At 53.1% G+C, this 56,164-nt stretch carries 54 protein-coding genes and 1 pseudogene (2 of these 55 running past the window's edge); 31 read left to right on the top strand and 24 right to left on the bottom strand.

Going from position 1 to position 56,164, the window contains the following annotated elements; genetic code table 11:
- Positions 1–56, bottom strand: partial view of a rubredoxin gene (locus FRIGORI9N_RS05690; protein ID WP_008249735.1) — the 5' portion only. It extends 109 nt beyond the left edge of the window; the window shows 56 of its 165 coding nt (coding positions 1–56); the start codon lies at positions 54–56; its stop codon lies off the left edge, out of view.
- Between the two features lie 93 nt (positions 57–149).
- Between FRIGORI9N_RS05690 and FRIGORI9N_RS05685 the strand changes: the two genes are divergently transcribed.
- Genes FRIGORI9N_RS05685 through hemL form a run of 3 tightly spaced genes read left to right on the top strand, consistent with a single transcriptional unit; the run spans position 150 to position 2,937 of the window.
- Complete coding sequence (locus tag FRIGORI9N_RS05685; RefSeq protein WP_159568867.1) at positions 150–959, top strand: hydroxymethylpyrimidine/phosphomethylpyrimidine kinase; 810 nt, start codon at positions 150–152, stop codon at positions 957–959.
- Positions 952–1,623: a thiamine phosphate synthase gene (thiE, locus tag FRIGORI9N_RS05680; RefSeq protein ID WP_159568866.1), complete on the top strand. Its 672-nt coding sequence runs from the start codon at positions 952–954 to the stop codon at positions 1,621–1,623. The genes FRIGORI9N_RS05685 and thiE overlap by 8 nt, the downstream gene beginning before the upstream one ends.
- A gap of 18 nt (positions 1,624–1,641) precedes the next feature.
- The gene (hemL, locus tag FRIGORI9N_RS05675) at positions 1,642–2,937 is read left to right on the top strand and encodes a glutamate-1-semialdehyde 2,1-aminomutase (protein WP_159568865.1); all 1,296 of its coding nucleotides are present in this window, start codon (positions 1,642–1,644) and stop codon (positions 2,935–2,937) included.
- Positions 2,938–3,012: 75 nt separating this feature from the next.
- On the opposite strand, the gene FRIGORI9N_RS05670 is transcribed toward hemL, so the two are convergent.
- The gene (locus tag FRIGORI9N_RS05670) at positions 3,013–3,417 is read right to left on the bottom strand and encodes an MAPEG family protein (protein ID WP_159568864.1); all 405 of its coding nucleotides are present in this window, start codon (positions 3,415–3,417) and stop codon (positions 3,013–3,015) included.
- 111 nt (positions 3,418–3,528) lie between these two features.
- Positions 3,529–5,028, bottom strand: a complete 1,500-nt coding sequence (locus FRIGORI9N_RS05665; RefSeq protein WP_159568863.1) for a deoxyribodipyrimidine photo-lyase — start codon at positions 5,026–5,028, stop codon at positions 3,529–3,531.
- 96 nt (positions 5,029–5,124) lie between these two features.
- Here FRIGORI9N_RS05665 and FRIGORI9N_RS05660 point away from each other — a divergent pair, with 96 nt between their 5' ends.
- The 6 genes from FRIGORI9N_RS05660 to FRIGORI9N_RS05635 are packed head-to-tail and all read left to right on the top strand — an operon-like array spanning position 5,125 to position 9,741.
- Positions 5,125–5,709 (top strand): YqgE/AlgH family protein, encoded by a 585-nt coding sequence (locus tag FRIGORI9N_RS05660; protein ID WP_159568862.1) that lies wholly within the window; start codon positions 5,125–5,127, stop codon positions 5,707–5,709.
- On the top strand, positions 5,702–6,136 hold the full coding sequence (gene ruvX, locus FRIGORI9N_RS05655) for a Holliday junction resolvase RuvX (RefSeq protein ID WP_159568861.1): 435 nt from the start codon (positions 5,702–5,704) through the stop codon (positions 6,134–6,136). Before FRIGORI9N_RS05660 ends, ruvX begins: the two co-directional genes overlap by 8 nt.
- Positions 6,133–6,639, top strand: a complete 507-nt coding sequence (gene pyrR / locus FRIGORI9N_RS05650; protein WP_159568860.1) for a bifunctional pyr operon transcriptional regulator/uracil phosphoribosyltransferase PyrR — start codon at positions 6,133–6,135, stop codon at positions 6,637–6,639. The genes ruvX and pyrR overlap by 4 nt, the downstream gene beginning before the upstream one ends.
- Positions 6,636–7,607, top strand: a complete 972-nt coding sequence (locus tag FRIGORI9N_RS05645) for an aspartate carbamoyltransferase catalytic subunit (RefSeq protein ID WP_159568859.1) — start codon at positions 6,636–6,638, stop codon at positions 7,605–7,607. The genes pyrR and FRIGORI9N_RS05645 overlap by 4 nt, the downstream gene beginning before the upstream one ends.
- A gap of 21 nt (positions 7,608–7,628) precedes the next feature.
- The gene (locus FRIGORI9N_RS05640; protein WP_159568858.1) at positions 7,629–8,945 is read left to right on the top strand and encodes a dihydroorotase; all 1,317 of its coding nucleotides are present in this window, start codon (positions 7,629–7,631) and stop codon (positions 8,943–8,945) included.
- A gap of 28 nt (positions 8,946–8,973) precedes the next feature.
- The gene (locus tag FRIGORI9N_RS05635) at positions 8,974–9,741 is read left to right on the top strand and encodes a 1-acyl-sn-glycerol-3-phosphate acyltransferase (protein WP_159568857.1); all 768 of its coding nucleotides are present in this window, start codon (positions 8,974–8,976) and stop codon (positions 9,739–9,741) included.
- A gap of 7 nt (positions 9,742–9,748) precedes the next feature.
- Here the strand turns inward: FRIGORI9N_RS05635 and FRIGORI9N_RS05630 are convergent, their stop codons facing one another.
- Positions 9,749–10,594: a symmetrical bis(5'-nucleosyl)-tetraphosphatase gene (locus FRIGORI9N_RS05630; protein WP_159568856.1), complete on the bottom strand. Its 846-nt coding sequence runs from the start codon at positions 10,592–10,594 to the stop codon at positions 9,749–9,751.
- A 114-nt stretch (positions 10,595–10,708) separates the two neighbouring features.
- Between FRIGORI9N_RS05630 and FRIGORI9N_RS05625 the strand changes: the two genes are divergently transcribed.
- The 5 genes and pseudogenes from FRIGORI9N_RS05625 to FRIGORI9N_RS05605 all read left to right on the top strand — a co-directional run bounded on the left by FRIGORI9N_RS05625 (position 10,709) and on the right by FRIGORI9N_RS05605 (position 14,324).
- Positions 10,709–12,100 (top strand): phosphomannomutase/phosphoglucomutase, encoded by a 1,392-nt coding sequence (locus FRIGORI9N_RS05625; protein ID WP_159568855.1) that lies wholly within the window; start codon positions 10,709–10,711, stop codon positions 12,098–12,100.
- On the top strand, positions 12,101–12,673 hold the full coding sequence (locus tag FRIGORI9N_RS05620; protein ID WP_201301416.1) for a DUF1415 domain-containing protein: 573 nt from the start codon (positions 12,101–12,103) through the stop codon (positions 12,671–12,673).
- A gap of 38 nt (positions 12,674–12,711) precedes the next feature.
- Positions 12,712–12,951 (top strand): annotated as a pseudogene (locus FRIGORI9N_RS05615) (DUF3597 domain-containing protein); the annotation flags it as partial.
- Positions 12,952–13,326: 375 nt separating this feature from the next.
- Positions 13,327–13,977 (top strand): 7-carboxy-7-deazaguanine synthase, encoded by a 651-nt coding sequence (gene queE, locus FRIGORI9N_RS05610; RefSeq protein ID WP_256366101.1) that lies wholly within the window; start codon positions 13,327–13,329, stop codon positions 13,975–13,977.
- Complete coding sequence (locus FRIGORI9N_RS05605; RefSeq protein WP_159568853.1) at positions 13,974–14,324, top strand: 6-carboxytetrahydropterin synthase; 351 nt, start codon at positions 13,974–13,976, stop codon at positions 14,322–14,324. The genes queE and FRIGORI9N_RS05605 overlap by 4 nt, the downstream gene beginning before the upstream one ends.
- 10 nt (positions 14,325–14,334) lie before the next feature.
- Here FRIGORI9N_RS05605 and FRIGORI9N_RS05600 read toward each other — a convergent pair whose 3' ends face one another.
- The 7 genes from FRIGORI9N_RS05600 to FRIGORI9N_RS05570 all read right to left on the bottom strand — a co-directional run bounded on the left by FRIGORI9N_RS05600 (position 14,335) and on the right by FRIGORI9N_RS05570 (position 25,555).
- Positions 14,335–16,731 carry a bifunctional diguanylate cyclase/phosphodiesterase gene (locus FRIGORI9N_RS05600; RefSeq protein WP_159568852.1) on the bottom strand — a complete coding sequence of 799 codons (2,397 nt, stop codon included), beginning with the start codon at positions 16,729–16,731 and terminating at the stop codon, positions 14,335–14,337.
- Positions 16,728–18,152 (bottom strand): hypothetical protein, encoded by a 1,425-nt coding sequence (locus tag FRIGORI9N_RS05595; protein WP_159568851.1) that lies wholly within the window; start codon positions 18,150–18,152, stop codon positions 16,728–16,730. The genes FRIGORI9N_RS05600 and FRIGORI9N_RS05595 overlap by 4 nt, the downstream gene beginning before the upstream one ends.
- Before the next feature lie 97 nt (positions 18,153–18,249).
- Positions 18,250–18,990, bottom strand: a complete 741-nt coding sequence (locus FRIGORI9N_RS05590) for a pseudouridine synthase (protein ID WP_201301446.1) — start codon at positions 18,988–18,990, stop codon at positions 18,250–18,252.
- Between the two features lie 334 nt (positions 18,991–19,324).
- Entirely contained in the window at positions 19,325–22,381 is a 3,057-nt protein-coding gene (locus FRIGORI9N_RS05585) for an efflux RND transporter permease subunit (protein WP_159568849.1), read from the bottom strand.
- Positions 22,382–22,386: 5 nt separating this feature from the next.
- The gene (locus FRIGORI9N_RS05580) at positions 22,387–23,433 is read right to left on the bottom strand and encodes an efflux RND transporter periplasmic adaptor subunit (protein ID WP_159568848.1); all 1,047 of its coding nucleotides are present in this window, start codon (positions 23,431–23,433) and stop codon (positions 22,387–22,389) included.
- Positions 23,430–24,821 carry a TolC family protein gene (locus FRIGORI9N_RS05575; RefSeq protein WP_159568847.1) on the bottom strand — a complete coding sequence of 464 codons (1,392 nt, stop codon included), beginning with the start codon at positions 24,819–24,821 and terminating at the stop codon, positions 23,430–23,432. The genes FRIGORI9N_RS05580 and FRIGORI9N_RS05575 overlap by 4 nt, the downstream gene beginning before the upstream one ends.
- A 68-nt stretch (positions 24,822–24,889) precedes the next feature.
- On the bottom strand, positions 24,890–25,555 hold the full coding sequence (locus tag FRIGORI9N_RS05570; RefSeq protein ID WP_159568846.1) for a TetR/AcrR family transcriptional regulator: 666 nt from the start codon (positions 25,553–25,555) through the stop codon (positions 24,890–24,892).
- Positions 25,556–25,705: 150 nt separating this feature from the next.
- Between FRIGORI9N_RS05570 and FRIGORI9N_RS05565 the strand changes: the two genes are divergently transcribed.
- The 3 genes from FRIGORI9N_RS05565 to FRIGORI9N_RS05555 all read left to right on the top strand — a co-directional run bounded on the left by FRIGORI9N_RS05565 (position 25,706) and on the right by FRIGORI9N_RS05555 (position 28,698).
- Complete coding sequence (locus FRIGORI9N_RS05565; RefSeq protein ID WP_159568845.1) at positions 25,706–26,371, top strand: response regulator transcription factor; 666 nt, start codon at positions 25,706–25,708, stop codon at positions 26,369–26,371.
- Positions 26,372–26,547: 176 nt separating this feature from the next.
- Entirely contained in the window at positions 26,548–27,897 is a 1,350-nt protein-coding gene (gene gdhA, locus FRIGORI9N_RS05560; protein WP_159568844.1) for an NADP-specific glutamate dehydrogenase, read from the top strand.
- Between the two features lie 99 nt (positions 27,898–27,996).
- Positions 27,997–28,698, top strand: a complete 702-nt coding sequence (locus FRIGORI9N_RS05555; RefSeq protein ID WP_159568843.1) for an NAD(P)H-dependent oxidoreductase — start codon at positions 27,997–27,999, stop codon at positions 28,696–28,698.
- 113 nt (positions 28,699–28,811) lie between these two features.
- On the opposite strand, the gene FRIGORI9N_RS05550 is transcribed toward FRIGORI9N_RS05555, so the two are convergent.
- Positions 28,812–29,417 carry a hypothetical protein gene (locus FRIGORI9N_RS05550; RefSeq protein ID WP_201301415.1) on the bottom strand — a complete coding sequence of 202 codons (606 nt, stop codon included), beginning with the start codon at positions 29,415–29,417 and terminating at the stop codon, positions 28,812–28,814.
- 230 nt (positions 29,418–29,647) lie between these two features.
- On the opposite strand from FRIGORI9N_RS05550, the gene FRIGORI9N_RS05545 reads away from it, so the two are divergent.
- From FRIGORI9N_RS05545 to FRIGORI9N_RS05510, 8 genes are all read left to right on the top strand, one after another.
- On the top strand, positions 29,648–30,790 hold the full coding sequence (locus tag FRIGORI9N_RS05545) for a PAS domain-containing sensor histidine kinase (protein WP_159568842.1): 1,143 nt from the start codon (positions 29,648–29,650) through the stop codon (positions 30,788–30,790).
- On the top strand, positions 30,790–31,413 hold the full coding sequence (locus FRIGORI9N_RS05540) for a response regulator transcription factor (protein ID WP_159568841.1): 624 nt from the start codon (positions 30,790–30,792) through the stop codon (positions 31,411–31,413). Before FRIGORI9N_RS05545 ends, FRIGORI9N_RS05540 begins: the two co-directional genes overlap by 1 nt.
- Before the next feature lie 112 nt (positions 31,414–31,525).
- Complete coding sequence (locus FRIGORI9N_RS05535) at positions 31,526–32,206, top strand: DJ-1/PfpI family protein (protein ID WP_159568840.1); 681 nt, start codon at positions 31,526–31,528, stop codon at positions 32,204–32,206.
- 29 nt (positions 32,207–32,235) lie between these two features.
- Positions 32,236–33,597 (top strand): CmpA/NrtA family ABC transporter substrate-binding protein, encoded by a 1,362-nt coding sequence (locus FRIGORI9N_RS05530; RefSeq protein WP_159568839.1) that lies wholly within the window; start codon positions 32,236–32,238, stop codon positions 33,595–33,597.
- 5 nt (positions 33,598–33,602) lie between these two features.
- On the top strand, positions 33,603–34,451 hold the full coding sequence (gene ntrB / locus FRIGORI9N_RS05525; RefSeq protein WP_159568838.1) for a nitrate ABC transporter permease: 849 nt from the start codon (positions 33,603–33,605) through the stop codon (positions 34,449–34,451).
- Between the two features lie 12 nt (positions 34,452–34,463).
- Entirely contained in the window at positions 34,464–35,438 is a 975-nt protein-coding gene (locus FRIGORI9N_RS05520; RefSeq protein ID WP_201301445.1) for an ABC transporter ATP-binding protein, read from the top strand.
- A complete protein-coding gene (cynS, locus tag FRIGORI9N_RS05515; RefSeq protein WP_008250133.1) occupies positions 35,435–35,878 on the top strand; it encodes a cyanase in 444 nt (147 codons plus the stop codon). Before FRIGORI9N_RS05520 ends, cynS begins: the two co-directional genes overlap by 4 nt.
- 80 nt (positions 35,879–35,958) lie before the next feature.
- Positions 35,959–36,330, top strand: coding sequence for an FKBP-type peptidyl-prolyl cis-trans isomerase (locus FRIGORI9N_RS05510; RefSeq protein WP_201301414.1), 372 nt, complete (start codon positions 35,959–35,961; stop codon positions 36,328–36,330).
- 449 nt (positions 36,331–36,779) lie between these two features.
- Here FRIGORI9N_RS05510 and FRIGORI9N_RS05505 read toward each other — a convergent pair whose 3' ends face one another.
- From FRIGORI9N_RS05505 to senB, 3 genes are read right to left on the bottom strand one after another with little or no spacing between them, the layout of a single operon-like run.
- The gene (locus FRIGORI9N_RS05505; protein WP_159568836.1) at positions 36,780–37,469 is read right to left on the bottom strand and encodes a TVP38/TMEM64 family protein; all 690 of its coding nucleotides are present in this window, start codon (positions 37,467–37,469) and stop codon (positions 36,780–36,782) included.
- A gap of 11 nt (positions 37,470–37,480) precedes the next feature.
- Positions 37,481–39,766, bottom strand: coding sequence for a selenide, water dikinase SelD (gene selD, locus FRIGORI9N_RS05500; RefSeq protein ID WP_159568835.1), 2,286 nt, complete (start codon positions 39,764–39,766; stop codon positions 37,481–37,483).
- A complete protein-coding gene (senB, locus tag FRIGORI9N_RS05495; protein WP_236550807.1) occupies positions 39,753–40,805 on the bottom strand; it encodes a selenoneine biosynthesis selenosugar synthase SenB in 1,053 nt (350 codons plus the stop codon). Before senB ends, selD begins: the two co-directional genes overlap by 14 nt.
- A 119-nt stretch (positions 40,806–40,924) precedes the next feature.
- On the opposite strand from senB, the gene FRIGORI9N_RS05490 reads away from it, so the two are divergent.
- Entirely contained in the window at positions 40,925–42,118 is a 1,194-nt protein-coding gene (locus FRIGORI9N_RS05490) for a methyltransferase (protein ID WP_159569672.1), read from the top strand.
- Positions 42,119–42,124: 6 nt separating this feature from the next.
- Here the strand turns inward: FRIGORI9N_RS05490 and egtD are convergent, their stop codons facing one another.
- The 8 genes from egtD to FRIGORI9N_RS05450 form a co-directional block, all read right to left on the bottom strand.
- Entirely contained in the window at positions 42,125–43,096 is a 972-nt protein-coding gene (gene egtD / locus FRIGORI9N_RS05485) for an L-histidine N(alpha)-methyltransferase (protein ID WP_159568833.1), read from the bottom strand.
- Between the two features lie 13 nt (positions 43,097–43,109).
- Positions 43,110–43,931, bottom strand: a complete 822-nt coding sequence (gene phnE, locus FRIGORI9N_RS05480) for a phosphonate ABC transporter, permease protein PhnE (RefSeq protein ID WP_159568832.1) — start codon at positions 43,929–43,931, stop codon at positions 43,110–43,112.
- A complete protein-coding gene (locus tag FRIGORI9N_RS05475) occupies positions 43,928–44,776 on the bottom strand; it encodes an ABC transporter permease (RefSeq protein WP_159568831.1) in 849 nt (282 codons plus the stop codon). Before FRIGORI9N_RS05475 ends, phnE begins: the two co-directional genes overlap by 4 nt.
- Positions 44,773–45,615 carry a phosphonate ABC transporter ATP-binding protein gene (locus tag FRIGORI9N_RS05470; RefSeq protein WP_159568830.1) on the bottom strand — a complete coding sequence of 281 codons (843 nt, stop codon included), beginning with the start codon at positions 45,613–45,615 and terminating at the stop codon, positions 44,773–44,775. The genes FRIGORI9N_RS05475 and FRIGORI9N_RS05470 overlap by 4 nt, the downstream gene beginning before the upstream one ends.
- A 59-nt stretch (positions 45,616–45,674) precedes the next feature.
- Complete coding sequence (locus FRIGORI9N_RS05465; protein ID WP_159568829.1) at positions 45,675–46,550, bottom strand: putative selenate ABC transporter substrate-binding protein; 876 nt, start codon at positions 46,548–46,550, stop codon at positions 45,675–45,677.
- 107 nt (positions 46,551–46,657) lie between these two features.
- Positions 46,658–47,257 carry a YHS domain-containing (seleno)protein gene (locus tag FRIGORI9N_RS05460; protein ID WP_159568828.1) on the bottom strand — a complete coding sequence of 200 codons (600 nt, stop codon included), beginning with the start codon at positions 47,255–47,257 and terminating at the stop codon, positions 46,658–46,660.
- Between the two features lie 36 nt (positions 47,258–47,293).
- Complete coding sequence (locus FRIGORI9N_RS05455; RefSeq protein WP_159568827.1) at positions 47,294–48,643, bottom strand: acetyl-CoA carboxylase biotin carboxylase subunit family protein; 1,350 nt, start codon at positions 48,641–48,643, stop codon at positions 47,294–47,296.
- Positions 48,644–48,660: 17 nt separating this feature from the next.
- Positions 48,661–49,467 (bottom strand): DUF547 domain-containing protein, encoded by an 807-nt coding sequence (locus tag FRIGORI9N_RS05450; RefSeq protein WP_159568826.1) that lies wholly within the window; start codon positions 49,465–49,467, stop codon positions 48,661–48,663.
- Positions 49,468–49,574: 107 nt separating this feature from the next.
- Between FRIGORI9N_RS05450 and FRIGORI9N_RS05445 the strand changes: the two genes are divergently transcribed.
- Positions 49,575–49,922 (top strand): DMT family protein, encoded by a 348-nt coding sequence (locus tag FRIGORI9N_RS05445; RefSeq protein WP_159568825.1) that lies wholly within the window; start codon positions 49,575–49,577, stop codon positions 49,920–49,922.
- 14 nt (positions 49,923–49,936) lie between these two features.
- Here the strand turns inward: FRIGORI9N_RS05445 and FRIGORI9N_RS05440 are convergent, their stop codons facing one another.
- A complete protein-coding gene (locus FRIGORI9N_RS05440; RefSeq protein WP_159568824.1) occupies positions 49,937–50,284 on the bottom strand; it encodes a hypothetical protein in 348 nt (115 codons plus the stop codon).
- 149 nt (positions 50,285–50,433) lie between these two features.
- On the opposite strand from FRIGORI9N_RS05440, the gene FRIGORI9N_RS05435 reads away from it, so the two are divergent.
- From FRIGORI9N_RS05435 to FRIGORI9N_RS05420, 4 genes are all read left to right on the top strand, one after another.
- A complete protein-coding gene (locus FRIGORI9N_RS05435) occupies positions 50,434–51,534 on the top strand; it encodes a calcium/sodium antiporter (RefSeq protein ID WP_159568823.1) in 1,101 nt (366 codons plus the stop codon).
- Between the two features lie 115 nt (positions 51,535–51,649).
- The gene (locus FRIGORI9N_RS05430; RefSeq protein WP_159568822.1) at positions 51,650–52,645 is read left to right on the top strand and encodes a hypothetical protein; all 996 of its coding nucleotides are present in this window, start codon (positions 51,650–51,652) and stop codon (positions 52,643–52,645) included.
- Positions 52,642–53,535, top strand: coding sequence for an alpha/beta fold hydrolase (locus tag FRIGORI9N_RS05425; protein WP_159568821.1), 894 nt, complete (start codon positions 52,642–52,644; stop codon positions 53,533–53,535). Before FRIGORI9N_RS05430 ends, FRIGORI9N_RS05425 begins: the two co-directional genes overlap by 4 nt.
- 23 nt (positions 53,536–53,558) lie before the next feature.
- On the top strand, positions 53,559–56,164 hold the 5' portion of the coding sequence (locus FRIGORI9N_RS05420; RefSeq protein WP_159568820.1) for a glycosyltransferase family 2 protein. It continues 4 nt past the right edge of the window; only the first 2,606 of its 2,610 coding nucleotides appear in the window; it begins with the start codon at positions 53,559–53,561; its stop codon lies off the right edge, out of view.

Below are 56,164 nucleotides of genomic sequence, written 5' to 3'. Positions count from 1 at the left end.
ACGCCAGCGGCTTCATCGTATACCCAACCGCAAATCAAACAAATCCAAGTATTCATTCTGAGCTACTTCCAGAAAAAAAATTGCAACGGGTGGATAATACTGAGTTTGGCAGCCGACTACAAAGGTTGTCGGTTTTTTTTGGGTTTTGAATGACACTGACCGTACCCTTGGTGCTGACCTTTTCAGCATCGGATCCCACTGCTGGCGCGGGTTTGCAAGCTGATGCCCTGACAGTTTCGGCGCTTGGCGCACATCCTTTGACCATCCTTACCGGCTTGACCGCCCAGAATACCGTGGGTGTTCAGCGCTTCGAGCCATGTTCGGCCGACTGGATCGATGCCCAGTTTAACGTCTTGCTTGAGGACGGTGTCGCGCCAAGTGCCCTCAAAACCGGTGTGTTGGGCAGTTCGGCGGCTGTGGCCGCGGTGTTGAAGGCCAAAGCCTTATGGCCCCATGTGCCACTGGTGGTTGACCCCGTGCGGGCTTCCGGGCGTGGAGATGCTTTTGGCGGACAGGACTTGTTTGATCGTTACAGAAACGAGCTATTCCCGGTGGTTGATCTGTTAACTCCGAATTGGCCCGAGGCCCAGGCCTTCACCGGGGCTAAAAATATTGACGAGGCGGCTGAACGCCTGCTGCAAATGGGTTGCAAGGCGGTGCTGTTGAAAGGCGAGCACCTGGACTCAGGCGACGTGGTCAACCGATTGTATGTGGCAGGCAAGCAGCTTGTTGAATTTCCCTGTGAGCGCCTTCCCGGGCAATACCATGGTTCTGGCTGTACATTGGCCAGTGCTTGCGCCGTGGGCCTTGGGCAGGGTTTAAGTGTGCAGGAGGCAGTTGAATTGGCGCTGGAATACACCTGGCAGGCCTTGAGTTACGGGTTCGCCGTGGGTCAAGGGCAGTTAATTCCTGACCGCATGCACCTGATGCAGCATTTGGGAGAGGATGAAGATGAGTGAGCTCACCAATGAGCTTATTCGAGGGGTGTATGCAATTACCCCTGAACGCTCCGCCATCTGGACCCCCGATGCAATTGTGGATTGTGTGGCTGCTGCGCTGGAGGGTGGCGTGCGCTTGTTTCAGTGCAGACAAAAAAATTGGGACCAAGCAGAGTTGATTGAGTTTGTCGGGCAACTGAACTCCCTGTGCGAGAAGTACGATGCGGCGCTGATTTTGAATGATGTGCCCTCTGGCGAGTTTTCAAAATTTGACGGAGGCGCGCTGGTGGGTGTGCATTTGGGCAAAACCGACGAAGCCATCGCGCAGGCGCGAAGCCGCCTTGGGGCCAAATGGGTGGTGGGTGCTTCTTGCTACAATCAGTTTGAACTGGCAGAACAAGCTGTGCGCAATGGCGCAAGCTACGTGGCCTTTGGTGCCATGTACCCCAGCGGCACCAAGCCCAATGCGGTGCGGGCTGAACTCGAGTTGTTGTCAAAGGCCCGCGACTTGGGGGTGCCCACAGTGGCCATTGGTGGAATAACACTGGCGCATGTGCCCGAGTTGATGAAAGCCGGTGCCCATGCGGTGGCGGTGGTGAATGGTTTGTTTGGCGTGAAGCCGGATGCGGCGCAGGTTTGCAGTGTGGCGCAGCAGTGGGTGGATGCAGTGGAAACGCAGTATTAATAATTTGGAGTTTCAACAATGAGTGGTCAAGAAGTGAGCCAAAACGAAGTGCTGTTTGAACGCGCACAAAAAACAATTCCCGGCGGTGTGAATTCACCCGTGCGTGCTTTCCGTTCTGTTGGTGGTACACCCCGATTCTTCAAGCGTGCGAATGGCCCTTATGTGTGGGACGCAGATGACAAACGCTACATTGATTACATTGGTTCTTGGGGCCCCGCTGTATTGGGCCACGCCCACCCGGACGTAATCAAGGCTGTGCAAGAAGCCGCCGTGGGTGGTCTCAGCTTTGGCGCGCCCACCGAGGGCGAAATTGTGATGGCTGAAACGCTGTGCGAGATGTTGCCTTCGCTGGAGCAGGTGCGCCTGGTCAGTTCCGGTACCGAAGCCACCATGAGTGCCATTCGATTGGCCCGTGGCTTTACAGGCCGCGACACCATTGTGAAATTCGAAGGCTGTTACCACGGCCATGCCGACAGCTTGTTGGTGAAGGCGGGTTCTGGTTTGTTGACTTTTGGCAACCCCACCTCGGCCGGTGTGCCTGAAGATTTTGCCAAACACACGCGCGTGCTGGACTACAACAATGTGGAGCAGTTGCACGCGTTGTTCAAGGCCAGCGGCAGCAGCATTGCCTGTGTCATCGTAGAGCCGGTAGCGGGTAATATGAATTTGATCAAGCCCACGCGCGAGTTTTTGAATACTTTGCGCGACTTGTGCACCCAGCATGGAGCCGTGCTGATATTTGACGAGGTGATGACTGGTTTCCGCGTGGGGCCGCAAGGTGTGCAGGGCGTGTACGGCATCACGCCTGATTTGACCACGCTGGGCAAAATTATTGGTGGCGGCATGCCCATGGGTGCATTCGGTGGTCGCAAAGACATCATGGCCTGTATTGCGCCGTTGGGACCTGTTTACCAAGCGGGTACTTTGAGTGGCAACCCGGTTGCGGTGGCCGCAGGTTTAACCACCATGTGCCTGCTTAAGCAGGAAGGCTTTTACGAAAAGCTGGAAACTCAAACCCGCAAATTGGTGGAGGCCTTTAACCAGGTGGCGTATGCGCATGGCGAAACCTTCTGTGCAGACAGCATTGGCGGCATGTTCGGCATTTATTTCAGCGAAAAAGTACCCACCAGTTTTGCGGAAGTGAGTGCGTCGAATCGGGATCGCTTCAACAAGTTTTTTCACGCTATGCTGGACGCCGGGGTTTACCTGGCGCCGTCGGCTTACGAGGCTGGGTTTGTGTCCGTGACGCACGACGATTCAGTGATTGAGGCCACCAAGGTGGCGATTGACAAGGCGTTTTCTGCAATCAAATAAGATTTGATATCGGGTTGCCATAAAAAACCGCCCGGGTTTGCACCCAAGGCGGTTTTTTTATTTGTGGGGTGTTGCTTAGCAGACCAACAAGTACACCATGTACAAGGTGATGAACACCTGAATCAAGAAGAAGGTAGCGCGTAGCATTACCAAAATAAATGAAGTGCCAAGAAGATGTGAAATGCTTTGCGCGATGCGGGCGTACAGAACAAATACGGCAATCGCGCTGATCGCTTCAATTTCACCCATTAGCCCCGCCATCGCCACAACGCCTGCAAACACCGGGAAGTTTTCCAGGCAATTCAGGTGGGCAGATTTTGCTCGCTGCAAGAACATCGGGTCGATTGGTTCTTTGCCACGCTCCCAGCTGTCAATACGCTTTTGGCCCAGCAAGGCTTGGGGCACTCGCGGCAGGGCATAGAACAACGCCAGAACTAAAATCCATCCGGCGTAAAGCAATACGGTGGTGTAAGCGTTCACTGTTTTGTCTCCTTCTTGTTGATTGAATCCGTTTGTGTGCTTGAAATTTCACCGCTGATTATGGGTGAAGGCACTTGCACTGACCATCATAAGTTCGGACAAAAACCGATTTCACTCTTTCTGTTTTTTCACCACCGCATATCGCTCAAGCGTTTTTTTCCTCGCCACATCATGTTCCACCACAGGCCTTGGGTAGGTTTCGCCCAGCACAACCCCTGCCATTTGCAGCTCGAACGGCGGGCATTCAGCGGGGTTGTGAATGTACTTGTTGGAAAGCTTGCTCAGTTCGGGGCAGTACTTGCGAATGAATTTGCCGTCGGCGTCAAATTTTTCAGACTGACTGTGGGGGTTGAATATGCGGAAGTAGGGTTGCGCATCGCAGCCTGTGCTGGCAGCCCATTGCCAGCCACCATTGTTGGCGGACAAGTCAAAGTCGTTCAATTGCTCAGCGAAATAACGCTCGCCCCAGCGCCAGTCAATCCCAAGGTCTTTGGTCAAAAAGCTGGCGGTGACCATGCGTAGCCGGTTGTGCTGGAAGCCGGTTTGGTTCAATTGGCGTTGCGCTGCGTCGACCAGGGGGTAGCCTGTCTTGCCTTCACACCAGGCCTTGAAAAGGCGTTTTGCCTTCTCGTCATCATCCCAGCGAATTTGGTCGTATTCAGGCTTGAAGGCTTTTTCGGCAGCATCGGGGCGGTGGTAAATGATCTGGAAGTAGAAGTCGCGCCAAATCAACTCGTTCAACCAACCCATTGCGCCTTCGCTGCCATCGAATTTGAACCTGTCGTAGGCCGCCTTGGCCAGCCTGCGAATGGAAATGGTGCCAAAGCGGTTGTGCACACTCAGGTAGCTCACCCCTTTCACCGCAGGGAAGTCTCTTTTGTCCTTGTATTTGTCGATGCGTTCCAGAAAATCCTCAAATGCATCGAGTGCACCTTCTTCGCCGGGTTTGATCATGTCCAGCAAATTGGTGCGCGTGAATCCCATGTCTTCCAGGCTGGGGGACGGCAGGTTCTTGTCGGCCGCCAAAGAATCAATGTGCGCCTCGCTGGGGTAGGGGGTTAGGTGGAATGCATCCAGTTTTTTCAGGCAGGCGTTTTTGAATGGCGTAAACACACTAAAAAACTTACCGGCCTGGGTCAAAACTTCGTCCTCTTCAAAAATGGCCTGGTCTTTAAAGCGGAACAGTTCAATACCCTTGCCCTGTAAGGTTTTGCCCACCGTAATGTCTCGGTCAATGGCAGCCGGTTCATAGTCTTTGTTGGTGAACACGGCTTGCACACCCAGTTTCAAAGCCAGTTCAGGAATCGTTTTCTCGGCGTGGTCGTGCACCAGGTGCAGGTCGCCGCCAAAGTCCTGAAGCTTTTTCTTCAAGGCCATGCAGCTTTCCCAAATGAACTCAACCCGGCGATCGGCTTTGTTGCTTAGTGCATCCAGAATGGTTTTGTCGAAAACAAATACGCAATGCACCTGTTTGCAGTGCTTCAGAGCGTAGAACAGCGCGGCGTTGTCGTGGGTACGCAAGTCGCGTCGGAACCAAACAAGACCTTTGGCGTACTCGCCTGGCTTGGGTTGGGTAGATAAAGGGTGGTTCTCGAGAAGTGATGCAGCCATGGGGAACAACTTAAATTGGGTTGGTCTGTGCGCTTTAAGGAGGGTAGAGGAACGCCTACCCACTTTTGCACAGTTAAAAGGCATTACAATTTTGGCATGAGCGAGACCGAAATTTCTACACCCACTGAATTTAGCTTGTCTGGTCAGTTGTTGATCGCCATGCCGAATATGCTCGACCCCAGTTTTGCGGGGTCCGTGGTGTATTTGTGTGAGCACTCTGGCAAGGGTGCCATGGGTTTGGTCATTAACCGACCAACCGACCTGCCCATTGAAGGTTTGCTCGAGAAAATCAATGTGGACATTGAAGGCTACTTGCCTACGCATTACCCGGTCATGATGGGCGGGCCCGTTGCCGCCGAGCGCGGTTTTGTGCTGCACACCGAGCCTTTGAACTGGAACTCCTCCCTGAAGGTGAACGACGAAATTTCCCTGACCACCTCGCGCGATATTCTTGAAGCCGTGGCCCGCGGCGAAGCGCCCGGCAAATGGCTGATCACCCTGGGCTATGCGGGTTGGGGCGAGGGGCAACTTGAAGAAGAGCTTGCCCAGAATGCATGGCTGACCGTCTCGGCCAATCACGAAATATTATTCGACACGCCTTTGGAAGAACGATTCGCCAGCGCTTACGCCATGCTGGGCATCGACCCCGCCTTGATGAGCGGTTCCGCGGGGCATGCGTAACAAGATGCAAACACCCAAGCCTACCCAATACCTGGCTTTTGATTTTGGATTAAAACGAATTGGTGTCGCATTCGGTAATTCGCTGACCAAAACGGCCAGCGGTGTGGCGGTGGTCGAGGCTCAAAACGACGATCAACGATTTGGCAAAATTGAAAGTTTGATCAAAGAATGGCAGCCAGAAGGTTTGGTGGTGGGAGTACCACGCCAGCCTGACGGTGCCAGCAACGAATTAACCACTCGATGCGAACGCTTTGCCCGTCAACTTGAGGGGCGTTTTGCCCTGCCGTGTGCCATGGTGGACGAGCGTTACACCAGTGCGATCATGGAAAGCTGCATGGGAGGCAAGGCCGCCCGCGAGAACAAGGGCCGAGTCGACATGGGCAGTGCCTGCCTGATTCTGGAACAATTTTTTCTGGAGGGACGATGAGCCTGCCCAACCCCGAAGCCCTGTATGCCCGATTGCGAGATCAAATTGAGAAAGCCTTTCCTGACTGTTCCGAATTGGGTTTGATCGGCGTTCACAGTGGTGGCGCATGGATCGCTGAGCGCTTGCACAAAGACTTGAACTTCAGCTTGCCTTGCGGATTTCTGGACAGCGCTTTTTACCGCGACGACTTTTCCGAGCGTGGGTTAAAAGAGACGCCCAAACCTGCAGAGGTTCCATTTGACGTACAGGGACGCACCATTTTGTTGGTGGACGATGTGCTGTACACCGGTCGAACCACGCGTGCCATTGTGAATCACCTGTTCGATTTTGGTCGCCCCGCAAAAATTGAGCTGGCCGTGTTGCTGGATCGTGGTGGCCGAGAGTTGCCGATTGATGCACAGTACGTGGGCAAGCACTTGCCCTTAAAACCAAATGAAGCGTTTGTATTGACCCAAGATGATCAAGGTGCTTTCCGCCTGGAGCTGGAGGTAAAACCAAATTGAATAACCCTCAACTGAACGCCGCGGGTGAACTGATTCACCTGTTGAGTATTGAAGGGCTGCCCAAGGCGATGATCCATCGCATTCTGGACACGGCAGAGTCATTTTTGTCGGTGACCGATCGCGAAGTGAAACAAGTCCCTTTGCTGCGCGGTAAATCGGTGTTCAATGTGTTCTTTGAGAATTCCACCCGAACCCGTACCACGTTCGAGATTGCGGCCAAGCGTTTGTCCGCCGATGTGGTGAACTTGAACATTGGTTCGTCGTCGACCAGCAAGGGTGAATCGCTGATCGACACCATCGACAACCTGGCAGCCATGTCGGCTGACATGTTTGTGATGCGCCACTCGGAAAGCGGCGCGCCAACCTTCATGGCCCAGCACTTGAACCGCACCAGTGGCGGCACCATTCATGTGATCAACGCAGGCGATGGTCGGCATGCCCACCCCACGCAAGCGCTGCTCGACATGTACACCATTCGCCACTACAAAAAAGATTTCACCAAATTGCGTGTCGCGATTGTTGGCGATATTTTGCACAGTCGGGTGGCACGTTCAGATATTCACGCATTGACCACGCTGGGTTGTCCGGAAGTGCGCGCAGTAGGCCCCAGCACCTTGCTGCCAAACCACCTGGACAACATGGGTGTGCGTGTATGCCACGACCTGGTGGAAGGCATCAGGGATTGCGATGTCATCATTATGCTGCGCTTGCAGAAAGAGCGCATGACAGGCGCGCTGATTCCTTCTGCCCAAGAATATTTCAAGCATTTTGGTTTGACCGAAGAGAAGTTGCGCCATGCCAAACCCGATGCAATTGTTATGCACCCAGGCCCCATGAACCGCGGGGTTGAAATTGATTCTGCGGTCGCCGATGGTCCCCAAAGCGTGATCTTGAATCAGGTGACTTTCGGGATTGCGGTGCGCATGGCGGTGATGAGTATTCTGGCGTCGTCCAGCAAAAGCGCTTAAATTGAACAACGAGGACAAACAATGCGAGTGTTGATTTCTGGCGGACGTGTGATTGACCCCAGCATCGGTATCGATGCGATCATGGATGTTGCCGTGGCCGCAGGCCGCGTGGTGGCGGTGGCCCCCAAAAGTGAAATGCCCGCCGACTTCGCGCCCAGCAAAACCATTGACGCCACTGGCTTGTGGGTATTTCCCGGGCTGGTGGACTTGTCCGCACGCCTTCGTGAGCCTGGCTATGAATACCGCGCCACGCTGGAAAGCGAAATGGAAGCGGCCATGGCGGGTGGCATTACCTCGCTGGTGTGTCCACCTGATACAGAACCCGTGCTGGACGAACCTGGCTTGATCGAAATGCTCAAGTTCAAGGCCCGCCAATTGAACCTGTCCAAGGTGTACCCGCTGGGCGCCCTGACCACGGGTTTAAGTGGCGAAACGTTGACTGAAATGGCCGAACTGACAGAAGCGGGTTGTGTTGGTTTCAGCCAGGCGGAATCGCCCATTCGCGATTTGCGGGTGCTGTTGCAAGCCATGAAGTACGCCCGCAACTTTGGGCTCACGGTTTTTTTACGCCCAACCGAACCCAACTTCAGCAAAGGCGGTGTGGCCCACGCGGGTGCTTATGCTTCTCGCATGGGCTTGAGCGGTATTCCCGTGATGGCGGAAACGATCGCTTTACAGGCCTATTTTGAGCTTGTGCGGGCCACCGGTACGCGCATGCACATTTGCCGCATCAGTTCTGCCAAGGGTATTGAGCTGGTTCGCCAAGCCAAGGCGGAAGGCTTGCCGGTCACTTGCGATGTGGCAATTCACCATGTGCATTTGACCGATTTGGACATTGGCTTTTTCGACCCCAATGCCCACCTGATTCCGCCTTTGCGGGAACAACGCGACCGGGACGCCATTCGCGCCGGTTTGCTCGATGGCACCATTGATGCCATTTGCTCGGACCACACCCCCGTGGACGACGACGCCAAGTTATTGCCGTTTGCCGAAAGCGAAGCCGGTGCAACCGGGCTTGAACTCTTGTTGACCTTGGCGGTGAAATGGATGCGTGAGCAAAATGTGCCGCCTGCGCGAATTGTGGAATTGTTGTGCGGCAACCCAGCCGACATTATTAAAGTTCAGGCAGGCAGCCTGCGCACTGGCATGCCGGCAGACCTTTGTTTGTTCAACCCCGATGTGGACTGGGTGGTGGGTGAAGCAAGTTTGATCAGCCAGGGCAAACACACGCCATTCAATGGTTTTCCCATGCAGGGCAAAGTACAACTGACCATGGTCAACGGGAATGTAGGCTACAGCAGCCTTGATAAAAGCAAAATGAAAGTGTTGGCGGCTTAAGGGCTTTCAGGCTTAGGGACTTCAAGGCATGCGTAAAGTGTTCATGTTGCTTCGTCTGGTGACGCATCTGTTGTACGGTTTTGTAGTGGCTTTGGTGTTTTGGCCGTTGTTGGGCAAGGCTTTGAGGCAGGGCGTTGAAAAGCGTTGGGCACGCCAATTACTGGGCATTTTGAATGTGCAGGTGAAAGTGGTGTACGAATCGGTGGAATCAAATTACGCCATTCACCAACCCTGTTTGCTTTACAGCACCCATGTGTCCTGGCTCGATATTTTTGCGTTCAACAGCATTCATCCTGTGACCTTCATTGCCAAGTCTGAAATTTCAAAATGGCCCATTGGTGGTTTGCTGGCCAAGCGCAGCGGCACGCTGTTTATTGAGCGGGGCAAACGCCACGCCGTGCGCGATGTGATTCACGCTGCGGTGAAAGTGCTGGGCTCGGGGCGCTGTGTGGCTGTGTTTCCTGAAGGAACAACCGGGCCTGGCGATGCGCCTTTGCATTTCCACAGCAACTTTGTGCAACCCGCCATTCAGGCCCATGTGCCTATGTTGCCTGTGAGCTTGCAGTACTTCACCCCCGATGGACAGTTTTCAGCCGAGCCCGCCTTTGTGGGCGAGCAAACGCTGCTGGAGAACATTCAGGTTTTGATGAACAGCAAGACCGGTTTCGTGGTGCAGTTGTACATTCATGCACCGATTGATACCGATGGGCGAACCCGGCATGAACTCAGCGATGAAGCGCACCTGAAGATCTGCGAATTGTGCCGGCAAACCAGTGGTGCAAGTTCAAGCGAGTAGGCCGGGTTTAAGGAATGGCAGGCAAGGGTGGCTCGACCGCCTCTACCTGAATAATGGCTTCATCTTCAAGCCGCAGCGCCGTCAGTTGCCCGCCCCACACACAACCTGTGTCCAGACAATATCCCGCCTTGTTTTTCAGTGCCCCCAATGTAGACCAGTGCCCAAATACAATTGGCCCTTCGTTTGCAAACTCGCGTGGGGTATCAAACCAAGGCTTCAGGTCGGGCGGCGCGTCGGCAGGTTCCAGTTTGTATTTGAAATCAATTTTGCCGTCGTCGCGCACCATGCGCATGCGAGTAAACACATTCACAATCAAACGCAGGCGATCAAATCCTTCGAGGGTGGGGTCCCAACGATTGGGCTTGTTGCCATACAATTCGGCCATGAATGTTTTCCATTCGGGGCCCGCCAGCATTTGTTGCACTTCACCGGACAACTGAACGGCATCGCTGAAACTCCATTGGGCCAGAATGCCCGCATGCGTCAGCAAAGCATTGTGCAGTGTGTGGTTAACGTTCGGCAGGCGCAAGGCCAAAGGCTGGCTGCGTAGCCAATCAATCAGTTCCTGGCCGTCGGGCGCGTTGACCACTTCAGCAATGGTGTCGCTTTCGTGGCTGCGGCCACTGTTGCACCACAGGGCCAACAGGTGCAAGTCGTGATTGCCCAGCACGGCGTGGGCGCGTTCCCCCAGGCTTTTTACAAACCGCAGGGTATCCCGCGATTTTGGGCCGCGATTCACCAGGTCGCCTGCAAACCACAGCTCGTCAAGCTGGGGGTTGAATTGCACCTTGTCCAAAAGCTTGAGTAAAGAATCCAGACAACCTTGAACGTCGCCAATCACATAGTTGGCCATATTGAAAACAAACCAAAACAACGAAAGTAGTATTATGCCTTGTGTATGTGCTTTCAATGCGACAAGGCCATTGCGTCTTCTTTTTCCTTATTTGACTAATTCAGGTATTCACCCATGAGCATCTCCTCCTCCATTTTCAAGGCCTATGATATTCGCGGCATTGTGGACGACACATTGACCGAAGACGCAGCGTATTGTGTGGGCCGTGCTTTGGGGCAATTGGCACTAAGCCGTGGCAAGAACGAGGCAGTGGTAGGGCGCGACGGTCGCCTTTCCGGCCCGCGCCTGTGCGGTGCTTTGGCTGACGGGTTTCGCGATGCCGGTGTGAATGTTGTGGATGTGGGCATGGTGGCCACCCCCTTGGTTTATTTTGCAACCTTCTTGCTGGGCAATGGCACCGGGGTGCAGGTCACCGGCAGCCACAACCCTCCGCAGTACAACGGCCTGAAAATGATGGTGGCGGGTGAAACGCTGTATGGCGACACCATTCAGGGTTTGCTGAAATGGATTCAAAATGAAAAGCCTGTGCGTGGCGTGGTGCCTGGTGTGCAGCGTGGCGGCTACCGCGAGCTGAATGTGTGGCCCGATTACCTGGGCAATATTCTGGGCCACATTAAATTGGCGCGCCCCATGAAAATTGCAGTCGATTGCGGCAACGGAGTGGCTGGCGCATTTGCCAAAACCCTGTACGAAGCCTTGGGCTGTGAAGTCACCGAATTGTTTTGTGAAGTGGATGGCAACTTTCCCAACCACCACCCCGACCCAGCCCACCCTGAGAATTTGCAGGATTTGATTGCCTGCGTGAAAAACGGCGATGCTGAAATTGGCTTGGCTTTTGACGGCGACGGTGACCGCCTGGGTGTAGTGACCAAAGACGGTGAAATCATTTACCCCGATCGCCAGTTGATCTTGTTTGCCCGCGATGTAATTGCACGCAACCCGGGTGCCATGGTGATTTACGATGTGAAGTGTACGCGCCATGTGGCCAAGGCTGTGAAAGCAGCGGGCGGCGAACCCTTGATGTGGAAAACAGGACATTCCCTGATCAAAGCCAAGTTAAAGGAAACTGGGGCACCGCTTGCTGGCGAGATGAGTGGCCACGTGTTTTTCAAAGAACGCTGGTTTGGTTTTGATGACGGTCTGTATGCAGGTGTGCGTCTGCTTGAAATTCTGTCGCGCGGCAGTGACCCCAGCGCAGAATTGAATGCGCTCCCGAACTCATCCAGCACGCCTGAATTGCAGTTGCAAACTGCCGAAGGCGTGAACTTTGAAATCGTCAAGCGCTTGCAAGCTGAAGGAAAGTTTCCGACTTCAGAATCCGTGAATACCATTGATGGTGTGCGTGCAGAATATGCAGATGGCTTCGGGCTTGCACGCCCGTCCAATACAACACCGGTGGTGGTCATGCGCTTTGAAGCCGACAGTGATGAAGCATTGGCACGCATTCAAGGTGAATTCAAGGCGGCTATTCTTGCCGTGGCCCCCGACGTTAAATTGCCTTTCTAAATGAGTACCGTGAACGATTCTGAAATGATCGAGGCCACTCGGCTGTGGGTGGAGCAGGTGGTTGTGGCCTTTAACCTGTGCCCATTCGCAAAACGAGAATTGGTGAAAAACCGGGTGCGTTTTGTGGTGAGCCAGGCAGTTGATGAAGCCACTTTGCTGGATGAGCTGGCACATGAATTGGCGCTGCTGAATGTGGATGAATCAGTGGAAACCACTTTGCTTATTCATCCCCGGGTATTGCAGGATTTTTACCAGTACAACGATTTTCTGGAATTGGCTGACCAACTCTTGGTGGATATGGACCTGGAAGGTGTGTATCAAGTGGCCAGCTTTCATCCAGAGTATCAATTTGGCGGCACAGAACCTGACGATGCCGAAAACTACACGAACCGTTCCCCCTACCCAATGCTTCACCTGCTGCGTGAAGACAGTTTGAGCGACGCAATCGACAGCTACCCGGAAGTTGATTTGATCCCGGAGCGCAATATTGAATGCATGAATGAGCAAGGTGTGGAGAAAATGCGTGCTTTGCTTGAAGCCTGTTTGCGCAACGATTCTGGGGCAGATCGCTGATTCTGAGTTTGCTTCACATTGTGAATTAACGTTACAAGTTGGAAAACATGGCCAAAGCCAATCCAGAGAAGTTGAACTGGAAAGTGTCGATTGTTGATTTGATGAAGTTGTTGGGATTGGACAGCAGTTTGGCGGCGCGCAAGGAATTGGCCGCTGAGTTGGGATGCCCGGCCGAGAAAATGGGCGATTCTGCTCAAATGAACATGTGGCTGCACAAAACCGTGCTTCAAAAACTGGCGGACAACGGGGGCAACATTCCGGCTGATTTGCTGGATTGATTGTTGAATATTTGTTGATGAATAAAACGGTTGTGGTGCCACACACCACAATCTTTCAGATTTGGTGTTTGACTCTAATCCGAGAAAAGAAAACAGCCGCCTTAACGCAAAGTAAAGCGGTGGTTATATTTCCGCGGTTTTTGAGTTTTTCTTCTAGTCCAAAACCTTGGATGTAACTCTGGAGTTTCGAGGAAAGCCTCGAAAAATCTAGTTGAAAGGAAATCGGGGTGCTTGCAAACTAAGGGCTCACATCCCTCCTCTTTTGCTTCTGAGGTTTGCCCGATTAACCATATCGGGCATTTTTTTTGCCTATTTTCTGGGCACTGTTTCCCAATTCAAGTAGCATTGCGCCTGTAACAAACAAGCGATCAAGCCGTGGCCACATACACAGTCAAAGAGATGTTTTATACCCTGCAAGGCGAAGGCGCCCAAGCTGGCAGGGCGGCTGTATTTTGCCGGTTTGCAGGCTGTAATTTGTGGACGGGTCGCGAAGAAGACCGGGCAACAGCTGTTTGCAAGTTTTGTGACACGGATTTTGTCGGCACCGATGGCGTGGGTGGGGGCAAATTCAAGGATGCAGCAGCGCTGGCGCTGGCCATTGCCAATGCATTTGAAGGCGATTCAACATGGAACAGACCCTATGTGGTGTTTACTGGTGGAGAGCCCACGCTGCAGTTGGATACAGCCTTGATTGAGGCAGTGCATGCCCAGGGATTCGAGATTGCCATTGAAACCAACGGCACCTTGCCTGTGCCTGCGGGCGTGGACTGGATTTGCGTCAGCCCGAAATTTGGCAGTGAGCTGGTGCAAACCACCGGCCACGAATTGAAAGTGGTGGTACCGCAGTTGGGCCAAGACCTGGATGCATTGGGTCAACTGGATTTTGAGCATTATTTTGTGCAAGCCATGGACGACGCTGAACCAGCCAGGAAAGCAAAGAATATGCAGGTGGCCATTCAAACCTGCCTGCACAAACCCCAGTGGCGTTTGAGCGTTCAAACCCACAAAGTGATCGGAATGCCATGAAAGTATTCAAGCAATTTACCTTTGATGTAGCCCACCAATTGCCAGACTGGCCCGGTCTACATGGGCACAGCTACACCGCCGAGGTGTGGTTTGAAGGCCCAGCCAAAGATGGTTATGTGGTGCCTGAAAGCCTGCTGAGCGAACAGGTGGGCGCTGTGCACAAGCGCCTTGATCATTCGTATTTGAATGAATTTATTGAGCTGCCCACCTCGGAAAATATCGCCCGCTGGATTTGGGATCAGCTTCGCCCGGTCGGACCTTTGATCAAAGTGAAAGTGTTTCGCGGGTCAATCGGATTCGGGGTTGAGTTTGACCTGGAAGATGCGAAAGCTGAAGGCCGAGCGTGAGGTAAAAATATTACGCCAAAATTTTCTTCGCCTTGTCGCTGGTGATCTGCTGCGCCCACACAAACTGCCTTGAGTCGTCGGCAGTCATTGGTCGGGCCAGTCCAAAACCCTGTAGCTCAAGTACACCCGATTCAATCAGAAAGTCCCGTTGCTCGGCGGTTTCAACGCCTTCAGCCACCACGCCCAGACCAAGCGCCTTTGCCATGGCCAATACGGTTCGGGACAAGATAACGCTGTCGGTTTTGTTGGGCAAATTGCTCACAAACGAGCGGTCGAGTTTGATGGATTGAACCGGCATGCGGTGCAGGGTGGCCAGCGAGGAATAACCCGTGCCGAAATCATCGATCGACAAAGAAACGCCCAGTTCATGCAAGCGGTTCAGGTCTTGTAAAACAGTGTCCTGATTCTGCATCAATACGGTTTCGGTCAATTCAAGCTCAAGCAGTTTGGGTGGCAGGCCACTCAGTTTAAGCACCTTTTCGACAGTGCCGCACAGTTTGCCATCCAGCAATTGGATACCCGATACATTCACAGAAACACTGATTGGATTCTTCAGTTTTTTATTGGTGTCTTTCAGCCATTTGCAGGCTTTGCGCATGACCTGTTCACCCATGGGAATGATCAGTCCTGTTTCCTCAGCGATCGGAATGAACTGGGCAGGGGGAATCAGCTCGCCAGTGCGTGAACGCATGCGCGCCAGGGCCTCAACGGAACAAATGGAGCCGTTGGCATTGAATCGCGGTTGGTAATGCAATTCGATGCGGTCGTGCAAAATTGCATCGTGCAAATCATTTTCCAGATCAACCTTGGTTTGCAAGGTGGCACTCATATTTGTGTGGAACACGCGCACCGTATTTTTCCCGGCCTGCTTGGCCTGATACATCGCAATGTCGGCATGTTTCAGCAAGCCCTCAACATCGGTGGCATCGGTTGGGAACAGGGCCACACCCACAGAGGCACCCACATAAATTTTCTTTTCACCCAGCTCAAACGGTTTTTTGCTGACGGCATCCACCACCTTGCGGCCCACATTGAATGCGGTGTCTTGGTCGGCAATGTAGGGCAGGGTGATTACAAATTCGTCGCCCGACAAACGGGCAACAATGTCGGAACTTCGAACCACGCTGCGCAAGCGTTTGGATACGGCAATCAGCAGGTCGTCTCCCCGATCATGGCCAAGCGTGTCGTTCACCGCTTTAAAGCCGTCCAGGTCGATGAACAGCAAGCCCAGTTTGAAGTCCTGAACCTGGTCGTTGCCAAGCAGTTCTTGCAGGGTTTGCGACAAGGCCAGGCGGTTGGGAAGACCCGTTAACGGATCGTGTGTGGCTTGATGCCGCATTTTGCTTTCATTGCGCTTGATCGAACTGATGTCGGTGAAGAAAATCGAGATCAGCTCGTCGCTGGGGTAGGCCTTGACTTGGTACCACATGTCATTGGCGGGGTCTTGCCACTGAAATGTTTCAGGCTGCATGCTGCCTTTGGCCTGATTCACATATTTAAACAGCGGCGTTTTCTTCAAATGGGGGGCACGTTCCCACACCATTCGACCCAGCAAAAGTGCAGCACTTTTGCCCAGCAATTCGGCGCCTTTCTCATTCAGGTAGTTCACGTAGCCATTCATGTCGATGGCAAAAAATGCATCGTCCATGGACTCAAGAATGTTGTTGATTCGTTCTTCGCTTTTCAGCAAGGCTTCTTCAAGATGAATGTTGCTCGAACGGCCAATCAGGAGAATGTCTGCACCAATACAGGCAGCTGTCCAGTCGAAGTACACCACATCATTGAAGGTGTTGCGCAGGCGAAAGGAACCATCGGTAGAGCCGGTTTGATATTTCACCTGGTCAAGCACCCGCTTGAACTGACCTACATCGGTGCGAAACACCAGGTTTGCAGCATCCAGGTTTTGCAGTTGTTCGCTGCTTTGCCCCAAAAACTCCTCCAGCGAAGGGCTGACCTTTTTGATTCGCCCTTTGTCGTCAACACTGAGTAACACGCTGGTTGGAATTTTTTTGTCGGCGCTCTCGGCTGAATCAAGCCGTTGCTCTGGGGTGTTGGTCGTTGGCAGTGCCGATGACGGTTTGCCATGCTTGACCTCTTGTTCGTGAAGCACGCCAAATTCGCCATGGGCCAGCATTTGCAAACGAAACCACTGCTCATTCACCTTGACATGGCCGGTCCAGCCTTGTTGGCGAAGCAAGGCGTTGGACAGGGCGCGGTAAATGGACATGCCATACCGGCTCACAATTAATTCACCGCCCGATTTGAATCCCAGTTCTTGCCGAAACAATTTGCTTGCAGCGATCAGGCTGAGTTCACCCGTGACGTGTCCCAGCAAGGCGTAGCGAAAGGCTCCACTGTCCAGCAATTCATTGATCAATGGATCATCCAGAATATTGCTCAGGCTCATACATCGAACCTCGAAAGCCGCTTCTCCATTTCACGCATCAAATCATCGGAACGCAAAATGGTTTGAACCGTGCTGGCCAGCGTACGGAATGCACTCTCGGTGCGCGTTTGCATGCCTTCCATGGCACCCAGAACTTCCCAGCCCTGGCGTTGATTGCCATGACCATTTTCAACCCATTGGTGCGTTGATCTGTCGATCGACACCAGCTGATTTTCAATGGCACTCAGACCACTTTTCAGAACATCCATTCTGCCCATGAAAGCATTGGTACGCTCATTCAGATTGTCCAGTGTTGTCAGGGTGGCTTGCAGTTGTTGGGCAGCGCCTGGCGACAGCTCCTTCTGGACTTCCTTGTGCAAGGCCTGTATTTGCTGGCTTGAATCAAATGCCTGTTTGCTGATGCGTTGCAACTGCTCCAAAGATTGATTCAGTTCATTGAGCAGATCAAAACTGTCCTCTGTGACCTTTTTGGACAATTCAGCAGTGCTTTGACCCATGCGTGTTTGATTGCCCAGACTTTGGACGAAGTCGCGCAGCTTTTTGGAAGCCAGCGAACTCTCTTCAAAGTGCTGGTTGTTGTCCGAGCCCAATTCTTTGGCAATTTGCGACAATTCGCGAATGTCGGTCCGGAGCATTTTGAATGCAGCAACCACGAACGCCATGTTGTCGGCGTAATCATTGAACACCTGGCCCATGGGGGATGTTCTGCCCAGTTCATCGGTTTGTGCGCGAACCCGCAGGTTAATACCTTTCTCTTTGTCCAGATAGGCCAGTAATTTGGTGCTTTCTTCGGCAGCCAGTGCGTGTTGGCGAAGCACCTGTGCAATCACTGTGAGCAGCAACACTTCGGTGGCGATATAGAAACTATGAAGGGCTACTGCGGGCAGACCTGAAAAGGGGCCGCGAAATATATAACAGTCGAAGCCCGCTTGTTGAAGCATGTCGAACACAATGTGATGAATCACAATGAACAGGCCCATGCTGAGCAGGGGGCGTGTATCCCGATAGGCCAGCATGACTGGCAGCAACATGAAAAAACTGAAATGATATTCAGGCAAACCGCGTGAAATGTGCACGTGCAGTGCGCCCATGCCGACCAGCAGCAGCGCATTGATGTGCATGGTCAAGGGGTGGCCTGCATATAGCCGGGTGACCACCAGGCTGCCTAGAAACAAAGGAATTCCCCAGCCGAGGGCTTGGGCAATGTTGTTGTAGGCAAAGCCTTCCAGCGCAGCAAATGCAAGGCAAACAAAACTGACCACCACGCACAGCCAGTCGGCATTGATGCGTATTGAGGCGAAATCAGTGGCGTTGGCTGCCGCGCCAGACAGCTTGCTTAAAAATGCGAAAAACCCGCTAGAGGGTAGTTGCACCCGGGTGTGGGAGGCGTGTTGTTTCAGGGCCGAGTGCTGGGCATGCATGGTGAATTCTCGAAATTGACTTTGTCCAAATGTTAATTTCGAGAGTACCGGAAGTTATTTCCACTCAATCACCTGAATAGAGTGGATTTTCACCCTTTCAGAATCGTTCCTCCGGGGTCAGCAAACGCCACTGCCCCACAGGCAGGTCACCGAGCATCACGCGGCCAATTCTTACCCGTTTCAAGCCCACGACCCTTAGGCCCACGATCTCGCACATGCGGCGAATTTGTCGTTTTTTGCCTTCGTTCAAAATGAAGCGAAGCTGGTCCTCGTTTTGCCAACTCACGCGGGCAGGTTTCAAGGCTTCACCGTCCAGGCTCAGGCCATAACGCAGCATTTCCAGCCCACGGTCAGTCAATTCACCTTCAACTCGAACCAGGTACTCTTTTTCCACCGTGCTGTTGGCGTCGATCAATTGCTTGGCAATGCGGCCGTCTTGTGTCAATACCAACAAGCCCGTGGAGTCGATGTCCAGGCGGCCAGCCGGTGCCAAACCTTTCAACATGGCAGGTTGAAATGGAGTGGATGTTTTTCGATCCGCCTGGTTTTCAAGGCTTAAGCATTCCATGGCGGCTTTGTAGCGGCCTTCGGGTTGACCGGATACCACGCCAATCGGCTTGTGATACAAAATGGTGACTTGTTTGCCCAGCACGTTTTTCGCGCGAGCGTCCAGGTCGATCGTGACGGTGGGCAGCACTTTGGCACCCAGTTCGTCGACTACTTTGCCATTCACACGGACCCAGCCGTTTTCGATCAGGTAATCGGCCTCGCGACGGGAACACAGTCCTTTGGCCGCCATGATCTTGCTCAATCGTTGCGGCTCGAATGGGTCCAGCATGTCGAGTGTGTTGGTGCCAGTCACCTTGCTGCGGCGTGGGCGCGCTGTGCCTGCCGTTGGGGCGGTGGGGGCGCTGCGCAGGGCGGCACGGTTGCGGTCGGGTTTTGCCGGTACAGCTGCCTTGCTGCTTGCTGCACCCGGTCGGCCACGACCGGCCGTGGCAGGTTTCTCAGCCACGGCTGTTTTGTTTCGGTTGCTGGGGCGTGCGGGTGGGCCAGAACGGCCCAAGTCGCCACTGCGGCCTGCGCTGCCATTGCGGCCTGCGGGTTTTTTCATGATTTCAGGGTGTCCTTGTGCATTGAGGCCGTATTGTAGGTGAAATCAATGGCTTAGGCTATGTCCTCTGCAGATCGGGTGGCAACAGCTTGTACAACACAGGGGTGACCAGGCGACCAATAAAGGTTGATGAAATCAATCCACCAATAATGACCCACGCCAGCGGCGAATAAAGTCCGCCACCTTGTAACGCCAGTGGCAACAGGCCGCCCACAGCGGTGGCGCTGGTCAGCAAAATCGGCAGAAAGCGCGTGCGGCCCGCTTCTTCAATCGATTCGTCCAGTCCCTTGCCTTCTTCGCGCAACTGGTTGGTAAAGTCCACCAACAAAATCGAGTTCTTGATTTCAATCCCGATGAGCGCAATGAAACCGATCATGGCCGTGAAGCTGAGTGAGTTGCCGGTCAGGAACAGTGTCACCATGCCCCCAGTGACCCCCAGTGGAATCACGAACAGCACAATCAGCGTGCTTTTGAAGCTGCCAAATTCCAGCACCAGAATGGCGAGTATGCCGAACACGGTAACTAAAATGGCTGTGCCAAAACCTGCAAAGCTTTCCTGTCGGCTTTTGACTTCTCCGGCCATTTTGTAGCGGTATCCAGTAGGCAGACCCATTTCATCAATTTGCCTGGCCACTTCGTTGCTGATTTTTTCCGTGTTGTAACCCGTGCGGGTGTAGGCGGTGAGTAGCACAGCGCGCTCTCGGTCAAAGCGGTAAATGCTGTTCAGGTTGTCGTCCAGTTCGAGCGTGGTGAGTTGGGTCAACGGCACGGCTTGCCCTGTGCGGGCAATCACATGAAAGTCATCCAGCGCACTCAAACTGCTTCGTGCGCCCGCAGGGCCTCGTACGCTGATGGTGTAGGCATCACCGTTGCTTTGGCGAATTTCCCCTGCATTGGCTCCTGCAATCGCCAAGCGTACAGCCTTGTCCAACTCGGCCGAGTTCACACCCAGCAAACCAGCTTTCTCGAAATTCACCTTCAAGCGCAGGTCGCTACGCCCGGTGCGCTGGGGATTGTCGACGTTTTGTGTACCCGGGGTGGCCAGCATGATTCGCTCAACCTGTGCAGACAATTCGCGAAGCGTTTCAATTTCGGGGCCCACCAAACGGATACCAATGGGCGCATCAATCGGCGGTCCATTCTCGAACTCACGCACAATCAAATTGGCACCCGCAATGGTTTTTAGCTCGCCGCGAATGGTATCGAGCAGCTTGGGGGTGTCGTCGTTGTACTCCTTCAGTTGAACAAACAGTTCACCCACGTTGGATTGTTTGTCTTGCTGGAACACGTTGTAATAAATTTGCGGATTGCCTTCACCCACCGTGGCCATGACAGCAGTAATTTCGTCGAACTGGCTTAGCTTGTTTTCAACTTGTTTCACCACGGTGTCGGTGGCGGTCAGGCTGGAGCCTGGTGGCAAGCCCACTTCGATGACAAACTGGGGTGTGTTCGCTTTGGGAAACAGCGACATACCCATGAGTGGTGCCAGGCCGAGGCTGGCTACAAACAGGATCAGCGAAGCGGTAACCACTGTTTTCGGGGTTTGCAAGGCGCGGTGAAGCAGGGGGGTGTAAATTTTGTCAATCAACCCCATCAGCTTTTGCAGCACAATGTTGCCGTGTTCATTTTCCTCTTTTTTCAGCACACGGCTGGCCAAAAACGGAATGATGGTCAGCGCAACAAACAGGGATGCGATCACGGTGAAAACCACCGCAACGGGCAGCGAGCGAATGAACTTGCCGGCATTGTCGGGCAGCATTAACAGGGGCAGGAATGCAAACAACAGCGTTGCAGTGCAGCCCAAAACAGCCAGTGAAATTTGCTTGGTTGCCAGGCGTGCAGCATCCACCCGGTTGTATCCCATGCGCAGGTAACGCGCAATGTTTTCAATCACCACAATTGAATCGTCAACCAGCAAACCCAAGGCAACCACAAGGCCTGCAATCGAAAGCTGGTTGAGCGAAAAGCCGGCATAGTACAAACAGGCCAGGCCGGTAAGCAGGGACAGCGGTACACTCACCATGACAATGCCCGAGGCGCGCAAGCCCAGTGGCAGCAAGGTAATCAGCACCAGCGTTACAGCAAGGCCAAAGTCGAAGGTCAGGCGATCAATTCGCTTCTCCACGTTTTTGTATTGCTCAAACCCGCGTTCAAGCTTGATGTTGTGCGGCAATGTTTTCTCGAACTCGTCTGCTGTTTCCTGCAATGCTTTTTGGGTCACAAAAATATTGCGCTTGTCTTTCTGGTTGGCGGTAACAAACACCGCACGCTGGCCATTGAAGCGGGCCATTACTTCCTGGTTTTCATAGTCCCATTGCACATCGGCCACATCGCCTACGCGAACCAGGCGACCACCCAAATCGCCGCCCGTACCCGTGCCTGCAATGACTGTGTTTCTGATCTCCTCAACGCTGCGGTACTGGCCTGATGTTTGTACGTTCAGTCGGCGTGCACCTTCTTCAACAGGGCCGCCTGGAATGTTCAACGACTCGCCTTGAATAACCCGTGCCACATCAGCTGCTTGCAGTCCCAGTTCTGCCAGTTTTTTAAAGTTCAGGCTAACGCGCACTTGCTGTTCAGGATAGGCCCAGCTTTCGCTTTCGCGTACCGAAGAAATTCGCTCAAAGGCCTCTGACAAATCCTCTGCATAGTTGGCCAGGTCGGCGTAGCTGGCGGTTTCAGACACCAGGGAATATTGAATGATGTTGGTGAAGCCCGGGTTGATTCGCTCAATTTCCAGTTTTTGAATGCCTGCCGGAAGGCTGTCGCGAATGCTGTTCAATTCACGGTTGACTTCGTCGAACTTTTTGTCGACATCCACTTCTGCATTGAAACGCACAAACACCACGCCACCACTGTTTCGCGAGGTTGACAGCATTTCTTTCAAGTCATCCAGGCTACGAAGTGCATCTTCAATGGGCTTGGCAACTTGCTGCTCCATTTCGCGCGGGTCGGCTCCGGGATAAATTACATTGATGCGAAACGCGCTGATGTCGAAGTAGGGGTCTTCGGTTCTGGGAATGTTTTGATAGGCGCTGATACCGATTGCGGTCAGCAGGAAAAAAATCACCAGCGTGAACTGGTAATTCTTGATTGAAAAGTCCGAGAGTTTCATTTGCTTTACTCCTGAACTTTCACGGTTTCACCGTCGTGCAGATAGGCTGCACCGGTACTGACCACCCGTGTGCCTTCTGGCAATGTGTCCTGAAGGGCCAGGCGGTCACCTTGTATAAAAGCCACTTGAACAGTTTGGCGCTTCACGGTGTTGTCAGCTTGAACTGTGTATATCCAGGCGGCTTTGTTGTCACCTTCCACGACAGCTTCAATGGGCAGGTAACTGCGGGTGCCGCTGAAATTGGCAGGTTCAATGCGGGTACGGCCTTGCATGCCCGAGAGCAGGTTTAGCTTTTCATTGGCGCGCGTGTCCACTTCAACCAACACGCCGTAGGTGCCGGTGGCGGGGTCGGCCGCCTGGCTCAGCTCGATCACCTTGGCCGGCCATTTGACACCGGGAAGCGCATCAAATTGCACCTCTGCCTTTGCACCCAGTTGAACGTGTATGGCCTGCTTGTCAGCCAGGCTCGCTTTCATGACAAAGCCGCTGCTTTTGCTGCCAAGCAGCAATATTGGTTGACCTGGTGATACGACCTCGCCTGTTTGGGCAAATCGTTTCAGAATAACGCCGTTGGCCTGTGCCTGAATTTCTGCAGTCTGGCTTGCATACTGCGCTTGGCTCAGTTGCGCGCGTGCCGCTTGTGCAGCGGTTTCAAGGTTGTCGAGTTGCACCCTGGAAATGACTTCCTGAGCGCGCAATGTTTTGCCGCGTTGCAAATCGCGTTGTGCTTTGTCAAATCCTGCGCTGGCTTGGCTAAGCGCGGCGTTGACGTCTTGCTTGTTCAGTGCGGCAAGGCGCTGGCCTTTTGCCACAGTTTCACCTTCGCGCACTGTGATTGCTTCGATCACACCGCCCACTTTAAAACTTAAACGTGTTTCATCGCGAAACGCACCAATGCCCGCAACTTCAATCAGGTTGGCGGCTGGCCCGGTTTGCACCGTTTCGGTTTTTACCAAACGGTATTCCACCGCAGGCGCTTCCTCGGGCGTTGCCGGGCCACAGGCGGCCAGAACGAGAAGGGAGAGGGCTGAAAAGACGGATACGGGTTTCATGGTTGAGCTCCTTCCTGTTGGCTTGGCTCGGGAATGTTTCGGTTGTTGTATTGCCAAATTGCGTGATCGATTCGGGCTTGATAAACCGCAGTCACCAAACCCAGGCGCGCTCTTGTGGCACTTTGTTCTGCGCTTAAAAATTCAATCTGGGTGGTTTCACCTGCATCGCGTTTGCGCTCGTTGATTCGAAGGCTTTCCTCAGATGCTGCCTGTTGGGCCATGCGGGCTTGAATGCTGTCCAGCGACACCAACAGGTTTTCTTTGGCCTGCAATTTGGCCAGTTGCAATTGTCGGTTGACCTGTCGCGCACGCGCTTCGAGTGCTTGCACCTGTGCCTGGCTGCGTGCCACCTCGCTGCTGCGAATGCCCGCATCGGCCAAGGTCCAGTTCAGAACCACCGATGCGCTGGCAAAGCCAGTATTCGGACCCGTGCTGTAGTCGCGGCCTTGGTAGCCGCCTTCAACTGAATAACCCAGCGTGGGTTTGTAAGTGGCACGGCTGGCATCCAGCTGTGCGCGTTGGGCGGCCAGGCTGCGTTCGAGTCGGGTTAGTGCCGGGGCAGGGGTAGTGCCCAGCGTTTTCGGAGTGAGTTCGTTCAGCAATGTATCAATGGCACTGGGGCTGAGGTCTTCTTGCGGCAGTTCAACAACACTGTTGTTGGGCGCATAGCGCAGCAGGTTGAAATATTCCTTGGCCAGCAAAGCCTGTGTTTGGGCTTGACGCAAAGCCACCTGAATTTCAAGTGTTTCGGCCTCGGCGCGTTTGGGTGCGTCCAGTGTGGTTTCACCGGCTTTGTACAGCACCGTGTTGATACGCTCGTTCTCTTGCAAAGTGCGCAAGCTCGATTCAAGTATGTTGATACGGGCCCTGGCCTGCGCGTACTGCCAGTAGGCGGTATGCAGGTCGCGTACCAATTCTTCTTTGACCTGCAACTGCGCGGCTTCTTGCGCGCCCACTGCCTGGGTTTGCGCTTGTAGTTGGCGGTCCAGTACGGGTTCGTAAATCGGCCCTCGCACAATCAGGCGCGTGTCTTGTTCTGTGGGGCGCAGCAGCGGTATGGATTGATTTTCAACAGTGGGGAATCGCGCGGGCTGACCTGCCGCAATGGCCTGTGCGTTCAGCGTGGCGTACACCGGGTTCAGCAAATCGCCTGCTGGAAAATCAATGGTGCGTCCGCCTTCGGCCACGCTTGCTCGCGCTTGCAGGGCAAGGCTGGGGTAAAAGCGCGCACGTAAATTTTCAAGCCGCTGTCGCTCAGCTTCGACTTCGAAGCTGGCCTGTGCCAAGGCCGGGTTATTGGCCATGGCTTGGCTCAAGTACTCATCAAGGGGGGCGTTGGCTTGACTGGGCTGTTGAATTTGAAAGATCATCAACAGCAATGCAGCCATTAGACGTCTGTCAAATAAAGTGTAAAAAAAAGCGCCCCTTCGATGGGCGCTTGGGAGAAAATGTTCGATCATTTCTTGCCTCCGCAATTGCGGTTGATCAGGGATTGCATGACCAGCTCTACAGCTTGATTCATGAAAGACTCTTTGGAGATGCCCATGGTTGCCATGAAGTTGGCTTTGGTTTGTGCCAACTGAATGGTTCCGTGCGTGAAACCCCACAGGGTGATTGAAATTTGCATCAGGTTTTCAAGGTCGGCACGCAACGTTTTGTCGGCCATGCCGGTGGCCAAAGCAAGCACCATTTCTTCATGCACTTTTTGTCCCGCTTGAATCATTTCGAGCGCAGAGTTACATGGATCGCCAAATGCCATGTCGGGCGAAGACGCTTCAAACTTGGACATTGCGGCAAAGTGTGTGGGGTATTCTTCAGAAAACTGCATGTAGGCATGTCCAATGGCGCGGATTTGCTCCTCACCGGTGACATGCTGTTTTCGCACGGCTTCAAACATTTCGCGCAGTATGCGCAAACCCCGCAGGCAAATGGCCAAATGCAAGGCTGCTTTGTCTTTGAAGTACACATACACCAGTGCGCGAGACACTCTCGCCTTGCGCGCAACCTGGTCCATGGTGGCTGCGTCAAAGCCCTTTTCAGAGAAAACAAGTTCGGCTGCGTCCAGAATTTCTTCCCGGCGGCGTTCCTTTTCTTCTTCTCGACGTTCGATCACATAGTTCATGGAATGGATCTTAGTTTAACCGTTGACATAGTGTCAACGGTTTTTTGATTCGACTGTTCGAAGCCCTGATTTGAATCGATTTATCAAGTTTGTTTGCCGCACGGGGTGGGCGTTTCGTCAATTAAAGTTAAATCATGGTGAATTGTTTCTGTGAGAAGCGCGGTGGTTAAAAAACTGGAAGGTCTGGAGCGGCAAGTGGTGTATGTGATCGATGATCACCCGATCATTAGTTTCGGTTTGGTCGAAATGGTGAAGGACATTGCACCCCATGCCCGTATCCGCCAATTCTCCACGCTGAAAGAAGCGGCACGCCATGCAATAGAAGAGTTTCCCGCCCTGATCATCACCGATTTTCATTTGCGCGATGTGCAAGCTGAAACTTTCATTGGTTTGTTCGAAACCCTGTTTCCGGAAATCCCGGTATTGATTACTGCGAACGACGACAAGGTGATGGGACACTTAAAACGCCACCAGCTGGATCGGTTCATCGCATTTTCAAAATTCACTCCCTTTTCAAAAATGATCGACTTGATTCGGGTGGGCTTGAGTCAAGCCAATATTGAATTGCTCCAAATGCCTGTGCTTTCCAAGGCCTTGACCCACAAGCAGGTTGAAGTGCTCGAGTTGATTGGGGCCGGGCACAGCAACAAGGAAATTGCCCTGCTTTTAAAGATCAGCGTAGAAACTGTCAAAGGCCATGTGAAGGACATCCTGGAGCGACTCAAAGCCAAGAACAGGATGGAGGCATCCATCATTTATCGGCATACCCAGATTCAAAAACACAGTGCTGCAGAACCGAGTCTGCACAATAATTAGTCAGGGCATCTAATTCCTCATGTTTTGAAGGGCTTGGACTACTTGTCCACATGCTATCCCCTAGGTTGTGCCCACTTTTTGGGGATATCCACAGCAATCCAGAGTGCTCAATTTCAATCGATTCGGTAAACTGCTTACACGCAGTCCAATGTCGTCCTTTAACAGGAGAATAAGAGATGAGCAGCTCGCCAGAACTAGAAGAGTTCATGAATGGACTGATTCGCAGAAATCCCGGCGAACCAGAGTTTCACCAAGCAGTGCATGAAGTTGCGCAGCACATTATTCCTTTTGTCGCGAAGAATCCGAAGTATGAGTCTGCGCAAATTTTGCAGCGGCTGACCGAGCCTGACCGCATTGTCAGTTTTCGCGTGTGCTGGGAAGATGACCATGGCAATGTGCGCACCCAACGTGGTTATCGTGTGCAGCACAGCAATGCGATCGGCCCGTACAAAGGTGGCATTCGTTTTCACGACAACGTGACTCAAAGTATCCTGAAGTTTCTCGCTTTCGAGCAAACATTCAAGAACAGCCTGACCGGTTTGCCAATGGGTGGTGGCAAGGGTGGCTCAGACTTCAATCCTAAAGGGAAAAGCGATCGCGAGATCATGCGTTTTTGCCAGGCTTTCATGACCGAGCTGTCCCGTCACATTGGTCCATTCACCGATGTACCCGCAGGTGATATTGGTGTGGGTGGTCGCGAGATTTCTTACATGTTTGGCCAATACAAAAGAATTCGTAATGAATTCACGGGCGTGCTTACTGGCAAGGGCCTGGCGTTTGGGGGCAGCGAAATTCGAGTCGAAGCCACCGGTTATGGCGTGGTGTATTTCATGGAAGACATGTTGAACCACAAGGGCCTGAAGTTTGACGGCAAGATTTGTTCGGTCAGTGGTTCGGGCAATGTGGCGCAGTACGCAGTTGAAAAAATTCTGACACTGGGTGGCAAGGTGATCACCATGTCGGATTCTTCCGGAACGCTTCATGACAAAGACGGCATTACTCTGGAAAAGCTGGCACATATCAAAGAACTCAAGGAAGTGAAGCGCGCGCGCATCAGTGAATACCTAGAGAAGTATCCGCAAGCGGAATTTATCGCGGACAAGCGTCCCTGGCATATTCCATGCGATCTGGCTTTCCCCTGCGCTACCCAGAATGAAATCAACGCGGAAGAAGCTGACTTGCTGGTTAAAAATGGTTGCATGGGTGTGTCTGAAGGCGCCAACATGCCGTCTGAAAAAGGTGCCATTGATGTGTTCCAGAAAGCGCGAATTTTGTTTGCACCTTCGAAGGCAGCCAATGCAGGTGGGGTGGCTGTCTCGGGTTTGGAGATGACCCAGAACAGCATGCGCCTGTCGTGGTCACGCGATGAACTGAACCAACGCCTGCGTGCCATCATGGGCGATATTCACATGCGTTGTGTCAAGTATGGTGCCGAAGAAGATGGTCACATTGACTATTTGAAAGGCGCGAATGTGGGCGGCTTTGTGAAGGTGGCTGATGCGATGCTGGCGTATGGCGTGATTTAAAAGCACAGTGGTTTGAATCGCAAAGGGGGAGCCTGTCACCAGGCTGCCCCTTTTATTTTGGTAGGATGGCTGGTCAATTTTCACAAAGATACCTACGCCATGAATGTTCTAATTGTGCATGCCCACCCCGAGCCGCAATCGTTTTGTACCGCGATGATGAAACGAATGCGTGATCGTTTCGAGGCACAAGGCCACACCGTGACCGTGTCGGACTTGTATGCGAAGCAATTCAACCCGGTGGCCAGCGCCAGCGATTTTCCCGACCGCGGCAATCCAGACTACCTGGTCTATGCCCTGGAGCAACGGCACGCTGAAAAAAACAATACCCTGCCTGCAGACATCGCGGAAGAAGTGCAGCTGCTCAAAAATTGCGACCTGCTTGTCTTGAATTTTCCGTTGTACTGGTTTTCCTTGCCCGCCATTTTAAAAGGCTGGATTGACCGCATATTTTTATCTGGCGTGGTTTACGGGGGGCGCAATTTCTACGACCGCGGTTTGATGAAAGGCAAACAGGCCTGGTTGACTTTTACCTTGGGCGGTCGGGAACACATGTTTGGTGAGGAGGCGATTCATGGCGAATTGAATACCATGCTGCGCCCTGTACTGCGAGGCAGCCTGGGTTATGCCGGGTTCGATGTGATTGAGCCCTTTGCTGCTTATCATGTGCCTTACATATCTCCAGAAGCTCGAGTCGAAATGCTCGAGCAACTCGACACTGCAGTAGATACATTGGGTTCCCGCTCGCGGGTCTCGTATCCCAGTCTGGACAATTTCGATCCTCAGATGAATCCATTGAAGTAAGCAGGCAATAAAAAACCCGCGGTGCTTTCGCACAACGGGTTTTAATGAAGTCTACAGAAGACCTTTCATACGAAAGGTCGTGTAGCGGTCTTATTATTTTTGCTATTTCTGGATTACTTCATGCCCAGTTGCTTTTTGATCTTGGCGATCACGTCAGTTTGAACTGACTTGACCATGCCCTTGACTTGTTTCTCAAGGTCCTTGATCTGCTTCTGAACATCACTCAACAATTTCTTGCGGTCTGTTGCGCTAAACACTGACTTGGCTGCTGCGGCTTTCGCCTTGGCAGCTGGCTTTGCTTTGGCCACAGTCTTCTTGGCTTTGGCTGCAGCATTCGCTACGCTGGCAGTGGCTGCCTTTGCGCGGGATGTGACTGGCTTCTTGGCTGCTGGTTTCGCTGCAGGTTTTTTAGCAGCCGGCTTCTTGGCAGCCGGCTTCTTGGCAGCTGGTTTTGCGGCGGCGGGCTTTTTGGCTGCAGCAGGTTTCGCTGCTGGCTTTTTAGCTGCGGCAGGTTTCGCTGCTGGCTTTTTCGCTGCAGCGGGTTTTGCTGCTGCTGGTTTTTTCGCGGCGGCGGGTTTTGCTGCTGCTGGTTTTTTAGCTGCGGCAGGTTTTGCAGCGGCTGGTTTTTTTGCAGCGGGTTTTCTTGCTGCTGGTTTTTTAGGAGCTGGGGTTGTTTTGCTTGCCTCGGCTTCGACTGGCTTTTGATCTGTTGTAACCATGTTGTGTAACCTTCCTTAAACGGTGTGGTGAGTTATGTGTACATCAAATTTAATTAACTGAAAAGCTTTTTTCATCAATACATGATCAACAACCCGTTTGTGTGTATTTTTCAATAGCTTTTGTCGTTTTTTTTTCGCACCAACCGTGTGCAAATTTTCATAATTTTTTCTGATATTTATTGGCACCGCTCTTGCTAGTTTGATGTTGAATTAACTTCAGGTGCACCACCTTGTTCAAGCATCTTTCCAAACTTTCCCATCACGCTGCCTGGCGAAGGCAGCTTGAGTTATTACTCGATTCAACCGGCGAAGGTATTTACGGCATCGACCTCAAAGGTCGCTGTGTTTTTATCAACAAAGCAGGTGCGGAAATGTTGGGTTACTCGGCCGACGAAGTGCTGGGCAGAAACATGCACTACCTGATGCACCACTCGTATGCCAACAATGATTTGATGCCAGTTTGTGAGTGCCATATTTTCAGAGCTTTTCAGGAGAACAAGGGTTGCCGCGTGGACAATGAAGTGCTGTGGCGCAGAGACGGTACTTGCTTTCACGCCGAGTATGCTTCTTATCCAATCTTCGAAGAACAAACTGTGGTGGGCGCTGTGGTCACGTTCAACGACATCACCGAACGGGTCGAAGCGCAAAATATTCGACAGGCGGCACAGGTGGAGTTGGAACGTCGCGTGTTTGAGCGCACTGCACAATTGCAAAAAGCACACGACAGAATGCGCAGGCTTTCTGCACACCTGACCACTGTTCGCGAAGAGGAGCGAACCCGAATCGCTCGCGAAATGCACGACGATCTTGGCGCCAAGTTGACTGCATTTGATCTGGAGTTGAAAGCGCTCTCCTATCGTTGCGCAAACGACGAAAAACTAACCCTGAGAATTGAAAGCATGTTGAGCCTTGCACAGGGTGCAATGGAGAGTTTGCGCCGAATACTTTCCGACCTCCGCCCGGGGGTTCTTGATCATCTTGGTTTGTGGGCGGCAGTGGAGCATTTGCTGGGCGAGTTTGCACAACGCACCAATGTGGTGAGCTCGCTCGACATTGACCCGGCACTGGAACATGTCCGCTTGAGCAAAGCGACGGAAACGGCCTTGTATCGAATTCTGCAAGAAGCCTTGAACAATGTCGGTAAGCATGCCGATGCAAACCGGGTAGATGTACAGGTTCACACTGAAGGACGTGCCGTTGTGTTTCAGGTCAAAGACAATGGTCGAGGCATGGCTGTTCGTACCTTCAATGCCGGGTTTGGTTTGATGGGTATTGAGGAGCGGGCTTGGGACATTGGTGCGCGTTGCTCGATTGATTCAATTTTGGGGCAGGGTGTTTGCATCAAACTGCGCTTGCCCGAGGTACTGGCCTAATGAATATTCTGATCGTGGATGACCACATGATTATTCGCCGCGGACTGGTCCAGATTCTTGATGAGTTTGGTGGGCAGTACATTAGCGAGCAGGCAGCCGATGGCGTGGAGGCCATGCAGAAACTGCGCAAAGGCAATTTCGACGCAATACTGCTGGACGTGGCCCTCGGCGAGCGCGATGGGTTTGATGTGCTTAAAAGTGTACGGAGCGAATTCCCAAAGCTGGGCGTTGTCATGTTGTCTGTGTACCCAGAAACCCAATTCGCCCTTCGGGCTATTCGCAGCGGTGCCAATGCTTATCTGAATAAAGGATGCTCACCCGCCGAGTTGACGCAGGCCCTTCAAATGGCCTGCGCGGGGCAAGTGTACCTAACCCCTGCTACGGCCAATTTAATGGCGAATGATTTGCGCAAGCCCACGGACCGTGCGCCGCATGAACGATTGTCCAACCGCGAAATGCAGGTGCTGCGTTTGATGGCGCAAGGCGAAACAGTTCAACACATTGCACAGGCGCTTTGCCTTTCGGGCAATACGGTTTCAACTTACCGGGCCCGCGTGTTCGAAAAACTGGAACTGAAAAATCTTGTTGATCTTGTGAACTACACCAAGCAACACGGCCTGTAGTTTTCTTGTAGGGGCAGCACTACAACACAATCACAAATGGCGTGATACCCAGCCCAAAGCTGGCACGGCACACTGAATTCATATTCAACGCAGTGTTGCTGGAGAAGCGCGAATGGCCAGAATGCAGAGTTTCAGACTGGGTGTGTACGTATTCAAGGAGGCCGAGGTGGTGGACTACGCCGCCCCCTACGGTGTGTTCTCGGTGGCCAAGCGTTTCGATCCCGAACTGGAAGTGTTCCTGGTTGCTGAAAGCATGCGACCTGTGCAAACGCAAGCGGGCTTTACCGTGCTGCCCAACTATTCATTTTCTGACACACCGGCCATGGATGCATTCCTGATTCCCGGTGGTTTTGGTACCCGTCAAGAAATGAACAATGGCAATTTGCACCGTTACATTCGGACCCTTCCTGACAACTGCTTGCTCACCAGTGTGTGCACGGGTTCGTGGATCTATGCCCGCATGGGGTTGCTCGACGGCCTTGCTGCCACCAACCGCAAAGAACCCGATCGCCTTGAATCGTCGCACTTGGGTAAAACCCCGATCGACCGCCTTGCGGAAATTGCACCCGCTTGCCAGGTAAGCCATGCACGTGTGGTGGATGCAGGTCGAATCGTGACCGGTGGCGGAATCGCCAGCGGCATGGAAGTTGGCTTTCACTTGCTGCGCCGCGCAGGTTATGACGAAGAGTTTATCGCTGAGGTGGCCCGAGTGATGGAGTACACCAAGGCCTACCAGCAATACCAGCACGACATTGATTACTTTCGCCCCGCTTTGAACCGCGCTTCAGCCTGATTGTTGCTTAAACCGCTTAGGAGTTCACCATGTCTTTTTTCAAGAACCCGTTTGACCCCAACACCCGTCTCGGCATGCGTTGCGCCTGTGGGCAACACAACAGCCAGGCTGAGCATGATCAGCAATTGGCAGTGCAGCAAATGGAAGAGCGTGCTGTTGAGAATGCAGTGATGCATGCGCTGTTTCCCAACGACCAATTGCGCCGCAATTTTCTGCGTGCTGTGGGCAGTGGCACGGCCATGGCCGCAATCGGCAGCATGTTTCCGTTGGCGGCAGCCAAAGAAGCATTTGCACAAAGCAATGGCCCCTTGGAAAAGCAAAAGCTGAAAGTCGGCTTTATTCCGATTACCTGCGCAACACCCATCATCATGGCGCAGCCCTTGGGCTTTTATGCCAAGCAAGGTCTGGATGTTGAAGTGGTGAAAACTGCGGGTTGGGCGGTGGTGCGCGACAAAGCGCTTGCCAAAGAATACGACGCAGCACACATGCTTTCGCCCATGCCATTGGCCATTTCCATGGGGGTGGGTTCAAACGCCATTCCGTGGACCATGCCAGCTGTTGAAAATATCAATGGTCAGGCCATTACATTGGCGATGAAGCACAAGGACAAGCGCAACCCCAAAGATTGGAAAGGTTTCAAGTTTGCGGTGCCTTTTGACTATTCCATGCACAACTACCTGTTGCGCTACTACCTGGCCGAAGCTGGTTTGGATCCTGACCGTGACGTACAAATTCGCTCGGTACCGCCTCCCGAAATGGTGGCCAATATGCGGGCCGACAACATTGACGGCTTCCTGGCGCCCGACCCTGTGAATCAGCGTGCCGTGTACGACGGTGTGGGTTTCATTCACATTCTGTCAAAAGAAATTTGGGCGGGGCACCCATGCTGTGCGTTTGCCGCCAGCAAGGAATTTGTGACCCAAAACCCGAACAGCTACAAGGCGCTGTTGAAGGCTGTTCTGGATGCCACGGCCTACGCTCGAAAAGCAGAGAACCGAAAGGAAATTGCAGCAGCCATTGCGCCCACCAATTACCTCAACCAGCCGCTGACTGTGGTGGAGCAGGTGTTGACAGGCACCTACGCGGATGGCTTGGGTGGCATTCAGAAAGACCCGCAGCGTATCGACTTCGACCCCTTCCCGTATCAAAGCTTTGCGATCTGGATTTTGACGCAGATGAAACGCTGGGGCCAAGTCAAGGGCGACATCGATTACAACAAGATTGCGAAAGATGTTTTCCTGGCCACGGACGCAACCCGTTTGATGAAAGAGCTGGGCATGCAAGCGCCACCCAGTTTAGATAAAAAATTCAGCGTGATGGGCAAACCTTTCGATCCCAAGAAGCCGGAGGAATACCTCAACAGCTTCGCAATTTCCAGAACCAAGGGATAAGCGGCATGAAAAGTTTCAAGAATCAGAAATGGGCGCCATCGGCATTGTCTGCATTGATCCTGGTCGTGATGCTGGCGATATGGACCATTGCAACAATGCCCGAGGAATCCGAAGTGATCGTAGACCCCGAGTACGCTGCCCTGGTCGGGCAGGCTGCTTCCACGGGCGGAGAAACCCCATTGCCCACACCGGGTGATGTGGGTGCAAAGCTGTGGGGCCATGTCAGTGACCCGTTCTACGATCGCGGTACCAACGACAAAGGCATTGGCATTCAACTGGGCTACTCCATTTTCCGCGTGTTGGTGGGATTTGGTTTGGCGGCCTTGGTGGCCATTCCCTTGGGCTTTGTGATTGGCATGTCGCCTTTGCTTTACAAGGCGCTTGATCCTTTCATTCAAATTTTGAAACCAGTGTCGCCTTTGGCCTGGATGCCGCTGGCCTTGTACACCATTCAAGACAGTGATACTTCAGCCATTTTCGTGATCTTTATTTGCTCGATTTGGCCCATGTTGGTGAACACCGCCTTTGGTGTGGCCGGGGTTCGGCGCGATTGGTTAAACGTCGCCAAAACTTTGGAGGTGAGTTCGCTGCGCACCGCTTTTCAAGTGATATTGCCTGCAGCCGCCCCCACCATCATGACCGGCATGCGCATTTCTGTTGGCATTGCCTGGTTGGTGATTGTGGCCGCTGAAATGCTGGTGGGCGGCACAGGCATTGGTTACTTCGTATGGAACGAATGGAACAACCTGTCGATTGCCAACATCATCAGCGCCATTTTGTTCATCGGCTTGATCGGCATGTTGCTCGATACGCTGCTGGCTCGCATGGCCAAGCTGGTTAGCTACAAGGAGTAAACAACAATGACAATGACTGAACACAAGATATTCAGCAAAGACCTGGTGCCCACTGAGAAAGCTGCGGCCTTTCTGCAGGTGGAAGGTTTGGTAAAAAGTTACGCACCAGATGACACCAACGTGCCGCCTGTTTTTGAGGCAGTGAACTTTGACATTCAGAAAGGCGAGTTTGTCTGCATCATCGGCCACTCGGGCTGTGGCAAAAGCACCATTTTGAACATTCTGGCTGGCTTGGACGAAGCCACTCAGGGCTACGTGATCATGAACGGCAAAGAGGTGGTGGGCCCGTCGCTGGACCGTGGCGTTGTGTTTCAAAGCCATGCGCTGATGCCCTGGATGACCGCGCTGAAGAATGTGGAGTTTGGTGTACGGTCGCGTTGGCCTGAAAAGTCGCCAGAGGAAATCAGCGAACACGCCATGAAGTACCTGGACATGGTGGGTTTGAACAAGGCGGCCAACAAAAAACCGCACGAGCTTTCAGGTGGTATGAAGCAGCGTGTGGGCATTGCCCGCGCATTTGCCATTCAGCCGCAAATGCTGTTGCTTGATGAACCATTCGGCGCGCTCGATGCACTGACCCGCGGCACCATTCAAGACGAGTTGTTGCAAATCGTGAAGGCGACCGGTCAAACAGTGTTCATGATTACGCACGACGTGGATGAAGCCATTTTGCTGGCCGACAAGGTGATGCTGATGAGCCATGGCCCGCGTGCCCGCATTGCGGAAATTGTTGAAAACACCATGCCGCGTGAACGCACCCGAAGCACCGTGCACCATGATGCGCAGTACTACGCCATTCGCAATCACCTGGTTGATTTCTTGGTGAACCGCGCCGCGCCGGCGACGGAACCAGATGGCAACACGCTGAATGCCGAGTTGCACAAACAACCCCCAGTGGTACGCCCTGGCTTGAAAGCCCTGAGCAACACGAAAGTTAGCACCGAGACAACACCCCCACTAAATTTGATTCAAAGGAGTGCACCATGAAACGAACCGATGTAACCGAAATGATCGTATTGGCCAAGCGCAAGAAAAAATGCACTTGGGACGACTGCGCCAAGGTACTGGGCCAGTCCAAGGAATGGAGCACAGCCGCGCTGCTGGGCCAAATGACCTTGACTGAAGAACAGGCTAAAAAAATTGGTGAGTACTTGGCCTTGCCACCCGAGGCAGTGGATTGTTTGCAAGTGGTGCCTTACAAGGGATCACTGCCAACAGCCGTGCCCACCGACCCGTTGATCTATCGCTTCTATGAATTGATCAGTGTGTACGGCACCACCTTCAAGGAGTTGATTCACGAGGAGTTTGGTGACGGCATCATGAGCGCCATCGACTTCAAAATGGACTTGCAGCGTGAGCCCAACCCCATGGGTGATCGGGTGAGCATCAACATGAGTGGCAAATTCCTGCCTTACAAAACCTATTGATTTCAAGGTCGAATTCCAGGCCAGCTAAACGCCCCGGGTTAGAATAAGCGCTTGTCTTAATTCTTACCTGGGGTAAAGCCGTGACTGATTCAACTGCAAACAATGCCGCTGCTGGCGACGAACTCGTACTGCCTTCCGGCGTGAAGCTGACTTTTAAAAAGCGCGGTACTGGCACACAAAAACCTACACCAAACTCCATCGTTGAAGTGCACTATGAAGGCACCTTTCTGGACGGTCGCGTGTTCGACAGCTCCATCAAGCGCAACGAAAAAATCTCCTTTCCGCTGAACCGCGTGATTCCTGCCTGGACACAGGCCTTGTGCGAAATGGTGGTGGGTGATCGTGCAATCGTGTTCTGTCCTTCAGACACGGCATACGGCGCACGTGGTGCGGGTCCAATTCCCGGCAATACGGACTTGGTGTTTGATGTGGAGTTGTTCGACATCCGCTAAGGTTTTCTGCCAACTCGGTATGGGTTACTTGTGTCGCACTGAAAACCGCTTGATCCCTTTTTGAAATTCACCCTGACTCACCTCGCTCGGCAAAAGGGCGGGCCGAGTCTCGGTGTCGGCCTAAGGCCGACCGTGGCAGTTGAATTCAAACGGGGCGGTTTTCTTCAAGTGCGCCCCAAGCACTCCCACTACCGAGTTGGCTTAAACCGGCGCCAGTGTCTCTCCACCACCACGCAACTCACCGAGGTTCAATGCCCAATCGGCGGCGGAGTTTCGATCGCCTCGCCTTCAAGAAAACCTGCCCATTTGAATTCACCCGCCGCGGTCGGCCATAGGCCGGCACCGAGACTCGGCCCGCCCTTTTGCCGAGCGAGGTGAGTCAGGGTGAATCTCAAAAAGGGAAATACAGGTTTTCAGGCGAGAGATTGAAATCCAAGCTGATTGGGTTTTCAAGCAACTTTGCGTAGTTGAAACTGCCGCGTTCCCCATTGAATCAGGAACGGCACCAAGGCCAGTGCAGTCAGCGACACCACCACTTCCAGCGAGATCAATTCTTCAAGCTTGTTGACCTTGGACAGTTCACTGCCTGCATTTACATACAACATGGTGCCGGGCAACATACCCAGGAAACTGGTCCACAGAAAGGTCCATGGTTTTACCCGCGTAAGGCCAGCCAGCAAATTGAACGCAACAAATGGGATGATGGGAGCCAAGCGCAGGCTGAGCAGGTAAGTCACTTCGTTCTTTTCAATGCCTTTGTTGATCTCATTCAGTTTGTTGGTAAATCTGCTTTCTACCGAGGACCGGAAAAAGTGGCGCGCAAACAGCATGGTGAGCAAAGCGCCGAAGGCAGACGCCGCAGTAGACACCACCAAACACAAACCAAATCCCATGCAGCCACCGCATACCAGCATCAGCACGCCCGCACCCGGCAGGCACAGCGCGGTGAGCAGAACAAACACACCGAAGTAAATCAAGGTGACCAGCGTGGGGTTGTCCATGAAGTGCATGGTCAGTTCACGTTGAGCCATTAGCATGTCTTGCAGGGACACATCAGTGTTCAGCCACACCAGCAGCAGCAAAGCTGCGACAAGCAGCAGTGCTGTTTTTTTCCAGTGTTGTTGAACTGTATGGGGCATGCGCTGCTTCCTTAGCCTTTCAATACAATCGGTTCAATCGCATCGCCTTGCGGCAAAATTCGACCAATAATCGCGGTGTGTTCATAACCCAGTTTCTTTAAGGCGGCCACACAGGCCTCGGCCTGCTCGCCAGGTACTGTCGCCAACAAACCACCTGCGGTTTGTGGATCAAAAATTAGCGGGTAGCGCGGATCGTTCACATAATCAGCCTGATTGCGAATGGCTCGGCGCAAACGCACATTGGCCGGTTGCAGAGAACTGACAATGCCCGCACTGACCATTTCAAGGGCACCGTCCAGCAAGGGCAGGGCACTTAAATCAAGTTCAGCATCCACTTCGGAAGGCCGTGTCATTTCTACCAAGTGGCCCAGCAGCCCAAAACCAGTCAAGTCCGTGCAGGCTTTGGATCCGTATTCGCGCAGGCATTGAGCACCTACGCGATTACTTTTCACCATCGATTCCAGTGCAGCATCAATCCAGCGACCTTTGGTTTTCAGCTGCGGCAGCGCGGCGAACAGGGTTCCGGTTCCAATTGGCTTGGTCAGCAAAATCGCATCGCCGGGGCGCATGCCGCCTTTGATCATCACGCCGCCCAGGTTTTCATCGACCAAACCATTGATTGCAAAACCCAGTGCCAGTTCACGGCCTTCGCCAGTGTGTCCACCCACCAGTGCGCAGCCAGCGTCATTTAATACTTCCACGGCACCGCTCATCATCTGGAACAACAATTCCTCTACCTTGGACTCAAGGCCGGGTGGCACGGTCACCACGGCGGTGGCCGATTGCGCTTCACCACCCATGGCAAAAACGTCGCCCAGTGCGTGGTTGGCTGCCACCTTGCCGAAAATATAGGGGTCATCTACAAACGCCCGGAAAAAATCAACTGTGTGCACCATGGCTTTGCCGGGCGGTACTTTCACAATGGCCGCATCGTCGGGCGCGTGCAGGCCCACCAATACATCTTCGCGATCCACCGGCTTTAAGTTACCCAAGGCGCGAGATAAAACCGTGGAACCCACTTTGGCACCGCAACCACCGCAGCGCATGGCAATTGCGGAAATGGCCTGAAGGTTTTCTTCCTGCGTGAGTGCCAGGTTGGGCGTGTTGCCACCTGCGGGTTTTGCATTCGGATCCATCTGGGGAAATTCGCTGAACTTCGCCATGAAGCGGCGATCAATCCAGTCTTTCCACTGCCACACCCAAGCACCCGCAAAACCGAGATTTCCTTTGGATGCCACCGCGTACTTGTCGCCAGTGCTGATCAAGGCCAGCCAGGTTTTTTGGGGGCGGTATTCCAGCAGCTCGATCCCCTGCACAAACAGGTGCAGGTTTTTGGTCAATGGTTTGCCCATGCGCACCGCGAACACGCCCGCTTTTTCCAGCGGTGTGCTGGTTAAATTGGCAATGTCGCCTGCAGCAAAAATTTTTGGATCGCGCGTGGTTTGCAGGGTAGGGCCCACACTGATGAAACCGCGGTCGTCCAGTTCAAGGTCGGTGTTTTTCAGCCATGCAGCGCCACCGGCTTGCGTTACCCACATGATTTCGTCGGCGTGTAAATGCTCGCCTTGTTTGGTTTGCAGGGTGTGGCCGTCTAGCTGAACCACTTCCGCATCGCGGTGCAGCACCACGCCACGTTCATTCAATACTTTTTCGAACCGTGCGCGCACACCGGGGTTGTGGGTGGGCAGTACATCGGCATCTGCGGTGAACAGGTGAAATTCCAGTTCGTCGGGGTTGCGGCCCATGGTGCTTAATTCATTGCGCAAGCGAAACTGCATGGCCAGGGCCAGTTCTACACCGCCTGCACCGCCACCGACCACAGCAATGGTGGTTTTGCCAGCATGGGTTTTTACACGTTCAAGCAAATTGACCCAGCGTTGGTTGAAACGCGCAATCGGCTTGACCGGCACTGCGTTTTCCAGGGCACCTGGCACCAGTTGCACTTGCGGTGTGCTGCCAATATTGATCGACAGGGCATCGTAAGCAACCGGGGGGCGGTTTTTGCAAATGACTTTTTGATTGGCGCGGTCTATGCCCACCACTTCGTCTTTGAACAGCCTTGCCCCTGCGAAGGCGCACAGTCGGCCCAGGTCAATGTGTACGTCGTCGTAACTGTAATGGCCTGCAATGTAGCCAGGCAGCATGCCGGAATAAGGGGTGTGAATGTCGGTACAAATCAGGGTAAGCCGCACACCGGGCCACGGCTTCATGCCAAACATGCGCAGCACACCCACATGGCTGTGGCCGCCGCCTACCAGCACGATGTCACGAAGAATGGGTTGGTCAGATGTTTGCATGGTGTACTTCTACTTCGTTGTTGTTTTGATTGGCTCGTTGTACGAGTCGAATTAACTGGTTTTGTTCGTTTTCAGGTGCAAATAACCTGGCCCGGTCGGCGCACTGGTTTTTCAGCTTGGTGTACACACTGGATTTACCCGGTGGCAAGGGTTTCGGATTCACAATGTCTTCAAGCAACTGGGTCAGCATGTTGGCCAGTGCATGGGAATTGCCCAGTGGAAAGTAACCGGGGTAGCCTGCACCCAGCATGCCAATGTTGCCATCAATGTAACTGGCCACCACGGGTGTGCCGCTGCACACCGCTTCCATAATGACATGCGCCCCACCTTCCATTTTGCTGGCGTGTACCAGCACATGGGCACGCTGAATACGGGTGCGGGTTGCACCGTGGGCTTGGTTGCCAAGCCAGCGGTAGTTGGGGCACACCTGCATGGTTTCTTCAGCGGCTTGGGCCAGTTCCGGGTCCAGGGGGCCACCAATGTGGTCAATGAAAATTTCCGGATAGCCACGCAACAGCACCGCCGCTTCCATCAGGGTTTGCGGCATTTTTTCATCGCGCAAATGGCCCACCATGATCACCTTCAAGCGGCGCTTGGGTTTGGGCAGTGTTTTGCGTGACGAGGTGGACTGAAAGATCACAGCGGTTTTCGGGTGCAGTGCTTCGTTCAGTTTCTCGATGCCTTTTTCTTGCAGCACGATCAAGTGCTGCGCCAGTGCCAGCGACTTTTGTGCGGTTTCATCGGTTTCAATGTCGCGGTAAAGGTCGGTCCCGGTCAGGGCCAGCACCAAGCCCGGGCTGCCTTGTTCAGTCATGCCACGGCTTTGTGCCCAAGCGGCAATAGAGTCAGCAGACCGGCGTGCGTGTAGCGCAATCATGACTGCATCGTGAACGGTGGCAGGCGTGTTTTCCCAGTGTTTCACAATGCGCACATTGAAGTGCTCGGACAAAAACAGCTGCCAGCGGCGGGCGGTTTGCCAGTTGCCGTTGTTGGAATCGGCAAGGGCAGGGCTAACAATGACAACAGACGGTTTAATCAAGACAACAGCCACTTAATTTGACAGGGGGGAAATTGGGGCGCGAACCACCCAAAGTGGTACACTGCGACCCTGAAGAAGTTTACACGATCCATGCCCTGCCAATCACCGCGAGAACCCGCATGCACCCAGCCCAAGACAACCCTGTAATTCAATGGACCAAGGGCGAAGAAACCTTTCGTGCACGCTGGCAGTCGGAGCGCAACCTGGCCGTGCCGGGCAAAGTGATGCTGGCAGACGACACGCTGACCGCAGACACCGCTTACCGACTGGCTTGCGAGGGCAATGTATTTCTGTGGCAAAGTGATTTTCAAAATGCCCGCCAATTGATGCAGGCCTTGGTTCGCCGGGTCGATAAAAGCGCAGAGCACAAAAAAAGCAAAGCCGCCAAAGCGAGCAAGACCGATGTTGAATACCCACAAAAATTTCATTTGTACCGCCAGGCACAAGCCCAGCGCGCACGTATTTTGGGTTCAATCCTGATTCCGTTTAACGCCGATTACACCATTTCCCTGCGCCGCGCACCCGATGTGTTGGCAGCCTGCACTGAAGCATGGGGCGAGCCACAGGCCGATGGCCCCATGATTGTGTGTTCATTGCGGGAGATGATGGGCGTGGTGGGTGCGTACGAATGGCGCAAAAAAGGCGTGGATGTGTCTGCGCTTGGTGATCCGCCCAATAATCGAATTCATCCGTATTACGGTGTCTTCTCGCCTGTGCGTGGCGAGTATGTGGATTTGGTGTTGAAAGCCCCATTGCCCAAAGCCTGTGAAGTCAATGGCTCGGCGGTGGATGTGGGCACTGGTACTGGTGTGCTGGCCGCTGTGTTGGCGCACCGCTGGTTGAGCAATATTGTGGCCACCGACAACGATCCGCGTGCGCTGGAATGTGCGCAATTCAACATTCAGAATTTGGGCATGGGCAAGCAGGTGAAGGTGGTGCAAGCCGATCTGTTTCCTGAAAACAAAGCCGATTTGATTGTGTGTAACCCACCGTGGTTGCCGGGCAAGCCCACCTCGCCGATTGAACGCGCCATTTACGATGAACACAGCGGCATGCTGAAAGCGTTTTTGGCGGGCTTGGCTGCGCACTTGAATGCAGGCGGTGAGGGCTGGTTGATTTTGTCCGACTTGGCCGAACACCTGAAACTGCGCACACGCGAAGAGTTGCTGGGCTGGATCGAGCTGGCTGGTTTGAAAGTGTTGAGCCGCATGGATGCCAAGCCGAAACACGGCAAGGCATTTGATTCTGCCGATGGTTTGTTTGATGCGCGCTGTAAGGAAGTCACCAGCTTGTGGCGACTCGCTGCTGCCTAAGGACTTTCAAGCCTTTGCCCAAAACACTGCAAATTTTTGTTCCGGGTCGGTGTAAGCCTTGCTCTCGACAAAACCTGCGCGCTTGAGCAAGTCTTCAAACCCGGTCAGTGTCCACTTGTAAGAATTCTCGGTGTGAATGCGTTCACCCTCTACAAAGGCTCGCTCGCCACCTTCCCAGTTCACCGAAACATCCCGCAGTGCTTCCAGGTGCATTTCAATGCGGTTGAGTTCGGTGTTGAACAGGCCAATGTGTTTCCAGTCTTCCAGCTTGAAATTGGTGCCAGCCAGTTTGTTGAAGTGCAGCAACATATTGCGGTTGAAGGCAGCTGTTACGCCCAAGGCATCGTCGTAAGCCGCTTCAAGCACAGCTTTGCTTTTCACCAGGTCAACACCGATCAACAGGCCGCCATCCGATGCCGCTGCACACACCGTTTTTACCTGTTTCAGAAACAGCAGTGCTTCCTCGGGGGTGAAGTTGCCAATGCTGGATCCCGGGTAAAACATGACCCGGGGTTGTGCAGGGTTCAGAGCCAGGCCAGCTGGTAAATTCAATTCAGTTGAGAAGTCCATGCCCACCCCACTCATTTCCAGATCTGGAAACTGGCGTTGCAGGCATTCCAGTGAGCCTTTCAGGAAGTCCACGGAAATGTCCACCGCGACATAGCGGTCTGGGTGAAATACATTGAACAACCGGGCTGCTTTTTCACAATTGCCTGCACCCAGGTCAATGAACGCAGCGCCTTTGGGCACTTGCTGTGCCATGTCATGCCCGTGGCTGTTGAAAATCAGCGCTTCCGTGCGGGTGGGGTAATACTCAGGTATGCAAGTGATCGCCTCGAACAGTTTGGAGCCCAATTCGTCGTAGAGATACTTGGGTGAAGTGTGTGCTTTGCTGGCGCGCAGGCCGCTTAGTAACTCTTCACGAATGTGGTCAGCTTGGGCTTGGTAAATCTGGATAAATTGTGGTGTTGGTGTCATTGGCTCAGATCAATTAACGGGTCATTCGACTGCGAAGGTGATAGCTCATGCTGTCTACGATCGCAACCAACAGTAGCATGGCAGCCAATATCGTTGCAGTCTTGCCCATCTGGAACAAGCCCATGTGGAAAGACAGCAACTGGCCGAGGCCACCTGCACCAACCACGCCTAGAATGGCAGCGGCTCGGATGTTGTTTTCCCATCGGTACAGGGTGTAGCTCATTAGCTGGGGGATCACTTGCGGCAAGGTGGTGAAATAAAACACGCGCAGGTTTCCTATTCCCTGCGTACGCAGGGCGTCCGCGGGTTCTTGTGGTGCGTTTTCGATGGATTCAGCAAACAATCGCCCCAACACACCGGTGGTGTGAAATGCCAACGCCAGTGTGCCTGCAAATGGCCCCAGGCCCGCTGAAATCAATAAAAGCGCGGCCCAGACCAATTCGGGAATGGAGCGCAGCGCATTGAGCACCCAGCGTGTTGGTGTTCGCATCAGGCCTTTGTCACTGCTGTGCAACTTACTGGCCGGAATGGCCAATGCCAGCCCGGCTACAGCCGCCAGTACTGTGCCCATGAGCGACATGGCCAAGGTTTCAACGGTTCCCCAGCCCACTTTGCCGAGAAATTTTGAATCAGTTTCCATGGGGAAAAACTCAGCAACGAAACGCCCCATGGATTTGAATGCTTCGATCGAAAGGAAGTCTCCCCATTTCAGGCCCAAAGTCCAGAAGCTAGCGATGATCAGCGATAGCATGGCCAGCAGCAATAATCCCGTGCCGCCGCTCATGATGGCGGGTGCTTTGCTCGGACAGGGCGTGGAATCAAGCCGTGCGCTCATATCAGCCTCTTGCGGAAGAACGCGCTAACTGCATCAGCCAGTGCAACCAGCAAAATGAATACGATCAACATGGTGGAGACCTCGCCACCATTGAACATCTTCATGGAGTTGTCCAGTTCCTGGCCCAGCCCGCCCGCACCGACAAAGCCCAGCACCACAGAGGAACGAATCGCACATTCCCAGCGATACACGGTGTAGGAAGTTAGTTCCATTACGTTTTGGGGCAACAGGCCATAAAAAAATGCTTGCAAACGCCCACTGCCGTTGCGCAACAGTGTTTCGGTGGGTGTGGTTTCACCACTTTCCAGAATTTCCCCATATACCTTGCCCAACATGCCGCCGTAGGTCAGCGCAATAGCCAATACACCGGCCGTTGGGCCCAAACCCACCACGCGAACAAATACCAGGGCCCACACCAGTTCGGGAATGCTGCGCAGAAAAATCAACATCCAGCGAATGGCTTGTCGAACAACAAATGGAAGGGTGTTCATGCGGCCAGAAATGGCAGAAACCGACAGCACGCGTGTGGACAAAATGGTCAGCGGAAAGGCGATGGTAAGAGCCATGACCATGCCAGCGGTGGCAATCGCGACGGTGGTCCAGGTGGCGTCAACTATTCGCCAAAGTAATTCGGGTTCGAGCACAGGGGGAAAGAAGCTGCCGATGAATTCAGCGCTAATTCGCATGTTCTCTGGTTCAATCAGCACCCCGGGACGGAATTCGGTAGCCACCGCCAAAGGCCAAATCAACACGATGGCAAAAACCATCCAGAACAGGCGTTGATGCCACGCAGGGTCGCGCAGCGGCACATCAAACCGCGGGTTGTGTACAGGTAAGCTGCTCATCGACAATTGTTGACCACCACGGCAGGCGTCACTTTCTCGAACTGTTTCTCAATTAACTCTCGGTCCACTTCACCGAGCAGCTCGTGTTCATATTGCGAATACAGACTTTTCAACATGGCTGGGGTGACTTGTTCTGTGGGCAGATCAAACTCGATTTCCCCGTTGCGCAAACCAACGATGCGCTTGAAAAATGCAAGTGCCATGTCAACCTGGTGCAGGGTACATACCAGCGTAATTCCCTTTTCTGCCGCAGATTCAGTCAATGCAGACATGGCCAGACGAGCCCGTGTGGGGTCTAACGCTGATAAGGGTTCATCCACCAACCACAATTGGGCTGGTGACACGAACAGGCGTGCAAGACCCACACGCTGGCGTTCCCCACCAGAGAGCCTGTCCACACGTTCAAAAATTTTCTCGGGTAAATCCAGTTTGCTTAGCGCACTGTGAGCGGCTGGAATATCCACTGGATAAAACATCGACTTGATGCTTTGCATCAGACTCATCGCAGGAAGCCGGCCAGCCAGTATTGAGGTGATTACTCTTTGGCGCGGTGGTAACGGGGGCACTTGTGGTGCCACGATCAATTGACCGCGAAGTTTTTGAAGCTTGCGTTTGCTGAGTTGCCAAGGTTGCTGCCCTTGCAGTTCAATTGCGCCACCCAATGGTTTTAGTGTGCAGGAGAGAACCTGTAGCAGGGTTGTTTTACCAGCGCCAGAGGGGCCAATCAGCGCGACTTGTTCGCCGCTGCCGATTTGGAGACTCATTTTTTTGATCGCCGGAACGCTGCCCGGCGGGGCGGATGGGTGGCAGGCATTGATGTCCCGAATTTCAAGTTTCACTGCGTTGCCTTCCCTATCCTACTGCGGGAGCCCGGCATGGGCTCCCATCTTCCTTGCAATTATAACAAGCCTGCGCTTTTCGCTGCAGCCTCGAGGCCTTTGTAGTTTTCGGGCTTGGTGTCGATGTAACGTGTGGCCCGGTTCAATTTCAGGATTTCAGCATGTTCAGGTACGGCTGGATCCAGGTCAAACAAGGCTTTCTGGATTTTATTGCGCAAATCAGCCGGCATGTCGGCGTGCACAGTCCAGTTGTAGTTGTAGTACGGTGGCGTGGTGTAAAACACATTCACAGCATTGGTGTCGACCTTATTGGCGTCCACAAATTTTTTCCATACTGTAATGTCGAGTGCCGCAGCATCCACTTTGCCGCTCACAACAGAGGCAATCGTTGCATCGTGCGCACCGGAATAGGCAACCCGTTTGAATGCTGTTTCAGGTTCCAGGCCGGCTTCGAGCAGGAAATTGCGGGGCATCAAGTGGCCCGAGGTGCTGCTTTGGGAGCCGAAAGACACTTGTTTGCCTTTCATGTCTTGAAGGGATTTGATGCCGGAATCTGTTTTGGCAATGAAGACCGACTGAAACTTGGTGTCTTCAACACGCTGGGCGATCGGAATAACCTTTCCGCCAGAACGACGTGATGCTTGAATGTGTGTAAAGCCGCCCAACCAAACCAGGTCAACTTTTTTGTTGGCCAGTGCTTCAACAGCAGCAGGGTAGTCGCTGACCGGTGTGAATTCGACCTTCATGCCGATTGCCTTGGACAGGTAATTGGCCAGTGGCTCAAATTTACGAATCTGCTCGGTGGCTGCTTCTTCGGGAATGGTGGAAACTTTCAGAGTCTGCTCGGCGTGTGCGGAGACGGAAAAGCCAGCGGCCAGTGCAATGGCTGCCACAGAGAATAGACGACGTGAAACGGATATTGCTGAACTTTTCATGAGTACCTCGTTATATAGAACGATTGGAAGAAAACTCGAAAATTGATGATCGCACAAACAATTCGGTTTTTAACTGTGAAATGTTTGTACGGTTGTTTTTTTAACTTTTAGCTGCCCAGTTTTCCAGCGGCCTGAACTTCGGCCGCCTGTTCTTCCCCGGTTTTATAGTGGGGTACCCGGATCACCAAGCGCTTTGCGCGTTGGATAAAGCTGTTGTTGCCGTTGACTTCCTGGGCCCAGTAATCGTCGGCCAAAGCGATGTTCTTATCAAGCTCAAGTTCGAAGGCGGCTTGTGAAACGAATCCACCGAAAATGTAGGTTTTTCCGTCGACCACTTTGAAGTCGGCTGCATTGCCGCCCCATGGGATGCCGAACATAATCCCGTTGGCGCAATAGCCGCCGTACTGGGGAATGTATTTGGTGGGTTCTGCGTCAAACAAGGCTTTGTGATCAGCGCTTGAGAAATGAAAATCCACTTCCTGGTAGGTGCTGCTGAACTCGGGCTTGCCCTGGACATAAGCGTTTTGAGTGATGTATGCCACCACGTCGGCACCAAACAGCATGACGCGGTCATCTCCGGCCACTTCAGCTGCATTCACCGGGCTCAATTTGGTAGAGGGGTTTTGCGCCGTCATTGCGGTACAACCGCTCAAGCCCAACAACAAACTGCCCGTAATTAAAAGTTTGTGTGTGCGTGTCAAAGTCAAAATACTTCTCCTGTTTGTTTGAATCGATTTGGTGTTTTAACTGACTGGTTTGCCTGCAAACAGTTCCGTCGGCAATTTGTCTGCATCAATGACTTGTTCCCGCAAATCTTCAAGATATGGTGCAGGCCAACCCAGCAGGGCGCTGGCCTGCTCGCAGCGCTGGCGCAAGTCGCGCGGGTTTTCTCCACCCAGGTGAACAATGCCGTAACGGTAGCTGCGCAGCCATTTGAAGTCGCGGTGCAGTTCTTTGGTGTCTTTGGGGTACTCAAACAGCAAGGCATCGGGAAATGCTTTGCGGAAGGCCGCTTTTTGCACAAAACCGGGAAATGGTACAGCGGCTTTGGGATTGAAGGAGCGGTAAACAAAGCTGGCTGTAGCGCCGGCTGTGGGCACTGCGCGGGTCAGTGTTGCAGGGTCAATACCGTGTGCCAGCGCAAATGCAATTTCGTGCAGGTCGATGCCGTCGACACGCAAATACAAATCCGAGAATTGCGAGGCCATGCGGGGGTTGAACTCGATCACCGTGATTTTGTCGGTGGCTTCGTCATGGAAAAATTCCATGTTGAACAATCCGTGATCAAAGCCCACAGCATTCAGAAAACGTCGTGCCACGTCGGCTGCTCGCGCCTGCACGTCTGCCTGCAACCTGCTGGGGTATTCAAAACGCATGAAGGCGTCGGTGTTCGGGTACATCACCTCGTCAACCACGCCAAGCGGGCGAACATCACCCTGCCAGACATAGCCATCCAGGTTGTATTGTCGACCGCGCATGGGGGCTTCCAGCATCATGCTGTGCGCGGTTCCGGCTTCTGGCAGTCGCTTTTTTGCAATACGTTCGAAGGGCTCCACCAAATGCTTGATCACCCACAGCTCCCAGGGGCCAAAGCGGGTGTGGGCGTGCAGTTCCTCGGCATTCTTGACCTGTCGCGAAAGCACCGAGAACGCGGCTTTTACCGGTTTTACAAATTGCGGATAGTCAATGCCCTGGGGCACAGGCCCGCCATATGCCGCGTCAAGCCTGGCAAATGGCAAGTTGGCCTCGGGGGCTACTTGCTGCAACACCTTGCGGGCGTATAACTTGTGTTGACAGGCCAGAATGGCGTTCACAGGTGTGCCCGGCCACCCCATTTTCTCGGCAAGTAAGGCTGCACAAAGCGCGCCAAACTGCTCATGGTTCGAGGCCACTGCCTTGGCACCATGCAATTTGGCGAACACGGCCGCTTTGGCTACAAATCGTTCGGTGTCAAACCAGGCCAAGCGCGCATTACTTGGAAAACTGAATAAATCGAAACCAGATACCACGCTGGGCCACTGGGTTCGAAGCCGGTTTGCACCTTGCTCATCCCAGTCGTAGTTGAACAGCAGCAGTGTTTTTGGATGAGGCATGTGAATAGCAAGTAGGGTTAGCGTTTGATGTCGTTAAGCGACCAGTCGTACTCTGTATACGCAACAGGAAGTGATTTGGATGCGAGTTTATCCACTATTTCCGGGTCCGCTGACATCTCTTTGGCCCATTTTGCAAATACATCCTTCACTTCATTGAACCCCTGGTGACCCTTTTCGAAGTCTTCGGCGAACCACTTGAAAATAGGGCTGATCTGAAGTTCACCGTTCTTCACCCGGTTGCGGCTTGGATCACCCAAAAAGCGGCGCATACCGTCGTCAAGTTGTGCATTCAGTTTGGCGGCTGTAAACGCCTCGTTGCGCAAAGCGGGGCAGCCCAGGCTGGCGCAGTTTACCGCTGCATGCACCCTGGGTTCTTTGTATTTGGGGCGCAGTTGTTCGTGTTCAATCCAGTCCAGGTGGCGCTTTTGACCCAGCAGCGTAAAAAATTCCTGTTTCCATGGGCTGCTGAATACGCCGCCAATGTCTTTGATGGATTTGATTTTGGGGTATTTGGTCAAAATCAGCTCAATGGTAAAACCGTTGTAGGCATTGATTAAAAAAGCCATTTGCTGGTTTTTCGAAAAGCTGTTGAACTCGGTTTGGCCAACGGCAGACCAGTCGTTTAATAGCGCTTTCAAGGCCTGCCGGTCTTTCTGAAAGCCTGCGTAATCAACGGCAGTTTGCTTGTTGTCAGGTAGCCATTTCACATGTTTGGCCAGCAGGTTGTTCCAGGCTGAGTAGTTGTGGTCAAACTCGGCGGCAAAGCTGGTGCTGCTCAGTGACAGGGCAAAAGTCAGTAACAATGTTTTAACAAATTTAAGCATGGCGAATCAATGGCACCGTTATTTGGAATTGAGTGTGTTTAGCGTATTCGCTCGGTACGGCAATTTGGTTACACTACCGCAGATTCGTCAATTCATTTGGAGTTGCCATGCCCGCCGTGCCGGTCACCATTGCCATGTTGTTGATCAGCAATATTTTCATGACGTTTGCGTGGTATGCCCATTTGAAAGACATGAGCCAGAAACCATGGATTATTGCGGCATTGGTGAGTTGGGGGATTGCTTTGTTTGAATACCTGTTCCAGGTGCCTGCCAACCGGATCGGATACACCGTGCTGTCGGTGGGGCAACTGAAAGTGATGCAGGAAATCATCACCTTGACCGTGTTTGTGCCTTTTGCTGTGTTCTACATGAAAGAACCGTTGAAGCTGGATTATCTGTGGGCCGGTTTCTGCCTGGTGGGTGCGGCCTATTTTATTTTTCGCGACAAGCTGTAAGGCCTGCTCGGTATTTAAAGCACTTTTTGATCAAACTGCGCCATGAAATGTTCAATGGCTTCGGTAAACCGGTGGCCTTGGCCACCTTTTTCCGCGGCCTGAATGCGGCCTGCTGATTGTTGTTCCAGCTGACCTGGCAGGTCCTCCTCAGTGGATTGAACAATGACAGGGGTGTGTTCGCAATAATCGAGCAGGAATCGGGCGGTGTTTTCTGCTTTGGAGTCACTCACATTCAGGTCGGAAATCAACAACTGGCAACCGCCGTGCGAGGCTTTTAATTGCGACAGGCTTCTGAAGTATTTCACCTCGACCCGGTCTGCGAGTAGACGTGTCAAATGCGTTTCCAGAAGAAAACGGTGCATTTCAAAGTCTTCGAGGCAGAAAATTACAGGTTTCATGCGTTTATAGAATTCAGGCGGTAACATTTGTATCGTACGAGAAATGGTTCCGGGGTGAGAAATCGAGCGAATTCTCATCCCTCACAATGGGGTTGTTGCGCAGGAGAAGTTGAATGCTTGTCGATGTATTTTTATTTGTGGCCGGTTTGGTTCTGTTGGTGCTTGGTGCCAATGTGCTTGTGCGCGGCGCTTCGAATTTGGCTTTCTCGTTTGGTATTTCACCATTGGTGGTGGGGTTGACTGTTGTGGCCTTTGGTACAAGCGCGCCTGAAATTGCTGTTTCAGTTGGTGCTGTCATCGCAGGTACTACAGACATCGCCATCGGAAACGTGGTGGGCAGCAATATTTTCAATGTGCTTTTCATTTTGGGCTTAAGCGCCTTGATTACCCCTTTGGTGGTTAATCTTCAATTGATTCGCCAAGAGGTGCCCATCATGATTGGTGCCTCTGTGCTTTTGCTTTTGTTAAGTCTGGACGGGCAACTGTCCTGGAGTGATGGCGGTATTCTCGCCGTGCTCATGGTGGCTTACACCGCGTTTCTCATTATTCAGTCGCGAACTCAGGTCAAAGAAGCCCAGGCAGAATTTGAAGAAGAATTACACCCGGCTGATCAAGGCAGTTGGGATTCCAGATTGCCCGTGCAGTTGGGACTGATTGCGTTGGGTCTGGTTTTGCTGGTGTTGGGTTCGGAGTGGTTGGTGGGTTCCGCTGTTGTGTTTGCGAAGGCCATGGGGGTTAGTGATGTGGTGATTGCGTTGACCATTGTGTCTGCCGGTACCTCCATGCCCGAGGTCGCCACCTCAATTGCAGCAGCGCTTAAAGGCGAGCGCGACATTGCAGTGGGCAATGTGGTCGGCAGTTGCACATTCAATATTTTTGCTTGTCTGGGTATTTCAAGTTTGGTGGCCGCACCGCTTGGCTTGCAAGTCGCGCCTTCGCTGTTGGCGTTCGACATGTGGGTGCTTTTGGCGGTGGCGTTTGCCTGTTTGCCTATTTTCCTGACCGGGCGGGAAATTGCACGTTGGGAGGGTGGCGTGTTTTTGGCCTACTACACCGCCTATGTGGTTTACCTGATTCTGGATGCGCAGGGCCATGATGCACTTGAGTTGTATTCAAACACCATGCTCAGTTTTGTGGTGCCAATTACGGTGATCACTTTGGTGGTCAGCCTGCTGCGCAGAAAAAGCGGTGTTGGCGGCAATTCAAACGCTTGAATTCGCCCCGTTTAGCAGCATTGATCACAAGATCCGGGTACTTACGCCCCCTTGTTTAAAGGCGTAAATTGGTATCGTGTATTGACCTGCAGTACAGCTTGATCAGGAGAAGGCTTTGAAAATAGGCCCCGCCGTTGTTGCCGTTGTTGCCGTTGGTTTGTGCGTGTTTACTTTGGGCAATGTGGCCCACGCTGCGAACACTGAGAGTGATTTGCCTGTTTGGCTTCAAGAACGTTTTGAGCCAGTGCATTACGACTTGACTGAAATGGTTGATGACACGGCACGCGGCATCGACCAGTTTTTTGGTACGGAAGACAGCCTGTTTGTAGAAAACCAATCTTTTCTTCGCGTTGCGCTGGACACCCGGCTTCAGCCCGGGGAGTCCAAGATCGATCCCAGCGTTCGTTTCCGGGTGGACTTGCCCACGACCAAAAAGCGATTGCGCCTGATTATTGAAAGTGACATTGAAGAGCCCCTGAGCCGACTTTCGGAGCAGGGCGTCCGCGAGGTGCGCGGTGGCGAACGATTCAGCACCAACAATTCCGCCGTTGGCCTGGAGCAGCGTTCTTCAAAGGACCCAACCAAAGCATGGGTTCAAGGCTTGGGTTTGGGCGTGAAATTTGGTACACCACTTGACCCTTATGTGCGTTATTCCGCCCTGCGGCAGTGGAATTTCAGCGAGAGCAAATGGCAAATCAATTCTTCAAGCCGGGTGACCCAGTTCAATCAGCGCGGCTTGCAGGTGCGAACAAATTTTGATGTCAACAAGCCGCTCGACGAGAAAAACACCCTACGCTTTCAGACCTATGCCGAGTACGAGGAAAGGCGTGATTCCACCGTGTTTTCTCAAACCGCAGAAATTAACAAGGTGCTGAATTCACGCACTGCCTTGCGTTACGCCCTGATTGTTGTGGGTGAAGACCGTGGCGAGAACACCATTAAGGATTATATTTTGCAGGCTTACTACCGCCGAGATATTCACAAGAATGTTTTGTTCATGGACATCATTCCGGAAATTCATTTTCCAACCGAAGGCAATCGCGATCCCTATGTGGCTTTGACCTTCCGTCTGGAGGCATTCTTCCGGGGCAACTTCAGCCGCTCCCTATGACCCGTTCGGTTCTACAATTGCAGCGAGACAACTTGCTGCTCAGCGCTTTGGTTGACGGTCCTGAACAGGGCGCTGTTGCCATGCTTGTACATGGTTTTCCTGATACACCACACAGCTGGAACGGCGTGGCCGAAGGGTTGGTGCAGGCAGGCTACCAAGTGGTGCGACCCTGGCTTCGCGGGTACACGCCGGGCTCGGTAAATCCTGATGCGGCTTACGATCCGTTCAATGCCGGGCTGGACCTGTTGGCGTGGCGCGCAAAATTTGAAGGCCGTGATGTTCACCTGGTCGGGCACGATTGGGGTGCTGTGGCCGCAATGGCCGCCGCTGCCACCGATGCGCAGGCCTGGAAATCACTGAGCCTGTTGGCCATACCACCGTTTCAAAAAGTGGAGCGAGCCTGGCGTTTAATGCCCCGGCAACTCAGGCAATCGGCTTACATGCTTGAAATGCAATCAAGCAATGCGCCAGCCAAATTGTTGGTCAACCAGTTTGGTCGAATTCGCGCACTGTGGAACAGTTGGTCACCAGGATGGAAGTATTCAGAAGCCGAGATTCAAGCGGTATTTGACGCATTTTCGAATTCAGGGGTGGCTTGGGCTGCAACAAGGTACTACCGTTCCTTGTTCACCTTGCATCGCGCTGCGACTCGTTCAATTTACGCTTTGTCCAGAAAGCCGCTCGCTGTGCCAACCCTGGTCATGGCCGGTGAAAACGATGGTTGCATGCAAGCGGCATTGCTGCCTGCCATGGTAGAGCCCCAATGTTTTCCGAAAGGGGTTCGAACGTGTACCCTGTCCGAATGTGGCCATTTTCTTCAGGCCGAGCGGCCCGATGCGGTGTTGAAAGAACTTCTTGCGCATCTTCGTGGTCAAGATAGAATTCATTGAATCGATTTTAAAGCAGTACGCCCATGCCCTCCGTTTTTGCACTGTTTGCCTTTGTGTTGTTGGTTGTCGGAGGTTATGGCTATATCAACCAACCTGAACAGGTACCGCCCTGGAATCAGGTTATCCCAGGCTTTGCATTTTCGCCTTACCAGGCTGGGCAAAGCCCCATCGACAACATCGAACCCAAGGTTGAGGACATTAATCGGGACCTGTCCTTGCTGGCCGGTAAAACGCTTGCCATTCGAACCTACACAGTGGCCGGTATTTTTGGCGAAATTCCTGCGCTGGCCAAAACGCACAACATCAATGTCGCCTTGGGGGCATGGTTAAGCCCTGATCTGCAGGCCAATGAAAAAGAGCTGGATCGCTTGCTCAGCGTGGCACACAGCCCGCCCTACAATGTGGTGCGCCTGATCGCAGGCAACGAGGCCTTGCTTCGTGAGGACCTGAACCTGACTCAAATGATTGCCTACCTCGACAAGGTGCGCAGTGCAACAGACATACCGGTGAGCACGGCTGAGCCCTGGCATGTGTGGCTGAAAAACCCGGAACTGGCTGAGCATGTTGATTACCTTGCGGTTCACCTGCTGCCCTTCTGGGAAGGCATTGCGCTGGACAATGCCGTGGACTTTTCAATCAATACCTACCAACGTTTGCAGGAGGCTTTCCCGGGCAAACCGATTGTGGTCACCGAGGTGGGTTGGCCCAGTAACGGACGTTCAATCAAACAGGCGGATGCATCGCAGGCCAACCAAGCCAAATTTCTGCGTCGTTTCATTCCGCGTGCCGAGCAAGAGCACATGGTGTTTTATGTGATGGAGGCGTTTGACCAACCCTGGAAATCTGACATTGAAGGCAGCGTGGGTGGGCACTGGGGGGTGTTCGATTCATTCCGTGAGCCGAAGTTTGAGCCAGACCGCCCGATTATTGCGATACCGCAATGGAAGTTGTTGGCCGCTGCATCGATTGTGGTGGCCTTGATGATGACTTTTCTGTTGCTGATTGACAGCAGAACCCTGCGAGACAGTGGGCGCACATTTTTGATTTTCAATGCCTTCGTTATTTCGTCCTTGATCATTTACGTCATTTACGACTTCACCCTGCAGTACCACACCTGGGTCAGTGTGGCCATTTCCGTGTTTTTGTTGTTGGGCGTGGTGGGCGTTTTTGTCATTGTGATGTCGGAGGCCCATGAGTGGGCTGAGGCCATGTGGTACACCAGTCGACGCAGATTGCTGACCTTGCCCACGCGCACCGATTCACACAGTTCAGTGGTCACCAAGTACCGGCCATTCGTGTCTGTGCATGTGCCGGCTTATGAAGAGCCACCTGAGATGTTGATCGACACCTTGAATGCTTTGACCAGGTTGGATTACCCGAATTTTGAGGTAATCGTGGTGGACAACAACACGAAAGACGATGATACCTGGCGCCCTGTGCAGGCGCATTGCCAGTTGTTGGGTGAGCGCTTCCGTTTCTTTCACGTAAAACCCTTGAGCGGTTACAAGGCGGGAGCCTTGAATTACGCGCTGGAAAGAACCTGCCCGCATGCAGAAGTGGTGGCGGTGATTGATGCAGACTACAAAGTGCAGCCACACTGGTTAAGCGATTTGGCGCCACAGTTCGAAAAACCCGAGATTGCGATCGTACAGGCGCCGCAAGATTACCGCGACGGTGCAGACAGTGCCTTCAAGTCGTTGTGTTATGCGGAGTACAAGGGCTTTTTCCATTTGGGCATGGTCACTCGCAATGAGCGAAATGCCATTATTCAACACGGCACCATGACCATGGTTCGCCGGTCTGTGTTGGAGAAGGTTGGCTGCTGGGGCGTGAGTACCATTACTGAGGACACTGAGCTGGGTTTGCGAATTTTTGAGCAAGGCCACGAGGCGGTGTATATCGACCAAAGTTATGGACACGGCCTGATTCCCGACACATTCACGGATTACAAAAAACAGCGACACCGCTGGGCCTACGGTGCCATGCAAATTTTGCGTGAACACGCAGGCCAGCTTCTGGGTTTTCGGCGCAGCAGTCTGACTGCAGGTCAGCGGTATCACTTTGTGTCAGGTTGGCTGCCCTGGGTGGCAGACGGTCTCAATCTGGTTTTCACGCTGTTGGCGATTGTGTGGTCTGGTTTAATGCTTTTTGACCCATTGACATTCAATGCACCGCCGCTGCTGATCAGTGTTGTGCCAATCATGTTCTTTTTATTCAAAATCACCAAACTGTTCACCTTGTATTTGGTGCAAGTCAAAGCCAGTTTCCGAACAGCCTTTGCAGCCACCCTGGCCGGGCTGTCTTTGAGCTATGCCATTGGGCGGGCCACCTTGTCGGGTTTGTTTGTTGGCCGTAAAATCCCGTTCATTCGCACACCCAAAATGGCCAACCGAATGGCCGTTCTTTATGCCATGAATGCTGCCCGCGATGAATCTGTTTTGGCGTTTGTGTTGTTGTGTGCGGTAGGGGTGATTTATTTTCAATTGGGTTTCGATTCCAAAGAAAACCTGGCCTGGTGCCTGGTTCTGGTGTCCCAAAGTTTGCCCTTCGTAGCGGCGTTCGTCGTTTCCTTACTCAGTGCTGCGCCCACACGGGCCGCGGCGCACAATGAAGTTGGTGTAAAGCAGTC

It is taken from the genome of Limnobacter sp. 130, assembly GCF_902506325.1.
Lineage (GTDB): Bacteria > Pseudomonadota > Gammaproteobacteria > Burkholderiales > Burkholderiaceae_B > Limnobacter.
The sequence above is the reverse complement of the archived record's forward strand: the minus strand, read 5'-3'. Positions and strand labels throughout refer to the sequence as shown.

Excerpts from the sequence above, each read along its gene's own strand:
- FRIGORI9N_RS05685 (WP_159568867.1), top strand. The coding sequence starts at position 150 with ATGACACTGACCGTACCCTTGGTGCTGACCTTTTCAGCATCGGATCCC.
- thiE (WP_159568866.1), top strand. The coding sequence starts at position 952 with ATGAGTGAGCTCACCAATGAGCTTATTCGAGGGGTGTATGCAATTACC.
- hemL (WP_159568865.1), top strand. The coding sequence starts at position 1,642 with ATGAGTGGTCAAGAAGTGAGCCAAAACGAAGTGCTGTTTGAACGCGCA.
- FRIGORI9N_RS05665 (WP_159568863.1), bottom strand. The coding sequence starts at position 5,028 with ATGGCTGCATCACTTCTCGAGAACCACCCTTTATCTACCCAACCCAAG.
- FRIGORI9N_RS05660 (WP_159568862.1), top strand. The coding sequence starts at position 5,125 with ATGAGCGAGACCGAAATTTCTACACCCACTGAATTTAGCTTGTCTGGT.
- ruvX (WP_159568861.1), top strand. The coding sequence starts at position 5,702 with ATGCGTAACAAGATGCAAACACCCAAGCCTACCCAATACCTGGCTTTT.
- pyrR (WP_159568860.1), top strand. The coding sequence starts at position 6,133 with ATGAGCCTGCCCAACCCCGAAGCCCTGTATGCCCGATTGCGAGATCAA.
- FRIGORI9N_RS05640 (WP_159568858.1), top strand. The coding sequence starts at position 7,629 with ATGCGAGTGTTGATTTCTGGCGGACGTGTGATTGACCCCAGCATCGGT.
- FRIGORI9N_RS05635 (WP_159568857.1), top strand. The coding sequence starts at position 8,974 with ATGCGTAAAGTGTTCATGTTGCTTCGTCTGGTGACGCATCTGTTGTAC.
- FRIGORI9N_RS05630 (WP_159568856.1), bottom strand. The coding sequence starts at position 10,594 with ATGGCCAACTATGTGATTGGCGACGTTCAAGGTTGTCTGGATTCTTTA.
- FRIGORI9N_RS05625 (WP_159568855.1), top strand. The coding sequence starts at position 10,709 with ATGAGCATCTCCTCCTCCATTTTCAAGGCCTATGATATTCGCGGCATT.
- FRIGORI9N_RS05620 (WP_201301416.1), top strand. The coding sequence starts at position 12,101 with ATGAGTACCGTGAACGATTCTGAAATGATCGAGGCCACTCGGCTGTGG.
- FRIGORI9N_RS05605 (WP_159568853.1), top strand. The coding sequence starts at position 13,974 with ATGAAAGTATTCAAGCAATTTACCTTTGATGTAGCCCACCAATTGCCA.
- FRIGORI9N_RS05600 (WP_159568852.1), bottom strand. The coding sequence starts at position 16,731 with ATGAGCCTGAGCAATATTCTGGATGATCCATTGATCAATGAATTGCTG.
- FRIGORI9N_RS05595 (WP_159568851.1), bottom strand. The coding sequence starts at position 18,152 with ATGCATGCCCAGCACTCGGCCCTGAAACAACACGCCTCCCACACCCGG.
- FRIGORI9N_RS05590 (WP_201301446.1), bottom strand. The coding sequence starts at position 18,990 with ATGCTGGACCCATTCGAGCCGCAACGATTGAGCAAGATCATGGCGGCC.
- FRIGORI9N_RS05585 (WP_159568849.1), bottom strand. The coding sequence starts at position 22,381 with ATGAAACTCTCGGACTTTTCAATCAAGAATTACCAGTTCACGCTGGTG.
- FRIGORI9N_RS05580 (WP_159568848.1), bottom strand. The coding sequence starts at position 23,433 with ATGAAACCCGTATCCGTCTTTTCAGCCCTCTCCCTTCTCGTTCTGGCC.
- FRIGORI9N_RS05575 (WP_159568847.1), bottom strand. The coding sequence starts at position 24,821 with ATGGCTGCATTGCTGTTGATGATCTTTCAAATTCAACAGCCCAGTCAA.
- FRIGORI9N_RS05570 (WP_159568846.1), bottom strand. The coding sequence starts at position 25,555 with ATGAACTATGTGATCGAACGTCGAGAAGAAGAAAAGGAACGCCGCCGG.
- gdhA (WP_159568844.1), top strand. The coding sequence starts at position 26,548 with ATGAGCAGCTCGCCAGAACTAGAAGAGTTCATGAATGGACTGATTCGC.
- FRIGORI9N_RS05555 (WP_159568843.1), top strand. The coding sequence starts at position 27,997 with ATGAATGTTCTAATTGTGCATGCCCACCCCGAGCCGCAATCGTTTTGT.
- FRIGORI9N_RS05550 (WP_201301415.1), bottom strand. The coding sequence starts at position 29,417 with ATGGTTACAACAGATCAAAAGCCAGTCGAAGCCGAGGCAAGCAAAACA.
- FRIGORI9N_RS05540 (WP_159568841.1), top strand. The coding sequence starts at position 30,790 with ATGAATATTCTGATCGTGGATGACCACATGATTATTCGCCGCGGACTG.
- FRIGORI9N_RS05535 (WP_159568840.1), top strand. The coding sequence starts at position 31,526 with ATGGCCAGAATGCAGAGTTTCAGACTGGGTGTGTACGTATTCAAGGAG.
- FRIGORI9N_RS05530 (WP_159568839.1), top strand. The coding sequence starts at position 32,236 with ATGTCTTTTTTCAAGAACCCGTTTGACCCCAACACCCGTCTCGGCATG.
- ntrB (WP_159568838.1), top strand. The coding sequence starts at position 33,603 with ATGAAAAGTTTCAAGAATCAGAAATGGGCGCCATCGGCATTGTCTGCA.
- FRIGORI9N_RS05520 (WP_201301445.1), top strand. The coding sequence starts at position 34,464 with ATGACTGAACACAAGATATTCAGCAAAGACCTGGTGCCCACTGAGAAA.
- cynS (WP_008250133.1), top strand. The coding sequence starts at position 35,435 with ATGAAACGAACCGATGTAACCGAAATGATCGTATTGGCCAAGCGCAAG.
- FRIGORI9N_RS05505 (WP_159568836.1), bottom strand. The coding sequence starts at position 37,469 with ATGCCCCATACAGTTCAACAACACTGGAAAAAAACAGCACTGCTGCTT.
- selD (WP_159568835.1), bottom strand. The coding sequence starts at position 39,766 with ATGCAAACATCTGACCAACCCATTCTTCGTGACATCGTGCTGGTAGGC.
- FRIGORI9N_RS05490 (WP_159569672.1), top strand. The coding sequence starts at position 40,925 with ATGCACCCAGCCCAAGACAACCCTGTAATTCAATGGACCAAGGGCGAA.
- egtD (WP_159568833.1), bottom strand. The coding sequence starts at position 43,096 with ATGACACCAACACCACAATTTATCCAGATTTACCAAGCCCAAGCTGAC.
- phnE (WP_159568832.1), bottom strand. The coding sequence starts at position 43,931 with ATGAGCGCACGGCTTGATTCCACGCCCTGTCCGAGCAAAGCACCCGCC.
- FRIGORI9N_RS05475 (WP_159568831.1), bottom strand. The coding sequence starts at position 44,776 with ATGAGCAGCTTACCTGTACACAACCCGCGGTTTGATGTGCCGCTGCGC.
- FRIGORI9N_RS05465 (WP_159568829.1), bottom strand. The coding sequence starts at position 46,550 with ATGAAAAGTTCAGCAATATCCGTTTCACGTCGTCTATTCTCTGTGGCA.
- FRIGORI9N_RS05455 (WP_159568827.1), bottom strand. The coding sequence starts at position 48,643 with ATGCCTCATCCAAAAACACTGCTGCTGTTCAACTACGACTGGGATGAG.
- FRIGORI9N_RS05450 (WP_159568826.1), bottom strand. The coding sequence starts at position 49,467 with ATGCTTAAATTTGTTAAAACATTGTTACTGACTTTTGCCCTGTCACTG.
- FRIGORI9N_RS05445 (WP_159568825.1), top strand. The coding sequence starts at position 49,575 with ATGCCCGCCGTGCCGGTCACCATTGCCATGTTGTTGATCAGCAATATT.
- FRIGORI9N_RS05440 (WP_159568824.1), bottom strand. The coding sequence starts at position 50,284 with ATGCACCGTTTTCTTCTGGAAACGCATTTGACACGTCTACTCGCAGAC.
- FRIGORI9N_RS05435 (WP_159568823.1), top strand. The coding sequence starts at position 50,434 with ATGCTTGTCGATGTATTTTTATTTGTGGCCGGTTTGGTTCTGTTGGTG.
- FRIGORI9N_RS05425 (WP_159568821.1), top strand. The coding sequence starts at position 52,642 with ATGACCCGTTCGGTTCTACAATTGCAGCGAGACAACTTGCTGCTCAGC.